Raw genomic sequence first — 57,671 nt, forward strand, 5'->3', positions numbered from 1 at the left:
TTGGCAGATTTATCGAAAAAATTAGTGCTAAATGGAGATGATAATTTTTGCCGTTCCGTCGGTATTTATGATAAGAAAAAATCCTGCTCATTTGGCTTTGATAATCATAATGATTTACATATCCAAATTGTCAGTGAATCAATTGGAAAAACAGTACTTTGTTTACAAACGTCATCGAGTGAACACATTGTTGAAATACCATTTATCGGTAAATATCATGTGCAAAATGCAGTAGCAGCATTGATGACATTATGGCGCCTAGGCTTCTCCATTGAAGAGATAGCAGAGCATATGTGGTTGTTAAGGCTACCAGAAGGAAGACTGGAGAAAATAGACAATCCATTTGGGATTGATGTGTACGTAGATTACGCACATACTGCAGAGGCATTACAGGCTGTTTTGCAAACTTTTGATCGCTCGAAAACCCTTTACCTTGTTTTTAGCTGTGGGGGAAATCGAGATAAGGCAAAGCGTTTTGCAATGGGAGCGGTGGCTAGTAAGCATGCAGATATCATTTTTTTAACGACTGATAATCCACGTGATGAAGATCCGATTTTAATAAACGAGAGTATTATTGCTGGTTTTACTGAGCAGCAATATTATGAAATCTATCTAGATCGAAAAGTTGCTATTCATCAAGCATTGGCAAAAGCACAAAAAGGAGATATTGTACTTGTTGCCGGAAAAGGGCATGAACAGACGCAGCAAATAAAAAATCAAAAATTCCCTTTTTCCGATCAACAATGTATTCGAGATTACTTTTTAAATCTTATGTCTGAGGACGGCGTTGAATGACAAAGAAAGAACCAGTCGCAATAGCGAGTTTTCGTCCGGTCTCATCCTCTATATCACATTCCATTACAAGTGTCTGTCGCCCTTTATGTACGAAACGTCCACGAGCAATTAGTTCTTTGTTGGTTGTTGTAGCAATATAAGAGATATTCATGTTTGTTGTGACAACATTAAAGCCTTCTGGTACTGAACGCGAAGCAAGTCCTCCCATTGCTGCATCTGCAATTGTAGCAATAATCCCACCGTGCGGTACCTTAATGGTATTATGGATGACGGGTGTAATGGGAATACGAACTTCACTAACTTCAGGCTCAAATTTGCCAACCATGTGTAAGGCAGCATTAATATAGCGTCGATGTATACCTTGTTGTTTATCGCGCAGGCCAGACAATAAATGTAGTAACACTTCCTCATCTTCAGCTGTGCTATGTTGTAAAATTTCTGCAAGTAATTGTTCTATTTGTCCTTTAGACGATGGTACCAATGTAAAAACTCCTTCATTTAAAAATATCATTAATGTAAAATTACCATAAAATCTGTTATGATGGGTAAGAGATTGGGGGAATTAAAAATGATGATGACCTCTGACTGGGCAATCATTTTGGATGAGGCCGATGCGCTTTGTGAGATGATTCTTTCCTCTGAGCCTGCGAAAACGCTACAGCAAGCGTATGATGCTGTATATAGCGATGTCCAATTAGTTGAAGCTATTTACGCATTTAATCGCATGAAGGAGCAGTACGAAGATGTACAACGTTTCGGAAAATATCATCCGGACTATCATACAATTATGAAATCGATTCGTCAGCAAAAGCGCGCACTCGATTTAAATGAAAAAGTTTCAGCTTTGAAGATTGCTGAGAACGATTTTCAAGATTTACTAGACGAAATAAGCTTACTTGTAGGGAAAACGGTTTCAGAAGCGGTAAAAGTTCCTGTAAGTAATCCGTTCTTTGCATCAGGTTCTTCATGTGGTGGAGGATGTGGGTCAGGCGGCTCTTGCTCTTGCTCTGCATAAAATAAGGTTATACTTTTTCTTAGACTATATACAAACTCGGATGAGTTTATATATAGTCTTTTTTAGCATTATGCTAAATCGTCATCCGTAAACAACAGGTGTAAAGATTGCGGGAAAATTGTATAGTAATTGCATAGGCGTTATAGAAACTAAAGGAGGATGAACAGATGAAGACTTATCGAATTGCCGTTATACCGGGAGATGGGATTGGTAAAGAGGTTGTACCAGCGGCGATAGAAGTGCTGAATAAAGCCGCTCAATTAGATGGCAGCTTTCAATTTGAATGGACAACATTCCCGTGGGGTTGTGATTATTATTTAGAGACAGGTAAAATGATGCCTGATAACGGTATTGAAATTTTGAAAGGCTATGATCAAATCTTTTTAGGTGCTGTAGGCATGCCAGATTTAGTACCGGATCACATTTCATTATGGGGGCTACTTATTAAAATCCGTCGTGAGATGAAGCAATCTATTAATGTACGTCCAGCAAAGTTACTCAAAGGTTTGCCTTCGCCTTTACGCAACCCAAATGATTTTGATTTTGTTGTTGTCCGTGAAAACTCAGAGGGAGAGTATGCTGAGAGTGGTGGTAGAATACATAGTGGACAGGATGAGGTGGCGATCCAAAATGCTATTTTTACAAGGAAGGGAACAGAGCGTGCAATGCGATATGCATTTGAAATGGCGAAAACTCGTCGCCAGCATGTTACAAGTGCGACAAAATCTAATGGCATTACGTACAGTATGCCTTTTTGGGATGAGGTATTTGCACAAGTAGGTAAAGATTACGATAACATAGAACAAGTATCTAATCACATTGATGCCTTAGCTGCCTTTTTAGTGATGAAGCCTGAAAACTTTGATGTAATCGTTGCATCAAATTTATTTGGTGATATTTTAACTGACTTAGGTGGTGCAATTATGGGAAGTATCGGAATTGCACCAGCTGCAAATTTAAATATAGAACGACATTACCCATCCATGTTTGAACCAGTCCATGGCTCCGCTCCTGATATTGCAGGTCAAGGAATAGCAAATCCGCTTGGACAAATTTGGACAGGTAAAATGATGCTTGATTTTTTAGGATATCATGAGCTAGGTACAAAAGTGCTAAACGCGATAGAAGCAACATTAGCAGAAGGTATTAAAACGGGCGATTTGGGAGGAAAAGCGACATTGCGTGATGTTACGGATGCGGTATTAAATCATTTGCAATAGTAAAAAATAAACAGTGGGCTTTCCTTTACACCGCTTGAAGAATTTTGTTTAAAATAAACAAAAATGTTATAATTAAGTTTACAAAATAAAGGTTTAAAGGGTGGTCGGCATCCTATCTTCTTACTTTGCTTTTGCAAAGAGAAAGGAGGTGGTGTCGATGACGGTATACGAACACTTTATATAGACTATAATTACGAGCAGTAGTTAACGTATTCTACGTTAACCTACTGTTCTTTTTTATGGTTAAATACTATATATGTTGATGTGATTTTTATAGTTCTTATAGTTTTTAATGAAACAGAGGAAGATGAAGGTAATAGAAATTGGATCAAACGAAGGAACTAAGGGGCAGGTTTCTTCAATAAGAAGAGATGGATTTTCGATAATTTAAATTGTTAAAATTATTCATAATTGGAACTTTTGTTAGTTTTGAACGTTTTAAAGTAAAGGAACAGGTTAGTTGAATAATGGCGTGGTATAGATTACCAAAAATACAATATTTCAAAAGAGGGATATTATGAACCACTATAAAATTGTTAAAGAAGTAATTGATGATTGGGATCCGAAGCAATTTTTACATCAAACACCTGAGGATGAATATAACCCAGAAATAAGATATATTGTAGAGCTTCTACCAACAGCAACATCTGTTGAAAAATTAGCTGTAGTGATACGGGAGGTCTTTATTGAAAAGTTGGATGAAGTATATTCGATTGATACTTGTTATCCAATTGCTTTAAAAATTTGGAACAATGTCAATAACAGTCAATTTCTGAAAAATGAAAGTGAACAGAACCGATATTATTAAGCTAACGGAGGTTACTTGAAGATCATTGAGTAGCCTCCCACTTAATTGAGCGTAGATCCTAGTTGTTTCGCTTTTCTCATGCCCCATAAGACTTTTAGTTTTTCTTCATTAGTCGTGTTAGTATTTTCGATGTGATTTACTTTTACGAAAAAAAGTAAATCACCCCTTGAATACCTTGGCCGGTTAGGGAATGATTTACTCTCTCAGTGCCAATCGCCTTTGAAGCGATTTATTTTGTTCTAGGACTGTACAAGCATTGCGAGCGCTGTACGGTCCTTTTAATTATCTGTTTTATTAAGTAAACTTTACCATGTTATTTACAATTTTCAAACGATGTGTATGACAAAGTAGTATGCTAATCGTTAAAAAATTTACTTATTCGTAAAGATCTCGTTAGTACCTTGGTGATTATAATGGTTAACATACGTATCATTGCCGCTAAAGGTAAGGGCTGTTTGAAGGGGCCCTTACCAATCAATGTGTTAACCATAATAAAATGGAGGGAATCCTCCATTTCTTTGTTCTTATTTTTGTAGTAACTCTACAGCAATATCAGGTCGATCTGTAATGATTCCTTTTGCACCATTGTGAATTAATTTGTTCATTGTTGCTACATCATTGATAGTCCAATAATGAACGGGGATGTTTAAGTTGTTTAAAAACTGGATAAACTTCGGAGATTCTAGTGTAATTACTCCTGACTTAGGTGGTATCTGGAATACGTCTACTTTTGGATGATATAAATGTCCGAACTGACTTGAGAAAGAAGCGAATGCTTTACGAACATCTGATTCACCTGCACCAAGTGCTACTTGATTTTGTGCATATAAATTAAAGCGATCGATCTGCTCACCGTAAAAGCTTGTGACAACTACTCGATTTTCAACACCAAGCTCTTCAATTAAACGCCATAGTTTAGATGGCATTAAACTTCCTTCATACGTATCCGGTGCATCTTTAATATCAATATTTACTAACATGTTTGGATAAGTTACTAAAAGTTCACGTAATGTTACTACGTCTATTTTTTCATCCCGATAAGGAAATTCCCCATCCAAATCTTCAAATTGATAACCGTGGTTTAATGCGTTTATTTCTGCTAAAGTCATGTCTGCCACAAGTCCATAGCCGTCTGTCGTACGATCGACAGTATCATCGTGGAAAACAATAATTTCCTCATCTTTAGTTAAGCGAATATCTATTTCAAAGCCGTCAACACCTAACTGTGCTGCTTTTTCAAAAGCTGGCATTGTATGCTCAGGCGCTAAATGAGCACCACCACGATGTGCGAGAATAATTGGGTGATCAAATTGTAATGCTTGTTTACCTTCTCGTTGTTGAGGTTTAGAAATAGCTTTACTACCTGCCCAAGCCGCTGCACTTGCCGCTGCGATTGCAAGTGCAATCTTTGTTTTCTTACCCATATTCGTCCTCCTTAACAATTAAATTAATATAAATAGTACCGGCAATTTCACTTTTTAATTTTCAGTGAGCAATAAACTAGTATTCTATAGTTTGCATAAGTAATGTAAAACGCTTAGTCAACGTTGTATGCTTTTCCATTATAACGGAAAATCGAGCGTTCTGTCAGCTAAACTCTGTTGCTATCATTTTCCGGTCTATGGTATTCTTTTATGTAAGAAATGAGGGGAATACTATGAACGAACGCCAAGGACTAATCGTTTACGTCCATCAATTAAAACATGCGAAATCTCTTCGAAAATATGGTCATGTTCTTTATATTTCTCGAAGGCAAAAATATGTAGTCATTTATTGCGAGCGAGAGGAAATTGAATCAATGACAACAAAACTACAACGCCTTCCATTCGTGAAAGACGTTGTAAAGTCTTATCGTCCATTTGTTAAAACTGAGTATGAAAATGCAAAACCAGATAAAGCGAAAGAATATGACTATAAAGCAGGTCTATAATATTATTTTAACGCCGGGATATAGTGATGAAGTCTCATTATTCCGATTAAGTATTGATAAAATAGTTTTGGTTCCGAAAATATAGAAGAGTGCTTTATTTCTACAACAACCGCTTTTCTATCTAGTCGTTTAATACTTTCTTCAAACATTTTTTGTCGTTGTGAAGGCTGCTCTTCATGATAAGGGATGCCTTCTCGACAAATATAAATCGGCATGAATTTACTTTCACCGACTGGTTTTAAAGCGACTGCTAAAGAGGCAACCTTTTTTTCTTCTTTAGTGGATGTTAGTATAAAGGCTTGGTGGAAGCGATCTTGATTAGTTCTCACGATTTCAAGCAGCTCGTAAACATCACCATAGCCCTCACCTAATTCTATAAATTGTTGTGGCATAAAAATTGCACATCCTTTCCAATACACATAGTATCATGCTGCGGGAGGTCAAGCACATGAAATTTGCAATGAGTTTTTTTTCCATTCTAGTACTAATCATTACCGGAACGTTATTTTTTCAGTACCATGCTTATTCGTCTGACTTAGAAACAGGCAATGGCGAATTCAGTTATTCGCAAGAGATAGAAATTGTCTATCGAGAAAATAGTCTGGATATTCGTCAACATTTTAAAAATTTACCCAATCAAAAAGTGAAAATCAAGTGGCCAGAAAATGCCGTACATCCTAGTTGCTTTATCGATAATGAAAAAAGCTGTGATCGCTTATCAAAAGAAGTCTCATATTTTAAAAAAGGAGAGACTAAATCACAATCTGTTTCATACATAATTCCGATTAAGGGTGGCTTAAAAGATAAAATGCTCATCCAAAATGTTTTCGCCACATTAACGAATGGGGAATCATCTTATTCTGTTGTACATATTTCAACTGATAGTAAAATTGTTGGTCAATGGATAACAGGCTTGCCTTTAGTAGGTCAGCAAAAACTATCACTTGTAAACTATACAATGTTTAGTGGGTATGGTACAGTTCGTGATATTTATTGGCAAACGGGTAATTTAAAAGTACAAGAGCAAACTCCGGTGTTATCTATTTATGCCCCGGGTGCTATTTCAAAAGATTTCTTGAAATCATTGGAGAAGGGTAAGTTTTTGAATGATCAACATATAGCTATTATTCAAGAAAAGAATCCCGTGAAAGAACATGATGACCGACTTTTATTTTTGCCAGAGCTAACTGAACAAGCCGTTGAACAGGAAGTTATAATGTCGCAAATAAAGTCGCAATATAAGTTTAAAGATTCACCAACTTGGTTGCCGGAAGTTATGGCATCCTATTTAGTGAAGGATACGATTGGCTCAGATAAAGCACAGAAAATCGTGAAGACGTTAAAAGAATATATGACAACTAATCAAGAGACGGCATGGCAAGAAGCCTTGGAAAAGCTTGGAGAAGAGCCAATTTCCCCTGCATCAATGGACGATCTTTTATCCGAAGTGTTAAATGTAAAAACGTCCTATTTTAAGTTGAACGCAGCTCAAGAAAAGGGCACATATCCACTATTATTTGAAGATGGTCGAAGTGTTTACGTTAATGACGTTTTGAGAGAAGATGTTCATGTAATACTTTATGAAGGGCAAGTATTTTATAATGCTGATAAATTGTTACCTTATCTAGGCTATACAGCTGGTGAAGGTAAAAATGGCTATTATATCAATAGTGATAATCGTACCTTCCGATTCCCGAAAGAACCTGGATTTTATGTATTCAATCAACGTAGATATTCGACTATTTCAGAACCAATTATTAAAATTGCCAATAATTATTATGTTGAAGAAGCTTGGCTACAACGATTATTTTTAGTAGAATTACAAAAAAGTGATGATCGTATCGATATTAAGATGTTAACTCAAGAACAAGAATAAATTTTTTTGCAGCGGAGGTTCGTCCTTCGCTGCAAAAATGCTTTTATCTTCAAACAGGTTTTTGTAGTGAGGGTGAAGCGACAGCGCATACAGCAATAACAACAATTACGCCAAGGCGAAATTGATAGATGGAATAAGAAAGTACGGTGATTTGCCTATGAGAGTTGTAGCAGGAGAACGAAAAGGGATGCCGTTAAAGGCAATTGCAGGGAACACGACGAGACCTACGACTGATAAAGTAAAGGAATCCATATTTAATATTATTGGTCCATTCTTTGATGGAGGTACAGCGCTCGATTTATTTGCGGGGAGCGGTGGCTTAGGTATCGAATCTTTAAGTAGAGGGGCTGAGCATGCCGTTTTTATCGAAAAGGATGCAAAGGCGTTCCAAATACTTCAGGAAAACATAAAAAAATGTCGTTACGAGGATTGCTCTGAGCTTTTTCGTATTGATGCGAAACGTGCTGTGAAAGCGTTATTAAAACGTGATATTACGTTTAAATTAGTTTTTTTAGATCCACCATATCATCAAAAAGAATATTATGATTTAGTGCAGATTCTTGTCGACAATGATAAAATTCAACATGATGGCATTATTTTATGTGAACATGCAAAAGAAGTAGAATTACCACAGAGATTCGGGGATTTCGTATTAAAGAGACAAGAAACATATGGCGGAACGATTATATCCGTTTATCTTCATTCAATGAGTGTCTAAACAACCACTGAATGAAGATGCACAAGGCGATATTAATCGTTGCATAGAGGAAGAGGGAGAATAGGTTGTCAGAGAAAGTTGCTGTAGTTCCTGGAAGTTTTGATCCGGTGACATTTGGTCACTTAGATATTATTAAACGGGCGGCAGATGTATTTGACACAGTTTATGTTGCTGTTTTAAATAATTCATCCAAGCAGCCGTTATTTTCAGTAGAAGAGCGTATGGCTTTAATGGCTGAAGTAACTAAAACATTGCCTAATGTGCGTATTGAAAGTTCATCAGGGCTTTTAATAGACTATGCTAAGGAAAAAAAAGCAAAAGCGATTGTTCGTGGTTTACGTGCTGTTTCGGATTTTGAATACGAAATGCAAATCACTTCGATGAACCGTTTTCTTGATGAAACCATTGAAACGTTTTTCATTATGACGAAAAATCAATATTCATTCTTAAGCTCAAGCATTGTCAAAGAGGTTGCGAAATATGGTAGTGATGTCAGCGAGCTTGTTCCTACTTGTGTGGTAGAAGCGTTAAAAGAAAAATATAATTTTGGAAAATAAAAGTAAAAGGATGTCTTGTTTTAAGACATCCTTTTTGTTTGGATAAAAAATGGATATAAGAATTATTGTGGAAGCAAACGTTTATTTATTTTAAGAAAAAAAGAGCATAAATAGTGGGTACAATGATTATGCTAAGTAGGCGGAATTTTAGATATGGTCGAACGGACAGCTTGGCTGATTTTGCAATAACGAAAATTTGTAAGTGAATGCTTATACTTTGCATGGTCAACAACATAACAACTAGTAATGGTAAATACGAAAAGTTTGGAAAAGCTGAGACGGTCATTTTAAGACCATTTGTCACTTCAAGAATTGCAGCTATGGAAAGCTCAGCTGTATAGGGCAGTTTAGGTAGCAATGAATCTAAGCCTTGCTGGACAATCGTCTGGATGGTAGTGAAAAAAATTATTGTAGTGCCAACTAATAGTATTGTTGGTGCTGTTTCTTTAATGCTTTCAGAAAATGGCGCTGTATATAAAGGCGTATTGTGTATGGAGATGCTAGGAGGATCCGTTTTACGAAATAAGAAGTAACCTGTTATTAAACAACATATATTAAAACTATGTAGTAAACATAAAAACATCCATCCAAACGTATTACTGTGTAATAAATCAAGGCTTACAAAGCCTAGTACGAAAAGAGGGCTTGGTGCATGACATACGGCTAATAAAAAATTTGCTTCTTTAGGATGTAATTGCCCACTATTTTTTAAATAAACAATTGTTGTTGCTCCAGATGGATATCCCCCAAGTGCGCTAATGATATAGGCTTGTACGTATAAAGAAGCTCTTTTTGTTTTCGTGCGCATAGGAGCCGTTAAACGTAGCAGCCATTGCGTTAAAATAAGGTAAGGTAATAAATACGGGAAAAGGGCATCCATAAAAAGATTTAAACCTAAATCAGTACCGTTATGAGCAGTTTGTGGGAATAACAAGAGTAATAGAATAAGAACTATGCAAATCGCTATTTGAATTATCGCATACATGTTATCATCTCGTTTCAACTTTTTGTCATTCACATAGGCAAATGCTAAAATCAATATATGTAAAAAAGGCAAAAACATGAACGTATGGTTTTGCAAGCGTCCTAGGAGGTGTTTTTCTTTTGAAGAAAAAAATTAGTATTTATGCAGTGTTATTAGTCGTGATTTGTTTTTTAATGTTATACCGACTAGACGCTTATATCATGAAGCCAGGAAGTGCTTATGATGTCAGTAAATTTGTTAACGTTGACAATAGCCATACCGATGAGAAAGGATCCATGAGCTTAATGACGGTGGCTATGCAGCAAGCTACTCCTTTTTCATATTTATGGGCAAAAACTCAAAAATATCAAAAACTAATGGATATTAGTCAAGTTCGAAATCCATTAGAGGATGAAGAGGAATATAATGTTCGGCAGTTTAAATTGATGTCTGATTCCCAATTTAATGCGAAGTATGTAGCTTTTCAGAGAGCGGGCCTCCAAACCAAAGTTCTCTTTAACGGTGTTTTTGTATTAAATGTCCTAGATGGCGGTGCTTCGGATAGTATAATAAAAGCTGGTGATGAAATTATTGAAGTTGATGGACAAAACATTAAAAACCAACAAATGCTTGTTGACCTTCTGAAGCCAAAGCAACTTGGGGATAAAGTGACCATTAAATATATACGAAATGAAAAAGAACAAGAGGTAACGATTACATTAAAAGAAATCCCTGCAGCAGAAGAAAAAAGAGCGGGGTTAGGTATTACTTATACTGAAAGTAAGTCGATTGAAACAAATCCTACGGTGTCTATGAAAACGGAGGATATTGGAGGTCCATCTGCTGGGCTAATGTTTACCTTAGAAATTTTAGACCAACTTCTTGAAGAAGATTTAACGAAAGGCTATGCTATTGCGGGGACGGGGGAAATGCTGGTTGATGGCTCTGTTGGCAGAATTGGTGGCATAGACTATAAAGTCATTGCTGCTGATCGTGATGGTATGGAAATATTTTTTGCACCAGATGATGAAATTACCCCAGAGATGAAAGCTAAATATCCTGATTTGGAATCTAATTACGCTACAGCAGTAAAGACTGCGAAAGAAATTAAAACAAAAATGAAAATAGTTCCGGTTAAAACGGTAGATGATGCAATTGCATATTTAAAAAAGTTACAGCCGAAATAAAGTTTTATCCGTAACTCCGCGCTTTCGAGGGGGAGTCACCCTAAATTAAGGTGATATCCTGGGCGGGATAATAAAGTAAGGATTCACACATAGTTTTGTGTTGAATCCTTTTTTTGCCCTTTGGAAGGTGGATGTCGATAAAAACTAAAAGTTGGGTGATAAAACGTGAAAGTTGGTCGATAAAATTCAAAAGTTGGGTGATAAAACGTAAAAGTTAGTCGATAAAATTCAAAAGTTGGCCGATAATTCCTAGAAGCGTTCTGATAAAACTAAAAAGTTGGACGTCATTTTGTCACTGATATAATTTGTTTTCTAACAGCAAAAAGGATGCTAGAAGAATTTCTGGCATCATAATTAATATGGCTCTTCACCAAAGCGAGGGATTGATTTCCGTTCCGGCTGGGTGCTTTGCCGCTGCCGCTTCGCTTTCGCGCAGATAAAACATTTGCCGCTGCCGCTTCGCTTTCGCGCAGATAAAACATTTGCCGCTGCCGCTTCGCTTTCGCGCAGATAAAACATTTGCCGCTGCCGCTTCGCTTTCGCGCAGATAAAACATTTGCCGCTGCCGCTTCGCTTTCGCGCAGATAAAACATTTGCCGCTGCCGCTTCGCTTTCGCGCAGATAAAACATTTGCCGCTGACGCTTCGCTTTCGCGCAGATAAAACATTTGTAGCTGACGCTTTGCTTTCGCTACAGAAAACATTTGTTGCTGCCGCTTCGCTTTCGCACAGAGCAGAGCTTCCTGGGGGCGTCGGGCCAGCACGATGTTGGTCACGAAGGCGTTATCACAGGATGTGATGGTTTTAGCCTTCGTTCCTCTATCGCTGATCCCCGAGGAGTCACCCATCCTCCACTCCAATCAACCACTTTACTCAGCATGTATCCTTTTGGTCTCTCTAATTGTGATAAAAGAGAAACTTCGGCAACAAGGTGGATCTATGCGAAAGTGCAACTGTAGCAAAATGTTTAATCTTCAAAGACGTATCGCAGTAATAGCATATGTACAATTGCGTCACTGTTAGTTTGATTATGATAAGTAGTCATATCACTTTTGAAATGTACAAAATTTATAAAAGTTCTACGCTATTGTTGATTGGAATGGAAGGCTACTCGACTCCCGTGGGAAAGCGAGTAGCCCGGAATGGAAATCGCCCTCATTTAAAGAGCCACGACATTCATTGATCATTTTTTACAACAACATAAAAGGATGCTAGAAGAATTTTCTCTGGCATCCTTTATATTCTTATATTACTTAAAACCGAATCGGTGGTGTTTGATAATCTTTTGGGAGACTGTGCTCTTTTGCTCTTTGTTCAATACTTAAATTGTATACCTCTGCTGCATGAATATCTACAGCAAGCATAGCGTCATCCGTTGCTGCAACACGACTGATTAAAGGTAAAGGGATATCTTTTTTATGCATGCCTAAATAGCTCTGTCCCTTCTTACTCATCCCCAGTAAACGTATACTAGATGGTGTGTCAAAGCTTTGCAACTGTTCCTTTGTAAACCCGGTATAAATGTGTGTGAGCATACGTTGAAGTCGCGTCCATGTATAACGTTTTGATTTGATTTTCTCCATAAAGCTACTGAATGAATGACTCGTTTTCGCTGCCTTAATTAGAGCATTCTCAATGCCTTCTGATACTTCAGCGTAGCGCGTAAGTTCATGTGGTGTGTGGCGAATAAGTGTAAACTGTAAAAAAGGCCAAAAAGTTTCCCAACTTGCAAATTCACCATATTTCCCATGCCAATCAGCTAAATAATCAAATGATGCTTTAGGGAGAAAATCTTGCACGCTTTGTAGCGTATTGTTTGTTGCTAAAGCCTTGCGTATTCCTGTGGCACTAGCAATGGATGCCCCTTCTTGCAAAGCGTCATGGTAACCTGCAACAATGCGAGGGATCGTTAAAGGTTTAATGTCACTACCTAGTGACATGGCAGCCTCAATATAATGAAAACCAAGTATATTGTTTGGTTGTCCTAAATCAATGTATGTGGCAGGGAACTTTTGAGAAAGCTGTTCATAGGCATAGTGTAGACTTTTAGGATAGCTTGCACCCGTTTTAAGGCTCTCTTTAATAAAAGCGTTATATTCAGTGCGATGACTATTAATAAGCTGAAACGTATTCATAAAGGGTTGAATGGAACCATCTTCACTTCCAAATGCAAAAGAATCGCAACCAACGGCAGATAGTAAGGAAATTGCTCCTTTTGCGAAATCAGTTGCAGGTGCGGTACTATAAACGTAGGGTAGCTCAATGACAATATCCACACCACCTGCGAGAGCCATTTTTGTGCGTGTCCATTTATCGACCATGGCTGGTTCACCGCGTTGCAAAAAATTCCCACTCATGACTGCGATGACAATATCCGCGTGTGCTACTTTTTTTGCCTGTTCCAAATGATAGGCATGTCCGTTGTGAAAAGGATTGTATTCAACAACTATTCCGACTGCTTGCAAATTTAAGCCCCCTTTATTAATATCATTTGCTTTCGTTCTTCTATGGAGCTTTTTCTTACTAGAACGGTTTGGAGCAAATATACGATTTATAATAGTTAATTATAGGTGGGTTTTATTGTGGTGACAAGAAATTATCTTGACATCTATTTTTACACATTATATAATCAACAGTGTTGTCTCGAGGTGATTAAACGAATGAAATGGTCAATTCATCAATTATCTAAGTACCGCCAAGACGGGATGCCAATCGATGCCTATGTCCAATTGGACGAGGTGATGGAGCGAAACCAGGATATTCGAGCAATTTCGCCCATTCATGTAAAAGGGCTATGTACTTTCGGTGCATCGCAAATGACATGTCAGCTAACTGTGACAGCGACGTTAACATTACCATGTGCACGCACGTGGGAAGACGTTGAGTTTCCTATCGAAGTTGAGACAGTTGAAGTTTTCAGCTGGATTGACAAGGAAAAACGAGAGGAAGATGACGGAGATATTCACTATCTCGATGGTGAAGTAATCGACATGAAGCCGGTTATTGAGGAGCTTGTGCTTCTTGAGGTACCTTTGCAAGTGTTCAAGGAGAATTCTGAAGGGCAAGTGCAAGGTGGCAAAAACTGGTCTTACGCAACGGATGAAGACGTTGAACTACACAAAAAAGCTGATGAACAAAAAGTGGATCCAAGACTTGCTACATTAGCTAAGTATTTTGATCAAACAGACGAATAGACGATCTGTAAGGAGGTGCCATCAATGGCTGTACCATTTAGAAGAACTTCTAAAACTGCAAAAAGAAAGCGTCGTACGCATTTCAAACTATCTGTACCTGGTATGGTAGCTTGCCCAAACTGTGGTGAAGCTAAATTATCACACCGTGTTTGCAAAGCTTGCGGACAATACAAAGGTAAAGAAGTAGTTAGCAAATAATACAGTGTTTGCTCACTTAAAAGGCTAGTAGAGAGACCATGGCTCTTTACTAGCCTTTTTGTTGATTAGAAAAGACGGAATCTTTTGGCAATAATGAAAAGATATATAGTACTATAATAATTGTATGATACAATTTATCCATCGGGACAAAGGGGGAAATGGTATGGCGTATTTAATTGATAACAAAGAAGGTATTATGACGTTTACGATTAACCGAGAAGAAAAACGGAATGCAGTTAATGATGAGGTTATGGATGGGCTACAAGAGGTCATTACATATATTCGAAATCATGATGATGTACGTTTTTTAGTCGTAACGGGTGCAGGGGATAAATCATTTTGCTCGGGAGGCGATTTATCTGAATTCCATTCACTCGAAACAGAGGATGAAGCATTTGGTATGTTAGGTAAGATGGGTGAAATATTATATGACCTTGCGACATTGCCTGTGCCAACGATTGCGTTAATCAACGGAACGGCAGTTGGTGGAGGTTGCGAAATTGCAACAGCTTGCGATTTTCGTCTAGTAGCAAGTCATGCGAAGTGTGGTTTTATACAGGGGACATTAGCGATTACGAGTGGCTGGGGAGGCGGTACATACTTATTTGAACGAGGGTTACGCCATGATCGTGCGATGAAGATGCTAGTCGATGCGAAGCCTTATCCGGCTGAATTACTATATGAGATTGGTTGGGCAATGCGTGTTTTTGAAGGTTCAAAAGAATCGGCGTTGAATGAGTTTATCGAACATATGCGTAAAATTCATCCTTCTGTTCATAAGGCTTATAAAGAAATTGAACTTCGTAAATGGCGTGAGCGTAATATGTATGAACGTGTTATGGAGGAAGTTCGTACATGTGCGAAATTGTGGGAAAGTGAAGCTCATCACGAGGCAGTTGCTAATTTCCTAACAAAGAAAAACAATAAATAATGTATAACGGCAGTGATTATAACGAAACATAGTCACTGTCTTTTTTATTTCGATGATTCTATTTTGCTCGCTCATGCATATAGTAGTAAAAAATGCGAGGGTGATAGATTATGGAATTGAAAAAAAGAAAAGATCAATGGACAAAGGAAGACGATGAAAGATTAGCAGAAATTGTGTTGCATAATGTACAAAATGGCAAAACACAGCTAGAAGCTTTTGAGTTGGCTGCTACTGAACTAGGTCGAACAAAACAAGCATGTGGTTTCCGTTGGAATAAAACTTTACGTAGTCAATATAGTCAGTCACTACTAGCAGTACGGAATCAGCCGCAACAATCTATGCGAAGCCATTTGAAATTGGCGTTAACAAGCTTTGATGAATTAACAGAAGCCTATCAAAGTCTTGAAGTAAGGCACCGCGAATTACAAAATGAGCATGATAAACTAGTGAAGTGGTTGCAACAAGGGTATTCTTTAATGAAAGATTAAAAAAGGAAGCTGACGAAAGTTAAAAGTGCTGTAGAGTAATACTTAGAAAAAATATAAATTTGAACTAAAACATAATGATGCGCAGTTTCCGATTGGTGAAGATTGATAAACATCATTGCGAAAAGCCACTGATTTAAGTTTCAATTTTTTTATATTATCGTAAACATTTAGTCAATCCTGTATAATAAAAGAACCTGCATAGGAGGTGCCTTAGAGATTATTCTAAGGCACCTCCTTCTGTAGAAAGAGAGTCGGATAATGGGCTATGGTGTCCTTGCGATAGTACCGTTTAGGAGGGCGTTCTCTTATGTTGTTTGTCCGTTGTAAATGTGGGAGGTGTAATGTATTGTGAATGTAGCAATTATTGGTGCAGGGGCTGTTGGTCAGTTAACGGCAAGTTTTTTAGCGGAGTCTGGAGTGTCTGTAACGTTGGTTGCGAGAAGGCAGGAGCAGGTAGATGAACTGAATGCGAAGCATTTAACGCGAGTGAATGTTGATGGAACGAAAACTTTACAACAAGTTACATCCACTACGAAATTAACGGAGCTACCACAGCAAGATTTAATGGTAGTTGCTGTGAAGTACGGTCAATTACAAGAGCTTTACGGACAATTGTCTGCTTTACCAAGTACAATGTCGTTGTTGTTTATGCAAAATGGTTTAGCGCATTTTGACGAAGCATTGCGTTTGCCACAAAAAAATATTGCCTTTTGCTCTGTGTCATTTGGTGCTCAAATGATAGATCAGTCAACCGTGCAACATAGAGGTGTAGGTGTTTGTAAAATTGCGATAGAGCGAGGGGATACTGTTGCGTTTAACGATTTCTTACAATTGAAAAATCCCTTGTTTCCAGTTAAATTGGTTGTTAATGCTGAACAAATGTTATTTGAGAAAGCTGTATTCAACTGCTTAATTAACCCGTTAACGGCTATATTGCAAGTGAAGAATGGCGAGTTAGTAACGAATAAGCATGCGTTTTTATTAATGCAAACGATCTATCAAGAATTAACGGTTGCTTTTGAAGGCATAGAACAAATCATACCTTTTTTCAAGGTGATAGAGTTATGTGAAAAAACAGCAAGTAATACCTCATCCATGCTAGCGGATCGGATGCAAGGAAGGAAAAGTGAAATTGACACGATTGTAGGGGTAGTGCTAGAAAAAGCTCTAGCAAGAGGTCGTGATTTGCCTACTTTACGCACTTTATATCACCAAGTACTTGCGATAGAGGAGAGCGGTGGAAGACGTTGAAAGAATTTTTACATATAATTATAAGTAGCATCATTTTTTGTCCAATTCTCCTTTTTGCGATGGTCTATTTAATTGGTCGAAAGATTAAAATTCGAGGCACTCATGCTTTTGGAATGGCATCGGACGTGACAACATTGTGTTTGTTTTTCTCGGTGCCACTAGCAATTGGTGTACTGTGGAAGGTCAATGTTAGTGTGATATTGGTAACATTGGCGATAATGATGGCAATGATTTTTACATATATTGATTGGCGAACGAAAAAAGAAATTGAAGTGAGATCGTTACTTAGGAAAATTTGGCGGTTTCAATTTTTAGTACTAAGTACGGCGTATATTGGTATCTGTATAGTGGGTATTATTCGATCTGTTATAGACTATCTACAGGCCGTCTAAGCATTTTCTTTTCATGTTGAAGCCATAAGCGTTAAAATAATAGCATTAAATATTGTTTTTAAGTAATCGCTCTATATGCAAAAAGTTAAATATAATTCCAATGTACGACAACGTATTACGTTTTTACGAATCTAGGGATGTGCATGTTGAATAAACGTTCTAATGGTTAAAGGAATTATTTTATTTAGGTTTGCTTATGAAGAGTAAGAAGATGATTTAGGTAGAGGAGTTTGTGTTAAATGAAACTGGAGTCAATCCAAGTACCCATAAAAAATCGTTTGCTAGCGGATTATTGGTCGCCAAATACTGCCATCCATGAGTTTTTTGAATACGAATTTAACGATAAATCTTTTGAAAAACGAGCGCAATATTTAGATCAACATGCATATGATCAAAAAGAATTAACAGCCATTATACGTCAATTTATGGAGCCGCTCGGTTTATCAAAGAAAGCGAATGAACATTTGCAGCAATTGGAGCAAGGAGCTGTTGCAGTTGTCGGTGGGCAACAAGCGGGTATCTTAACAGGCCCTCTTTACTCGGTGCATAAGGCAATTTCGGTCATTGCGTTAGCGAAAGAGCAAAGTGTAAAACTTCAGCGACCGGTTGTTCCTGTCTTTTGGATAGCTGGTGAAGATCATGATCTAGAGGAAATTAACCATACGTATACAGTACGTGGTGAAGATATTAAAAAACGTGTTTACGGCGAACGTTCAAGACGTAAAACGATGGCTTCTAAAACAAGTATAAACAAAGAAACAATGACGCAATTAATAAATACGATTGCGAAAGATATGGGCGAAACAGAATTCACTGAAATACTTATTAAACAACTAATGGAAACACTTAATAAGTGTGAAACATTTACGGACTTCTTTGCGCAACTTATGAACCAATTGTTTAAAGATGAAGGTTTATTAATGATTGATGCAGCGGACTTTAAATTCCGTCAATATGAGCGTGAGCATTTTACACGTATCATTCATAAAAATGAAGAAATTGCTAGAGTGGTAACAGAAAAAGAAGCAGAGCTAGAACGTGCGGGCTATGGCAATCCTATTTTAGCAACAAAAGAAGCGGCGAATTTATTCTATGTAGAAGATGGGGAGCGCCATCTTTTAGAAAGAAAAAATCAGCAATTTGTCAATCTAGCTGCAAATATTAAACTATCCCGTGAAGAAGTTTTAAAAATTGCTGAAAAGCATCCGGAGCAGTTAAGTAATAACGTTGTGACGCGACCGCTAATGCAGGAAATGACATTGCCTGTACTAGCATTTGTTGGTGGACCGGGAGAGCTTGCGTACTGGGCGACATTAAAGGATGCATTCGCGGTGTTAGGCTTACAAATGCCGATTTTTGCTCCTCGTCTTCATATCACGATTATCACGCGTCACGTAGAACAACTTTTACGTGAATATCGTTTAAATGTTGTAGATGTTTGGGATGGGAAAGCGTTACAGCTGAAAGAACAGTTTATTGCTGAAATACAGGATGCTGAAGTGAAGCGTCAAATTCAGATGATGCAGCAAGAGTTGTTGGAAAAGTATGATGCCCTTCAGCTTTATTTAGAAGAGCAACATCTATTACTAGATAAAATTCTTGTGAAAAATAAAGAGAATCATCTTAAGCAATTTGATTATTTACAACAAAAGGTAGAACAAACGGTTCTTCAAAAGCATGAAACGACGATCCGCAAATTTATGACACTACAAAATGAGTTGTATCCAAATGAAGGATTCCAGGAAAGAACTTATAATCCATATCAATATTTTAATGAGTTTGGACCAATGCTCATTACTGAACTGCTAAAACAAAATTATAGCGTTGGTAATCACCATTACTTCATTTATTTATAGTTGGTGAATAATGTCGATTTAAGTAGTAAATAGAGGGCTATCCTACTAAGGGTAGCTCTTTTTTATGTCATTTAGCATAGGTGTAATAACTTTTTAAAGGTCTATTCACGCATTAATTAGTAAAATGTCAAGTTTTTTTTAAAAAAAGTGGAGGAAAGTGGGGGGATGTGGTACATTATTTAATAAAGTGGGGTGAATAGCATGTTCATGGGAGAATATCAACACTCTGTTGATGCAAAAGGACGATTAATCGTGCCCGCAAAATTTCGTGAAGCTTTAGGCGAAACATTTGTTGTAACACGCGGACTTGATAATTGTTTATTTGGCTATCCTATGAATGAATGGCGAAAACTCGAAGAAAAATTAAAGGACTTACCGATGACCAAAAAGGATACACGTGCTTTTGCAAGGTTTTTCTTTTCTGGCGCAACGGAAGTAGAGATAGACAAGCAGGGGCGCATAAATATTCCTTCGACTCTTATGCAGCATGCACATCTATTGAAAGAGTGTATCGTCTTAGGAGTTTCGAATCGAATTGAAATATGGGCGAAAGATGCTTGGGAAGCTTACTTTAGTGAGTCGGAACAATCCTTTAATGAAATTGCAGAAAATATGATTGGCTTTGATTTTTAACTTTTTTTAGACACTTAAGTGTCAATTGTATGAAGTTAAGGCCTGAAGGGAGCAAGTGGTATGTTCGATCATACAACCGTGCTATTAAAAGAAACAGTTGATGGGTTGAACATCGATCCTGATGGTGTGTATGTGGACTGTACGTTAGGTGGCGCAGGACACAGTGAATATTTAGTACAACAATTATCTGAAAAAGGGCGTTTAATTTGCTTTGATCAAGATATGACAGCTATTAAGAACGCAAAAATTCGATTGGCGCCATATATTGAGCGTGTGACATTTGTTCATTCGAATTTCCGTTATTTAAAAGAAGAGCTATTAGCGCTCGGTATTGAGCAAGTAGATGGTGTTTTATATGATTTAGGCGTATCTTCACCACAACTAGATACACCAGAGCGAGGTTTTAGTTATCACCATGATGCACCTCTAGATATGCGCATGGATCAAACAGCGACACTTACAGCATTCCATGTTGTGAATGAATGGGCGTATGAAGATTTAGTACGTATATTTTTCCGTTATGGAGAAGAGAAGTTTTCAAAGCAAGTTGCTCGTAAAATCGAAGAGGCACGTAAGGTGGCACCTATCGAAACAACCAGCCAACTTGTAGAACTTATTAAAGAGGGTATTCCAGCAGCGGCCCGCCGTAAAGGTGGACATCCAGCGAAGCGCATATTCCAAGCAATACGAATTGCTGTTAATGATGAGCTAGGCGCGGCAGAGGATTCATTAGTCGATGCGATTGATATGATTAACGTAGGTGGACGCGTTAGTGTCATTACGTTCCATTCATTGGAGGACCGCCTATGCAAGACTATTTTTAAGGAAGCGTCATCATTACCGGAATTACCACCAAATTTACCAGTGATTCCTGATGACATGAAGCCAACTTTAAAGCTTATTACGAGAAAGCCAATTGTTCCTTCTGAGGAAGAATTAGCTGTAAACAATCGTGCTCGTTCAGCAAAGCTTAGAGTGGTTGAGAAAATTAACGACAAAGGGCGTGAGTAAATGGCAGCAGTTCGTGTAAGGCAGCAGCAACAACAAGTGCAACAACCGATAACACCCCCTAGTCCACAACCCACTATCATACGTCGTAAAAAAACGAACCAGAAGTTTGAAAAAACAATGCTAATTGTTTTAGTTAGCATTATTGCTGTATTATCGGTACTAGTTTTGAATAAGCAAGCAGCAATTCAAACGACTAGCATGGACATTCAAAAAATCGAAGCTGAAGCAGAAGAGATTACAAAAAAGAATGTTGACTTGACAGTTCGTGTGAGTGAACTTTCTACATACGAAAACATTTGGAAAAAAGCTAAAGAACTCGGTTTAACTCAAAATGAGAAAAATGTAAAGGTAGTGCCGGGAGAATGAAAAAAAAGAGATTTCGATTCCAGTGGGGAGCCTTTCTATTATTAATTTTTTATGGAGGGCTCTTTTTTCTATTGTTCTCAAGAATGTTTATGTTACAGGCGACAGGTGAAGTGGAAGGACAAGAGCTTGCGGCAAGAGCAGCTGCGAAGTATAGCAAAGAAAGTGTAATAGCAGCAAATCGCGGGAAAATTTATGATACAAATGGACAAGTCATCGCGGAGGATACACTTAGTTATCGACTAATCGCAATCGTCAGTGAAAAGGCTACGACGGATGACAAAAACCCTCGACATGTAGTAGATCCAAAAAAAACTGCGAAAATATTACATGAATATATTCCTGCTATGGACGAAGAAAAAATCTATAAACAGCTTACTAGGGTAAATAATAAAGGGGAAAAGCCTTATCAAGTTGAATTTGGAAGTGCGGGCCGAGGAATAAGTCATGAGATTATGAGTAAAATTAAAGCGGAGAAATTACCAGGGATTTTATTTGTAAACGATTTAAAACGTTATTATCCAAATGGAATATTTGCCTCGCACTTAATTGGCTTTGCAATAAAAGAGGAAAATAAGGATCGTACGTTCACGACAAAAGGGAAGATGGGTCTTGAGCTTACTTATAACAAAGAGCTTACAGGAAAAGATGGTAAGGTTGAATATGAAACAGATGCGTTCCATTATTTATTACCAAATAGCGAAAAAATGGTGACACCCGCCAAAAATGGCGATGACATTTATTTAACGCTTGATAAAACAATTCAAAGCTTTTTAGAGGAAGCCATGACGTCGGTTGAGAAGGAATATAACCCTGAAGCGATGACAGCTATTGTGGCAGATCCGAAAACTGGTAAAATTCTAGCAATGTCACAGCGACCTACGTTTAATCCTGATACACGTGAAGGGAATAATATGAAATGGCTAAATGAGGCAATTGAAGAGACCATTGAACCAGGTTCGACGATGAAAACGTTCACGCTCGCTTCGGCTATTGATACCGGGGCGTGGGATCCAAATAAAAAGTATATGTCAGGCCAATATAGAGTCCTTGATCGTACGATTAAAGATTACAATAAAGTTGGTTGGGGTACGATTACTTATTTACAAGGCATCCAACGTTCATCTAATACTGCAATGGCACACTTATTAAAGCTTATTGGTGAGGATGTCTTTTTTGATTATCTAGATCGATTTGGGTTTGGGAAGAAAACAGGTATTGATTTACCGAATGAAGCATCGGGAAAACTTTTATCGAAATATCCAATTGAAAGAGTGACGACAGCGTTCGGCCAAGGTTCTACGGTAACGCCTATTCAGTTAATTCAAGCAATGACAGCGATTGCGAATGACGGGAAAATGATGCAACCGTATGTGATAGATCGTATCGTTGATCCTTCAACAGGAAAAACGATTAAAAAGCATGAGCCGATTGTTAAGGGAAAACCAGTTTCAGCTGACACGGCGAAACAAGTAAAAGAAATTCTTGCATCTACGTTAACAGCTGAGTTAGGAACAGCGGTGGACTTTGCCCTTGATGAATATGTAGTTGCAGGGAAAACAGGTACTGCTCAAATTCCACTAGGAAATGGTGATTATTTTGCAAACGAGTATCTTTATTCATTCCTAGGAATGGCTCCAGTAGATAATCCGCAGCTCATTATGTATGTCTCGGTAAAAAGACCAAAGACAAAAACCGGCGCTGTACCAGTTTCAAAAGTATTTAAACCAGTTATGTTAAATAGTTTAAAATATTTAAATGTTAATCCAGAAGATGTAAAGCATGTTGACGATACAACAATCCAAGATTATACAGGTAAAAGTGCTGAAGCTATACAAGTAGAGCTATCGAACGATGGGCTAAAGCCAATTATTGTTGGTAGTGGCGGTAAAATTATTGACCAATATCCAAAAGGTCCTCAAAAACTTGTTAAAGGTAACTTGGTGTTTTTAAAGACAGAGGGTGATGTGACATTACCAGACTTCACCAATTGGTCGTTGCGTAATGTACTTGCCTTTAAGACAATGGCAAATTTAGAAATTGAAGTTGTTGGAGAAGGATTTGTTGCGAATCAGAGCGTCTCGGCAGGTACCGTAATTACAGATCGTTCACCGATTGTGGTGAAGCTGAAAACGCCAGCGGAAAGCTTTAAGCAAGATGTAGAGACCCCATCCGAGGGTGAACCAACTGAATAAATCTGAATAGAAGCCCACTTTATTTCATACGTTGTAAAAAACAAGGTGTGATGTCGAATGAAGTGGATTTCTATCCATTCCAAAAAGCGCTTACGTATTTTATACGTATTGTTTATGTTTGTAGCTGTTGCGATTGTTATTAGGCTTTTCTTCTTGCAAGTTTTAGATCAAAAAGAACTGACACAGAAAGCCGAAGAGAATTGGGACCGAGAAATTCCATTTGCCAATGAGCGAGGACATATTACTGACCGTAAAGGGAAAAATATCGTCACAAATAAGCTCGCGCCAACTTTATATTTTATGCCTTCTCAAAGTAAGGATATTGAAGGGGCTGCGGCAAAAATTGCACAAGTTTTGGGTGTAGATGAACAAAAGCTTTTGGAAAAAATGAAGAAAAAAGAATACTTAGTAAAGCTGGCACCTGAAGGGAAAAATATTCCCTATGAAAAAGCCGTAGAGTTACAAGGTATGCAGATTGAGGGATTATATAGTGGTGTCGATTATTCAAGGGATTACCCATACGGTACCCTATTATCTCGTTTTTTAGGTTTCACAGGCTATGATGCACAAGGTTTAGCAGGGATTGAATATGAATACGATAAATTGTTACAGGCTAATTCTTCTGCAATACGGATCTTTACAGATGCGAAAGGGAATAATTTACCGAACGTAAAAAGTGCTTGGAAGGCTGGCGAAGATGGTGCTACGGTCGAGCTAACGATAGATGTTGATGCTCAACAGGTCGTTGAACGTGAATTGTCACAGGCGATGGAGCGTTATGATGCTGATCAAGCAATGGCGATTGCTATGAATCCAAACAATGGCGAGATCTTAGCATTAGCTTCCTATCCAACCTTCAACCCAGCAGAATATCAAACGGTAGAACCCGCTATCTACAATCGGAATTTACCAGTTTGGATGACATACGAGCCCGGATCAACGTTCAAAATTATAACGCTTAGTGCTGCTTTAGAAGAAAATGTTGTGGATTTAGAGAAGGATACTTTTTATGATCCAGGCTATTCAATGGTTGCTGGAGCAAGATTGCGTTGTTGGAAACGTGAGGGTCATGGCTCTGAAACCTTCCTTGAAGTTGTAGAAAATTCTTGTAACCCAGGTTTTATAGAATTAGGTCAGAGAATCGGCAATGAAAAACTACTACAATATGTTAAAGATTTTGGCTTTGGTAAAAAAACTGGGTCTAATATCGCTGGAGAAGCTTCAGGGATTTTATTTTCCAAGGATGCTTTTGGACCTGTTGAGCAGGCCACAACTTCATTTGGCCAAGGTGTTGCTGTTACACCAATTCAACAAGTGCAAGCAGTAGCCGCTGCAGTAAATGGGGGCAAGCTTTATACGCCATATGTTGTGAAGCAAATTATTAATCCTAATACTGGAGAAGTTATAGAAGAGACTAAACCGGAAGTTAAAAAGCAGGTTATTCGCGAGGAAACGTCTGCAAAGGTCCGGGGTGCATTAGAATCTGTTGTTGCAAAGGGCTCAGGACGTCAAGCTTACCGAGATGGATTACGAATCGGCGGCAAAACAGGTACAGCACAAAAGGTAGAGAATGGTCGTTATAAAGAAGGCGAATATATCGTATCGTTTATCGGCTTTGCACCTGCGGATAATCCGCAAGTCGTCGTTTATGTAGCAGTAGATAACCCGAAAAAGGCAACCCAATTTGGCGGTGTGGTAGCAGCTCCAATCGTTGGTCAAATTATTGAAGATATTGCACCTTTTGTTGGCATTGAAAAATCGAAGGAACAGCTTGAAAAGGATTATCGTTGGGGTGACCCAATCACTGTGAAGGTTCCTAATTTTATTGGTCAAACGAAGGACGATATTGCCAAGCAACAATATCCATTCCGCATTGAATGGCATGGAGAAGGAACTAAAATTGGCAATCAACTGCCTGAAGTGGATAGTGTTATCAAGCAAGACGGCACCATTCATCTTTATTTAGAAAACTAATATAACTTTACCTTTAAAAAATGGGAAAGAACCACTATTATTATGAAGGGTAGTAATAAATACATGAAAGTTTGTGCTTTTTTCTTTAAGAAGAAAGTGAAACAAGATTTAAAGGAGATTTTTCAATGAAACTCGCAACAACGCTTACCATTTTAGCTCTTGCTTTTATAGTAACAGTTATCCTGGCACCAATTAGTATTCCACTTCTTCGCCGATTAAAGTTCGGTCAAAGTATTCGTGAAGAGGGACCACAATCCCATATGAAAAAAGCTGGTACACCAACAATGGGGGGCATTATTTTCTTACTTGCCATTATCCTCACTACTGTTGGTGTAGGTAGCTTTTTAGATTTATTTACAACACAAACCGTCGTACTGTTAATCGTATTAGTAGGGTTTGGGTTAATCGGCTTATTGGACGATAGCTTAAAAGTTGTTTTTAAACGTAATTTAGGATTAACATCGCTTCAGAAACTGATCGGTCAAATTGTCATTGCGGTCTTGGCCTATTTCTTATTACATGTAGGATCGTTTGACACAACACTTGCAATACCATTTACAGATTGGACGATTGATCTTGGCATTTTCTATGTAGCCTTTTTAATTTTCTGGTTAGTGGGCTTCTCGAATGCAGTGAATTTAACAGACGGATTAGATGGGCTTGTGGCAGGTACTGCATCTATTGCCTTTGCAGCATTTGGTGTTATTGCTCTGTTCCAAGATCAAGCGGATATCGCCTTATTTACATTTGCGGTAACAGGTGCATTATTAGGGTTTTTACTTTTTAATGCGAATCCAGCAAAAATATTTATGGGAGATACGGGTTCACTTGCATTAGGTGGAGCTTTAGCCATGGTCTCTGTTTTAGAAAAAGCAGAATTCTTACTGTTATTAATTGGATTGGTGTTTGTAATTGAAACATTATCCGTTATTTTACAGGTAGGTAGCTTCAAACTTCGTAAAAAACGTATTTTTAAAATGAGTCCTATTCATCATCATTTTGAATTATCTGGTTGGTCAGAATGGAAGGTAGTACTTGTCTTTTGGTCAACTGCTTTAGCAGTAGCATTGATTGCAGTTTTATCGGAGGCGTTCTTATGAGAAACTTTTCAGATTTACAACATAAAAAAGTCCTTGTTTTAGGTTTAGCTAAAAGTGGTGTGGCTGCAGCTGAGATTTTACATGAGCTTGGTGCCTTTGTGACTGTGAATGATTCAAAACCATTTGATGAAAGCCCTGATGCACAAGGTTTATTGCAAAAAGGAATTACGGTTATTTGTGGACGTCACCCAGAGGATTTACTAGATGAGGGCTTTGAATTAGTAGTGAAAAATCCAGGGATTCCTTATAGCAATAAAATAGTAGCGGATGCAATAAGCCGCGGAATCCCCGTTTGGACAGAAATTGAACTTGCTTATTTAATTAGTGAAGCGCCGTTTATCGGTATTACGGGGTCAAACGGTAAAACAACTACGACAACATTAATTTTCGACATGCTTAATAACGGTAGTTTGGAACCTTTAATTGCAGGGAATATAGGAACTGTTGCATGCGGTGTTGCAAGGGAAGCACAAAAGGATAATGTAATTGTTACCGAATTATCATCTTTTCAATTAATGGGTACAGAATCATTCAAACCGAAAATTGCTATATTAACAAATCTTTTTGATGCGCATCTTGATTATCATGGGACGTTTGACAACTATGCTGAGGCAAAATTTGGTGTTACACGTAATCAAGATGAAAGCGATTATTTTATCTACAATGCTGATCAGCCGATAGTTGTTGACTATGCAACGAAATCAAAAGCTAAAAAGGTACCATTTAGTTCTAACGGACGTACGGATGAAGGAATTAGTGCTGATGACACAACAATTTATTGGCAAGGTGAGCCGTATCTAAATCGAGCAAATATCGCTTTGCCTGGTAAGCATAACTTAGAAAATATTTTAGCAGCTGTCGCAGCTTGTATTTTAGTTGGCTGTGACAAAGCTAAAATGGAAGAAGTTTTAGCGAAGTTTGGAGGAGTTCGCCACCGTACTCAGTTCGTGCGTGAATGGAACGGACGCAAGATTTACAATGACTCAAAAGCAACAAACTGCTTAGCTACAAAAAGTGCGTTAGATGCATTCCAAGCACCTGTTATTTTACTTGCAGGTGGTTTAGATCGAGGACATTCGTTTGAAGAATTACGTCCGAGTATGGGACATGTAAAAGGTGTTGTTGCCTTTGGAGAAACAGGACTACGCTTTGTTGAATTTGCGAAGTCGTGCGGTGTACAACAAACTGTCATTGCTCAAAATGTTGAGGATGCAGTACATTATGCGGCGCCGATGTCAGCAGAAGGTGATGTCATTCTATTATCTCCAGCATGTGCAAGCTGGGATCAATATGACAGCTTTGAAATACGAGGCGATGTTTTTATTGATGCTGTAATGAAGCTGTAATGAGCCTGTAACTATTTTAGAATATACTTGACTTGGAAGGATGGCATTACTGAGAGGAAAAGAAAGCTATTTATTGCTCGTCACAACTTTGATGCTCACTATAATCGGCATTATTTTCGTCTATTCTGCAGGTACCTATTGGAGTGCCGTTCATTATAGTGGAAAGATGCCGTTTTATATGAAGCAAAGTCTATACTTTGCCGTAGCCATTGTAGTTTTTTTAATCACTACGCGATTAACTATTTTGAAAGAGCAGTCCTTTTGGAAAATGGCCTATATATTTTCGTTAGTTTTACTAGTCCTTGTCCTTATACCAGGAATTGGACTTGTGCGAAATGGTTCTCAAAGCTGGATTGGCGTAGGCCCTTTAACAATTCAGCCAGCAGAGCTAACGAAAATTACAGTCATTGTATACATGAGCCATATTTTAGCGCAGCATAAAACAGGTACGTCAATTATTAACTGGCGGCATGGATTGATTTTATTATTGCCTGTTGTACTAATTATGCTACAGCCTGATTTTGGTTCTGTTTTTATTCTTGTTGTTTCTGTGTTCTTATTGTTTTTTGTGGCAGGGTATCCTTTAAAACTGTATGCAATTTTTTTGATTGCTGGGGTTGCTGGGTTAGTAGGCTTGATTGTCACAGCGCCATACAGACTAAAGCGGATTGAGGCATTTATTGATCCGTGGGTCGATCCTTTAGGAAGTGGGTTTCAGGCTGTACAATCGCTAATGGCTATCGGACCTGCTGGAATTTTCGGCCATGGATTTGGACAAAGTAGGCAAAAGTTTTTATATTTACCTGAACCACAAAATGACTTTATTTACGCAATCATTCTTGAAGAGGTTGGATTGCTTGGTGGACTTGTTATTTTAGCACTTTTTGTACTGGTGATTTATGCAGGCTATAAATTTGCCGTGCGGGCTAAAACGAGAACATCCTATTACGCGATCATTGGACTCGTAACAATGCTGACCGTACAAGCATTTCTAAATATAGCAGTAGTAATTGGCTTAGTTCCTGTAACAGGCGTCACATTGCCTTTTATCAGCTATGGAGGAACATCTTTAGTAACAATGTGGCTAATAATAGGTATTATTTATCAATTAGCGAAATAAATATAAAGGAGGAGTACTTTTTTGGAGAAAGTAATCGACATAGAAGATCGCATACCTACGCTAAAAAAGCGACGAAAAAAGCGTACAAACCGGAAATTTATAGTGCTAATATTACTTTTCTTTATCGTGTTAGCAGTACTCCTTTATTTTCAATCTCCTTACAGTAAAATCAACAACATAACGGTCAACGGTGCTCGATTAGCAGAAGAACAATATTATTTGAAGGCAAGCTCTCTTGCAACTGGGAAGTCGATGTGGGGATTTAAAGCAGAAGACGTAGAGAAATTATTACTAAAGGATAAATGGGTGAAAGAAGCACATGTTAAACGTAATTGGCTTCGAGGTGTGACAATAGAAATTAAAGAATGGAAAAAGGTTGCGTATATAGCTGGTGACGGTACTTATTATCCATTGCTTGAAAATGGTAAGCGCTTTGAACAAGCCGGAGATGATATTCCGATTGATGCACCTGTATTTATCGGCATAACTGGCGAAAAGACAATTAAAAAGCTTGTAAAGCAATTAGCACAATTAAAACCAGAAGTACTAGCATTAATTTCTCAAGTCAATACTAACAGTAATGAAACAAATCCTAATGCAATCCAGCTTTATATGAACGATGGCTATGAAGTTCGAGCTGTTATTCAAACTTTAGCAGAAAAGCTAAATCTTTACCCTTCACTTGTGGCCCAAATTTCAAATTTGGAGAAAGGGGTTATCGATTTAGAGGTCGGCTCGTATTATCGTCCTTTCAATAATGAGTATAACCATGCAAAAATTGATTTAGATAAAGATGCGGCCAACCAGGAAGTGAAAAAAGATGAAGAAAAAGAATAGCAAAGAAAATTTCTTTTCAAGAAAACAATTTCAGTTGCTAATTGTTTGTGTCGTTATGGGATTTATCATCGGTTATTCATACAACCTGGCAAAAGATAATCGAGAAGCAGGTTCGGCGAATAAGGAGCTTTTCGAGCAAGAAGAAACTTATCGTGAGGAGTTAATTGCACAGCAAGAACGTAATAAAGAATTAACAGATGAGGCGAATGCTTTGCAAGAAAAAATTCGCAAGTATGAAAAATCGTTTGTCGCTAGTAAAAAGGATTATACAAAGCTTGTTGAAGAAGCAGAGGATTTACGCTTGTTGTTAGGCGATTTAAATTCGGAAGGAAAAGGGATACGCATTACCCTTCAAGACGGTGATTACGATCCAAAATCCGCAAATCCAAATGATTATATCGTGCATGAAAGCCATGTTTTTAAAATGCTCAATGAGCTTAAAATTTCTGGTGCGCAAGCAATTGCTATTAATGGGCAACGTGTATTGGCGAATTCTTATATCCGTTGTAATGGGCCAGTCATTACTATAGATGGCAAGCAACATCCAGCTCCATTCGTCATAGAAGCTGTGGGAGATTCAGCCACATTAATAGCTTCCTTAAACTTAAATGGTGGCGTTGTGGATCAATTATTAAACGACAATATTGTTGTATCTTTAGAAGAAAATCAAAAGCTTTCCATGCCGAAAGTAAAGGTAGAAAGTTAAAGTCAATATTTACAGATTAAATTTGATTATAGCCTTTAGGTAGGTTATAGATGATGATTCAAGATCTAAGGCGTAAATCTGTGAGGGGTTACGATACGTCTAGGAGGGGCTATTTTGAAAAAAAATATGTTTACCCGAATAACGATCGTGCTATTTATTATCGGTTTGATGATAGCGGTACAATACAATACCATAAAGCAACCAGCTGAGCGAGATACACGAGATATTTGGGCCATAAGAGAGGAATTAGCAGAAGAGAAGCAAAGGCATTCCGCATTATTAGCAGAAATTCGTTCACTTAATGAAGTAGTGGGTCGCTATGAGCAATCTGAGAAAGCAAATTTACAGTCAGCATTAAATGAAACGTTGAATCGTTTAAAGCTACAGGCCGGGCTAACGGAAATCACAGGTCCAGGAGTTATACTTCGTGTTGAACCAGCACCCGAATTAGTTGAAATGGGTTATGAGATTAAAGAAATATCCCCTGATTTACTAACTCAATTACTAAATGCTCTGTTTAAAAACAATGCAGCGAGTGTCTCGATAGATGGAAATCGTGTTGTTCAGACGACAGCTATTCGAGACATAAATGGAAAAACAACAGTGAACAGTGTACCACTGTCCTCACCACCCTTTGAAATTTATGTTGGGACAAGCTCTTTTAAGGAAGCTCAAAAAATGTACAACTCGTTACAAGCTTCTACATTTATTGATTCCTTTTATTTGGACAACTTCAATTTAATGATAGAAGAACCAACTGAGCATTTAACACTCCCAGCATTTGATAAGCCATTGACAAATGATTATTTAACAGAGGTGGAAAAAGGAGAATAATATATGTGGCTACCATTTTTAGGTTTGATATTTGGACTTGCCCTAGGCTTGTTAACAAATATACAAATACCCTCTATATATGAAAATTATCTGTCAATAGCTGTTTTAGCAGCCTTAGATACTTTATTTGGCGGTATTCGTGCTCAATTACAGCAAGTTTATGACGATAAAGTATTTGTATCAGGCTTCTTTTTTAATATAGCTTTGGCAGCGGGATTAGCCTTTTTAGGTGTGTATTTAGGGATTGATTTGTATTTAGCTGCTATTTTCGCTTTTGGAGTACGTTTGTTCCAAAATATAGCAATAATTAGGCGTATTTTACTAACTCGAATAGATGAGAAACGTCATAAAAGGAACAAAAATTCCATAGAATGAGAGAAAAATTGAGCAAAATACTCGATTTGCTTAGACATTAGGCCGAATTTACAATAGAATGAGAATAAGAGCATTTTTTCAAGGAGGTGCAGCTAATTGAATCAGCAAGATTTATATATTTCTCTTGATATTGGGTCATCCTCTATCAAGGTATTAATAGGTGAAATGAGCGACGGTCAATTACATGTAATTGGAGTCGGAAATGTAAAATCGAATGGAGTTCGAAAAGGTGCGATTGTTGATATTGATGCAACAGTCCAATCGATTCGAAAAGCAATAGATCAAGCTGAGCGAATGACAGGATATCAAATTAATGAAGTCGTTTTAGGTGTTCCTGCTAACCAGACGATGTTACAGCTAGTTAAAGGTGTTGTCGCTGTAAATAGCGAAAATAGAGAAATTACAGATGATGATTTAGATAGAGTAGTAGAATCTGCACAAGTCATGTCAATACCTCCTGAACGTGAATTAGTAAATATTATTCCAAGACAATTTATTGTGGATAATCTAGACGAAATCAAAGATCCACGAGGTATGATTGGTATTCGTTTAGAAATGGATGCCACAATGATCACAACTTCCAAAACACTTTTACACAATGTTCTACGTTGTGTAGAACGTGCAGGTCTAAGTATTCGGGAAATCTATTTACAACCATTAGCAGCAGGTTTTTTTGCATTAACCGAGGATGAAAAAAACCAAGGTACCGCTTTCATTGATTTAGGAGGCGGTTCAACTACTATCACAGTATTCGAAGAGGGACTGTTGACACATACGGGTGTCATTCCAGTTGGTGGCGATCATATCACGAAAGATATTTCAATCGTCTTAAAAACACCAACAGAACAGGCAGAACAGATTAAACATCAATTTGGACATGCCTATTATGATGATGCATCAGATGATGAACTCTTCGAAGTACCGGTTGTAGGGACAGATTCAACAGATCAGTACAGCCAGCGCTTTATATCAGAAATAATTGGCGCTCGTTTGGAAGAATTATTTGAGTTAGTCATCGACGAGTTAGCCCGTCTAGGAGTTAGAGATTTACCGGGCGGTGTTGTTTTGACAGGCGGCGTTGCAAAGCTTGAAGGTATTGCTCAGCTGGCACGCCAGATTCTGCAAACTCGTGTTAGAATATATACACCCGACTATATTGGCGTTAGAGAGCCTTCATTTACGACGGCAGTTGGACTTATTCGTTACGCCTATTTAGAAGATGATTTTTATGGAAAAAGTACTAATACGCAGCCTATTGAATATGCAGTTGTAGGATCTCCTGCAGCCACACCTAAAAAGCAAGAATATGCTGCACCTTCAGAATCAAAAGGAAGCGTAATCGGAAGAGCAAAAAAATTATTTGATAAATTTTTTGATTAACTTCTTTCAGCAAATGTCCTTTGTACCGAAAGCGTAGCGACAGGTACAGCAGTCACCACCTCTTTAGGTGGTGAAATGAATGCGGATTTGAGCTACTTTTCAGCAGATGTCCAAAAACCTGCTGAAAGAAGTTAATGCCTCCGGCGGATGTCACGGAATCGGAAAGGAGTTCTTAGGGGATGTTAGCCTAAAACAATCGCATCCATGCGATAACGGCTAACTGACCTGCATCGGTAAAAACGCCACGTCCTGTGGCATTACCGAAATGACCGACATCGTGTCGGCCCTCGTGCAGGCCTAAGCACAAAGCCGATTCCGGACGCAATTATACCGAGGCATAATTGATCTTGAATGCGTAATGAATGATACAGAGTCGAGTTACCGTGGGAGGAAAAAGAAATGTTAGAATTTGATACAAGTGTTGATCAACTTGCAGTAATAAAAGTTATTGGTGTTGGTGGCGGCGGTAACAACGCTGTCAATCGAATGATAGAACATGGTGTTCAAGGTGTTGACTTTATCGCAGTTAATACGGATGCACAGGCACTAAATTTATCGAAGGCAGAAATAAAGCTACAAATTGGTACGAAACTTACACGTGGATTAGGTGCAGGTGCAAATCCGGAAGTAGGGAAAAAAGCTGCAGAAGAGAGCCGTGAACAATTAGAAGAGGTTCTACGTGGTGCAGATATGGTATTCGTTACAGCTGGAATGGGTGGAGGAACTGGTACTGGTGCTGCACCAGTAATCGCACAAATAGCTCGCGATTTAGGATCTCTTACAGTCGGTGTTGTAACGCGTCCATTTACGTTTGAAGGTCGCAAACGACAAACACAAGCTATCGGCGGTATTGGTGGCATGAAGGAGTCTGTTGATACTTTAATCGTTATTCCAAACGACAAGCTATTACAAATTGTCGATAAATCTACGCCAATGCTAGAAGCATTCCGTGAAGCAGATAATGTTTTACGACAAGGTGTACAAGGTATTTCAGATTTAATTGCAACGCCAGGTCTTATTAACTTAGACTTTGCAGACGTAAAAACAATTATGTCTAATAAAGGTTCAGCGTTAATGGGTATTGGTATTGCTACAGGTGAAAACCGCGCTGCAGAAGCAGCTAAAAAAGCTATTTCAAGTCCACTGCTTGAATCATCAATTGATGGTGCTAAAGGTGTCCTTATGAATATTACTGGTGGCTCAAATCTTAGCTTGTTTGAAGTACAAGAGGCTGCGGATATTGTAGCATCAGCATCAGATGAAGAAGTAAATATGATTTTCGGTTCTGTTATTAACGAAAATCTAAAAGATGAAATTATTGTGACAGTAATTGCGACTGGTTTCTCAGAGGAAGCTCTACAGCAACAGCGTAATACTTCACGTCCGACGTTAAATACAAATAGACAAGCTTCACAGCAACAACAAGCTCCAATTCGTGAGCAACGTCAAGATGTGCATGTACAGCAAGAACAACCACGTCAAAATCAACAAAATTATGTACAGGATGATATGCTTGAGGTACCAGCATTTTTACGTAACCGTAAAAATCGCGGATAAGTCAACATCTAACCTTCTAAAAAGCTCGTATTTTACATTATGTGAAATACGAGCTTTTTATGTTGTTGAAAACTGCTCTTAGCCTTCGTTCCCCTATCGCTAATCCCCGAGGAGTCGCCCAGTCTCCACTCCAATCAACCACTTTACATAGAATGTATCTTCGGACAGGGCACTCTCAAATTTAAAGTGATAAGTGATAAAAAGAAACTTCAACAACAAATGTTTTCTGTGCGAAAGTGAGTTGTTAATGAAGCGACAGCAACAACACAATGGAAGAAGCGGTTCGATGCTCGCTCACCCAGGAAAACGAGTAGTCTGGAGCAGAAAGCATCTTCATTAAAGCGCTGTAACATTCATAAAAATTCCTTTGATTATTTTCAGCGTCTTAAAAATTTATTATGTTCAAATGTGTAAGGAAAGGATGTATTTTGTCAAAACATTTTAATAAAATGATGCGATTGTTTGACAATATTTGTGGGAGTTACATGCTAACTTTGTAAGTAGGAGGCGGCTGTTATGTATGGAGAATGGCTGGTGCTCATTAATACACTTTTCAATCTAGCGATACTCACGTTTACGGCAAAAGTAACAGGGGTTTTAGTAAAGAACACTAGATTATTAATGAGTTCTATTTGTAGTAGTTTTGTAGCTGTAATTGGTGATCAAATGCTGTTGACGACGCTACTGAGTTTTATCTTACTAATCGGGTTAGCTTTTCGCTTCAAGATTCGGAGCTTTCAAAAGCAAGGACCGATTGCTTTAACAGCAACAATCGTTATTGGAGGATTGTTAACAGCATTACAACCGTTTTTAAAAAATCTTTCTGTTATCCATTTTATAATTATTTGCCTACTACTAGCTGTTGGTAATCTTCTTGTTTTTTATAAGCAATGGGGATTTGTAAAGCTTGAGCGTTTAAGTGGCCAGTTTGTGTTTGATACAACGCTAAAAATTTTTGATGTAAAGATACCGCTTTCTGCATTCGTAGATACGGGGAATCAAGCGATTGAGCCACTATCAGGAAAACCTGTTCACTTTGTCTCTTATGCAGCATTGCGTTCGCATTTACCGGCAGCATTTTGCAAATCATTATTAGAATGGCAAGAAACTGATCCGTATAATGTATCCATGTTTTCAGAAGATTATCAGCGTTACATTCGATTTATTCATGTCAATACAGTGCAACAGCAATCGGTTGTACTAGGTTTCCGCTTTGATGAGTGGCATATAAAAGGGGAGCACTCACAAGTGAAAACGAATGAATATATCGTTTTAACAAAAAAGGCTAAAAATTTTCCGCATAGCACAGCAGCAATTTTACATTTTTCAGCGCTTTCAAATAACTCATAGAGGGGGAGAACTATTGCTTCTTAGGCTACTTGCTAGCTTGAAAAAATTTTGGAGTAAGTTTCGGAGTCGTGAAACGTACTATATAGGGGGAAATGATTCATTGCCAGTGCCACTAAGTCGAGAAGAAGAAGTTACAGTCATTGCATCCTTTATGAATGGTGATTTACGAGCTAGAGATACACTCATTGAACGTAATTTGCGTCTTGTTGTTTATATTGCTAGACGTTTTGATAATACGGGTACGCCGATTGAGGATTTAATCAGTATTGGCTCTATCGGTTTAATAAAGGCGATTGAAACGTTCAATACAGATAAAAATATTAAACTTGCCACATATGCATCACGTTGTATTGAAAATGAAATTTTGATGCATTTACGTAAAACAAGTCGCATGAAGGGTGAAGTTTCATTAGATGAACCATTAAACTCCGATGCAGATGGAAATGAATTGTTATTGTCTGATATTTTAGGAACGGAAGAGCATATTATTTTGGACAATGTAGAAAAGAAAATCGAGCGTCAACATATGTTTCATGCCATCAATTTACTAGGTGCGCGTGAAAGATATATTATGGAATGTCGCTTTGGTCTCAATGGAAAAATAGAAATGACTCAAAAAGAAGTTGCTGACCATTTAGGCATTTCGCAATCATATATTTCCCGATTAGAGAAGAAAATTATTCAAGATTTACGTGAAAATCTAAATCAGCCAATATCTTAGAGAGGGAAATTTAACCTGCCTAAAATTGGTCGTAGCTTTTGTGCATATTCTCGTATCTCTCGGACAAACTGATGTAACGGTTTAGTCAGAGAATAACATCCGGAGGAATCGAATATGCGAACTAAAGTAGATCTTTGCGGCTTAGATACATCGACTTTGCCAATTTTAAAGCACGAGGAAATGAAGGAACTATTCATTCGTTTACAAGCTGGAGAAACTGAGATTAGGGAAGAGCTTGTCATGTGCAATTTAAGGTTAGTGCTTAGTATTGTCGGTAGATTTGCCTACAGGGGTGAACAGGCAGATGATTTATTTCAGGTAGGCTGTATTGGCCTCATGAAAGCCATTGATCATTTTGATTTAAAGCATAATGTACGATTTTCAACATATGCTGTACCGATGATCATTGGTGAAATTCGTCGCCATCTGCGTGATCATCATGCATTGCGTGTTTCTCGTTCTCTAAGAGATATTGCCTATAAAGCGATGCAGGCAAAGGAGCAATGGATAACCGATAATTTACGAGAACCAACGATTGAAGAAATTGCTGAAATGATTGACATGAAAAAGGAAGATGTTTTATTTGCTTTAGATGCCATTCAAGACCCAGTTTCCTTACAGGAGCCCATTTATTCAGACGGCGGTGACGCTGTTTATATGATGGACCAATTACGTGATGATGATGTATCGGAAGATCAATGGGTTGCCTACGTGTCAGTAAAGGAAAGTTTGCAAAAGTTAGATGAACGTCAACAAATGATTGTTGCAAAGCGTTTTTATTACGGTGAGACACAAACAGAAATTGCGAAAGAGTTGGGGATTTCTCAAGCGCAAATTTCACGTCTAGAAAAAAACGCTATTGAAACAATGCAGAAAGATTATAAGTAAAAAACATGCGCATCCGAATTCTGGGGTGCGCATTTTATTTATAACAAAATGACTGCTTTCCTGTGGGCGAGCGTCAAGCAGCCTTCCACTTCAATTTGTGCAATTAGAATGAACACTATTTGATAAAGTAAAGGGGTTCACGCACAATTTTGTGTGTGAATCCTTTTTGCTCTTCGGAAGGTGGATGTCGATAAAAATTAAAAGTTAGGTGATAAAACGTGAAAGTTGGTCGATAAAATTCAGAAGTTGGTAGATAAAACGTAAAAGTTGGTAGATAAAAATTAAAAGTTGGGCGATAACTCCTGAAAAGGTCCCGCTCAAATTAAAAAATTGGATGTCCTGTTGTTAAGACGTATGTCATGCGGATAAGTTGAGTGGAGTGGAGGTTAGGCGACTCCTCGAGGATTTGCGATAGAGGAACGAGAAATCAACCACACGTTTTGCCAAAGAGCCAAATTAAATTTAACTATGACAGTTTTACAACATTGACTTGATCATTTCATTTTCATTTAAACCACCATAAACACATAAATATAAAGAGAGAACATAGTTTGTTGAGATAAAACGATGTTGAGAGTAATTGATTTAGGAGGGATAAAATGCGTTTCTCAATGTTACAACAAAAAGAAGTGATTGAAGCAGGTAATGGACGCTTTTTAGGATTTGTGGTAGATGCAGAGGTATCCAATGAAACAGGCTATGTAACGGCTTTTATGATTGCGGAGCCTCGTAAATATCTAGGCTTTTTTCGCGGAGAAGAATCTGTTAGGAAAGTGTATATGAAGGATGTACTTGTAGTTGGAAAAGATGTCATTTTAGTAAAAGCACTATCTTAAAGAGGGAAATTTTTATGTATTAGTTTAAAGCATTGGTAAGGTGAAATGTACTTTCACATAGGTCAGGCTATTCATTGATAATTCAAGCATTGCTTGTTACAATAAAAGAAACTATTGTTGTAAAGTTGGGAAAAACATTGACAAAAATCTTAACAAATTTAAAGAAAATTAATGATCTTATACAAACAGCAAAAAAACGAGCAAATCGTGAAACAGAAAAAATCCAAATTATTGCAGTGACAAAAGAAGTTTCTGTAGAAAGAACACAAGAAGCAATTGATGCAGGGCTTATGCATTTAGGGGAAAACCGCCCTGAAGGTTTAAATCGTAAAGTAGAGGCGATTCAAGCTGATGTTCATTGGCATTATATCGGATCTTTACAAACACGCAAGGTAAAACAAGTTATTAACAGTATCGATTATTTACATTCATTAGATCGTTTAAGTTTAGCACAAGAAATTGAAAAAAGAGCAGACAAACCTGTTAAATGTTTTGTACAAGTTAATGTATCAGGTGAAGACTCCAAACATGGTTTATCGATTGAGGAAGTTCTGCCATTTATTGAATCATTAAAGAATTTTACAAAAATTCAAGTTGTTGGTTTAATGACAATGGCACCAAATACAGATGAGGATACAATTATTCGTTCTGTTTTTAAGCAATTAAAACAATGTCAACAGCAAATAGCCGAGCAAGGATTCGCACACGCACCTTGTACCGAGTTATCAATGGGCATGTCTAATGACTTTGAAATTGCGGTCGAAGAAGGGGCTACGTTTGTTCGAGTTGGAACGGCTCTTGTTGGAATTGAAAGAGGGGAATTGGATGAGCATGAAAAATAAAATTAAAAATTTCTTTTATCTTGAGGAAGAAATAGAAGAAGAAATCACGCAAGCTCCTATTCAACAGCAACAACCCGTACAACAACAGCAACAGATTCAATCTGTGAAGCCGAAAAAAGTTGTAAAGGAGCGCAAGGCTCCAGTTCAGGAAATATTTCCACAGAGTGCAGCACCTACAAACAACATTGTAAGCTTGCAGGCAGCAATGAATTCTAAAGGCGCAAAAGTTGTATTAGTTGAGCCAAGAGTATATGCCGAAGCACAGGATATTGCAGAACACTTAAAAAATAAACGCGCTACGATCGTCAATTTACAACGTATTGATCGAGAGCAAGGTGTAAGAATTATTGATTTTTTGAGTGGTACAGTCTATGCACTTGGCGGAGATATTCAAAGAATTGGTAAAGACATTTTCCTATGCACACCTGATAATGTAGAAGTGTCTGGAGAAATTTCGAATTTTATTTTAGACGATAATTAATAGCGAGGATTGTAGTTTATATGACTTTTTATTTAATCTTGAAGTATGTGTCAATAGCATTTTATGTTTACTCACTAATGTTAGTCGCATATGTTTTAATGTCTTGGGTACCTGCTATCCAAAATTCATCAGTTGGACGAATGTTAGCAAAAGTTTGCGAACCTTATCTCGGGATTTTCAGAAAATTTATTCCGCCAATCGGCATGATTGATATTTCACCTATCGTAGCAATATTTCTCCTTAATTATATTCAAAAAGGGTTATTTATTGTTATTTTAAAAATATACGAGATGTTGCTTTAAAAGAAATCCTCACGAACGGTGGGGATTTTTTATTTATCGGGAATACTAAATTTAGCGTGAATAGGGAAAGGTAAAGCAAATCCAACTTTGGCATGAATGCATATGGAGCGAGTGAAGCGGCTCATCAGCGCCCAGCCAGAATGGAAATCTACCCTACGAGCCTATTTTGAATAATCCTTAAAATACCAATGAAATTGAACTAGTAAAAGAGAGATAATAGAGGTGAATGAAATGGAGCATTTAATACAGCATTTTAGAAAAGACGAGCAGCCTTTTATCGAACAGGTTGTGGGCTGGCAGCATGAGGTAGAGGATCGATATGCTCCTAAGCTTACTGATTTTTTAGACCCTCGACAGCGCTTTATTGTTGCATCAATAATCGGACAGAATGACACATTGAAAACGGCTAGTGCTGGGCTCTTTGATGAGGCAGAAAGACAACGTGTGCTTATTTATCCAACCTATTTTGAGCCTGTGGAGGAAGACTTTCAGCTTACAGTATTTACAATTCAATATCCTGTGAAATTTGTCCAATTACGACATCCAGATGTCCTTGGAGCTTTATTATCTTTAGGGTTGGATCGTGGGAAATTCGGTGATATTCGTGTAAATGACCATTTAGTACAATTTGTAGTAGCGAATGAGGTAGCGGAATATGTACGCTTACATTTAACAGGCATAGGCAAAGTAAAAGTACATGTAGAATCGATTAAAGAGACGGAGCCTTTGCTACAAAACGAGGAAGAGTGGCTAGAAGAGTCTCATACTGTTACTTCTATGCGTTTAGATGTTATTATTTCCACGGTTTTAAAAATTTCTCGTCAGAAAGCGCAAGCATTCATTACAGGTAAAAAGGTACGTGTCAATTGGACTGAACGGGATGCAGTCGCTTTTGAATTACAAGAAGGCGATATTTTATCTGTACGCGGAAGCGGTCGCATAAAAATCATACTGACTGAAGGCCGTACAAAAAAAGATAAAATTCGTTTACAAATCGGTCGATTGACCCAAAAAAGCTAAAAATCAAGTATATTTCATTAATTTTTACTGCTAAGTTCTTGGAATGATTGTATAATAAAAATTACGAATGTACATGTAAAGGAGAGAAGGATCGTATGCCGTTATCACCTATTGATATACATAATAAGGAGTTTACTAAATCTTTCAGAGGTTATGCTGAAGATGAAGTCAACGAATTTTTAGATCAAATTATAAAAGACTATGAAATTTTGTTACGTGAAAAAAAGGAAGTAGACAAACAACTAGAAATGTCCTTAGAACAAGCGAGACATTTTAACTCATTAGAGGAAACGTTACAAAAATCAATTGTTGTTGCACAAGAGGCAGCTGACGAAGTACGAAGAAATTCTCAAAAAGAGGCTAAACTCATTGTAAAGGAAGCAGAAAAAAATGCTGACCGTATTATCAATGAAGCTTTAACAAAGGCTCGAAAAGTAACAATTGAAATTGATGAGCTGAAAAAGCAATCAAAGGTATTCCGTAATCGTTTTAAAATGCTTGTAGAGGCACAACTGGATTTACTAAATGCAGACGATTGGGATCATTTGCTACAATACGATATTGACCTTACTGAAATTCAAGCATCAGTTGAAGAAGCACAAGAAGCCGATCAAGTGTAATTTCTTTCAGCGAATAAGTAGCGTCAGGCTTGGTGCAAGTACAATGCTGATTTCATTATGCGGAGGCATGATTGATTCACTATATGTGTAAACATCGAAACTTGACGTGATTGTTTGATTTTCATATACTATTGAAATAGTAATTAATTTGAACAGATATGCAAACAGGCAGAGACGAAGACAGTATTTGTTAGGCGTAGTTAAGCGATTTGGGGATAGTGCGAGCCCAAACAAGCAAATAACAATGAACATCACTTCTGAGCTAAATAACTGAATGTAGTAAGTTATTTCGTGATGCACAACGTTAACGTGCTTTAAGTGGTAGTGCAATTTTGTGCTACAATTAGGGTGGTACCGCGAGTATAAGCTTCTCGTCCCTTTGAGGGATTGAGAGGCTTTTTTATGTTCTCCAATATTTGAACGTATACTTCCGTTGTTAAAACTTGTTGATTTTGCCGATAACTAGAACTTAACGATGACATTTCACAAAACGAATGCCATGTATATAAGTTGATTTCCGTTCCGGCTGGGCGATTCCTTGAGATACTGTCGATTGTGTATGAGCGCCCATGTGCTGCATTTGTTCTTTGTTTGTAAACATAAAGGAGGAATTGAAAAATGGTTGAGTACAAAGATACTTTATTAATGCCTAAAACAGATTTCCCAATGCGTGGAAACTTACCGGCGAATGAACCGAAGATGCAAGAAAAATGGAATGAAATGGACATTAATAAATTACAGATGGAGCGTACAGAAGGACGCCCCGAGTATGTATTACACGATGGACCTCCATATGCAAATGGTGATATCCATATCGGTCATGCTTTAAATAAAGTGCTGAAAGATATGATTACGCGTCATCGCTCTATGACGGGCTACCATGTAAACTATATTCCAGGCTGGGATACACATGGTTTACCAATTGAGCAAGCACTTACGAACAAAGGCGTAAAGCGCAAAGAAATGTCTGTTGCCGAATTCCGTAAATTATGTGAAGAATATGCTTACGAGCAAATTGACAACCAACGTACACAATTCCGCCGTTTAGGTGTTCGTGGTGATTGGGAAAATCCATATATTACATTAAAGCCTGAATTTGAAGCACGTCAAATTGAAGTATTCGGAAAGATGGCAGAAAAAGGCTATATTTATAAAGGTTTAAAACCAGTTTATTGGTCTCCATCATCTGAATCTGCACTTGCAGAAGCTGAGATTGAATATAAAGATGTTAAATCGGCTTCTATTTATGTAAGCTTTGCACTAAAAGATGCTAAAGGTGTTGTCCCAGCAGACGCTAAAATGATCATTTGGACAACAACACCTTGGACGATCCCAGCAAACTTAGGGATTTCTGTAAACCCTGAATTTATCTATGTCGTTGTGGCAGTTGCCGATAAAAAATTCATCATCGCGAAAGAATTATTAGAAACAGTTGCTAACGAACTTGAATGGGAAGCGTATGAAGTTATTCAAGAAGTTAAAGGTGAAGCATTAGACCGAGTTGTTGCACAGCATCCATTCTATGACCGTGAATCTCTTGTAATGATTGGAGAACACGTAACTGCCGAAGCGGGTACTGGCTGTGTGCATACAGCACCAGGTCACGGGGAAGACGATTATTATATTAGTAAACAATATGGCCTACCAATTCTTAGCCCTGTTGATAATAGCGGCTGTTATACAGATGAAGCGCCTGGTTTTGAAGGTATATTCTACAATGATGCAAACAAATTGGTCACTGAAAAATTAAAAGAAGTAGGCGCTTTAGAAAAGCTTAACTTCTTTACACACTCGTATCCACATGACTGGCGTACGAAAAAACCAGTTATTTATCGTGCAACACCACAATGGTTTGCGTCAGTAGATGCATTCCGTGATGAGCTACTAGCGGCTGTAAAATCAACAACATTTACACCTGCTTGGGGTGAAACTCGTCTTTATAATATGATTCGTGACCGTGGAGACTGGGTAATTTCACGTCAGCGTGCATGGGGTGTGCCAATTCCAATTTTCTATGCTGAAAATGGTGAGCCAATTATTACACCAGAAACAATTGCCCATATCTCAGCTTTATTCCGTGAACATGGATCAAATATTTGGTTCCAAAAAACAGCTAAAGAATTATTACCTGAAGGCTTCACACACCCTGCTAGCCCGAACGGTGAATTTACAAAAGAAAACGATATTATGGACGTTTGGTTTGACTCAGGTTCTTCTCACCAAGGTGTGTTAGTAGAACGTGGTATGAAGTATCCAGCTGATCTATATTTAGAGGGTTCTGACCAACACCGTGGATGGTTTAACTCATCATTAATCACTTCTGTAGCTATTAATGGCTATGCACCATATAAAGGACTATTAACGCATGGTTTCGTTCTAGATGGTGAAGGGCGTAAAATGAGTAAATCTTTAGGGAATGTCATTATCCCGAAAAAGGTTATGGACCAATACGGAGCAGATATTCTTCGTTTATGGGTAGCTTCTGTAGATTATACAGCTGACGTTCGTATCTCAATGGATATGTTGAAGCAGGTATCTGAGGTTTATCGAAAAATCCGTAACACATTCCGTTTCTTACACGGAAATGTAGCTGATTTCGATGTAACGAAAGATCGTGTAGCCTACGAGGATCTTCGTGAAATGGATCAGTACGTTTATATGCGCTTGCAGGATGTTTTAAAAACTGTACGTGCCGCATATGATCGCTATGATTTTGCAGCTGTTTACCATGCTGTCAATAACTTTGTAGCAGTAGAACTATCTTCATTCTATTTAGATATTGCAAAAGATGTTGTGTACATCGAAGGTCATGACAATAAAGATCGCCGTGCAATGCAAACAGTTATTTATGACACATTGATGACATTAGTAAAAGTAATGTCACCTATTATCCCTCATACAAGCGACGAGATGTGGTCTTACTTACATGCTCAAGGTGTTGTAGAAGAGGTATCTGTACAATTAACAGACTTCCCAGAAGTAGATGAACACGAAAACTTCGAAAGTCTACGAGCAAAATGGGAGAAAATTATTGATGTTCGTGATGATATTTTAAAAGCATTAGAGGAAGCTCGTAATGCAAAAACAATCGGTAAATCACTTGAAGCAAAAGTGACAGTTTATGCAAAAGAAGATGTGGCAGCATTATTAAATGATGCAAGCATTGATTTTGCACAGCTTTCAATTGTTTCTGCCTTTGAAGTGGCTTCAATTGAAGCTGCACCTGCAGACGCATTAGTTCTAGAACATGCTTCGATTGTTGTCGAAAAAGCAACAGGTGAAAAATGTGAGCGTTGCTGGTCTATTTCTGAAACAGTCGGTTCAAATGAAGCACATGCAACAGTGTGTGCGCGTTGTGCAGAAGTTGTAGAAAAGTATTACGCTTAATATAGACAAACAGGTATAAAAATAAGAATCTGCATTCTATGTAATTAATAACGCAAGTCTCCTTGATGATGGGGGCTTGCGTTGTTTACTTTTCATCAGAGGTCTAGCAGATTCTTTTTTGTAATGGAGCAATTTCATCAGAAATTTGACGGCACTATTTAAATAATATTTCCCGCGTATTGCGGTAGTCAGTTGGAGATATACCGACATATTTCTTAAACGTAAGGCTGAAATAATTAGGTGTGTTGAAGCCGCAGATGAAGGAGATCTTTTCAATGGTGTAATCGTATTTTCGCAAATAAGGTAGTGATTTGATGATGCGTGTAAAGGCTACATAATCAACAAAATTGCGACCAATTTCTTTTTTAAACAATCTGCTAAAATGAGTAGCACTAAAATTGCTATATTTGGCAACGTCACGGATCGTAAGTTGTTCATTATAGTGCTCCTCGATATATTGGATAGCTTTCTGGAGCTGTTCTTGCTTTGTTAAATCCTCATAAAATCGTATATGGACATTATGAACAGGAGGTTTCCGCCGTGCCTTTCGAGCTTGGCTATAGGATTCCTTGACTTGCATAGCGTCCTGAAAAACGCCTCCAACCCCCATAAAAAGGTGGATGCAATAATCTTTTTTTAACGTTTCAATAACCTCAAGTAAACAAGTTACCCCCTCAGACCAATGCTTAAATGATGTGTATTCATTAGGAATGCGCATCAGCAACAGTAAATAACGTTCAAAATGTAAAAAAGAAATAGGTACTTTACTAGTAAAGTTTTGGTGAAACACATTTGTTATTACACTGCTTGCATCATGAGGGAAAGGTCGACCTTCATTCACATCTATATAGCCCTGGATTAAAAACACGATATTTGGGATACAATGCCTCGATAAAAAAGAGGAAGACTGGATGATTTCCTGCTCGCTTTCAACCTCTCCACGTATAAGTCGTTTTAAAAAAGCTTCTCGGAATGGCGAAGTATGATCTTGCGAAATTTGTTGTGATAACTCCAGCATTGTAAGAGTACTTGCTTGTTTTGCTTTATAGGAGGTATAAAGCTTTTTAACAATTCGTAGAAATTTCGCTTTCTGTAAAGGCTTTATAAGAAGTGCAGTTAAATTTAGTTCAATGGCGATACCAGTTGAGTAGGTAAGGTGTTCTGCAACAATAGGGACAATTATACTATTAGGATAATTTCTTTTTAACCGGTTTATCTTTACCCAGTCAAATAAACGGTTAATTTCATAGACAATGATGGCGGAAATCTCTGTTTGGGGTTCTTCGCAGGTATTAAAGGTATTAGGTAAGTATTCTTCTATCCAGTAGCCCATTTGTTGTTGTTCAGTTGAATTTTCAATGTACCAAACAATATTTAAAATGCTAACATCTCCTTTCTATGATAAATGGAAAATAATAAAAATAGTTTAACTTAAAATAGCATTTTTTTGTACTAATACAGCAATATTTTGTAACTATTTTATAGATTAAATAGAATAGAATGATTGTAGTGAATAATAATTTGAAATTTCAGACAATTATTTACGTATACAGGAAGGGGGAGTTGAAATATGGCAGAAGTAGGGAGTCATGATTATGAATACGTGGAAGCTGGAACTATCGATGTAAAGGATCTTCCACCACTAGATGCAACTACTAACAAAATTATGAAAGATGAGTTTACTACAGGTTTTAGTTTAACGGTATTTTATTTTATTTTAATTTTTAGCATTCCGGTTATGAACTGGTTCGCCCCAGAGCTTGCTTTCAAAAAAATTTTAGGTGGTATGACAGTGACATGGTTTGTGACAACCGTAGTGATGATGGTAATGGCTTTTATTATTGCCTATGTGCATACAGCATTGTACGAAAAGCGCCTTAAGAAATACGAAATACTTAATAAGTAGTTTTTAGCTAAGGGGGGATATGTAAAATGATGCAAGCTTTATTAGAACCAAAGATGTTATTGACTATTGCTTTAATGGGGACAATTGTATACATTACGTATTTAACGAAAAGAAATGCAACGGCATCCGATTTCTTTGTTGGGGGACGAAGTTTTGGATGGTTTACAAATGGTTCGGCAATTGGGGGAGACTATTTAAGTGCAGCAACATTTCTTGGGATAGCTGGTTTGACTTTTCAATTAGGGTATGACGGTGCTTACTATGCATTTTGCTTCTCTATTGGATTGACGTTACTAGCTATTTTTGTGGCAGGTCCGTTAAGACGTTTTGGAGCATTTACCGTTGCCGATTTTTTAGCTTATCGTTTTCATAGTAGACGAGCTCGGCTAGTAGCAGTAGCTGTAGTATTAGCGATCTCTGGTTTTTATGCAGCGCCACAATTATTAGGGGCGGCACAAATTTTAAGTATGTTTTTCGGGACTTCATATGAATTCGGGATTATCTTTACGTGTGTTGTAATGGTTTTCTATGTAGGAATAGGCGGTATGAAAGGAACGACAATCAACCAAGCTTTAGAGCTTTGGATTCGACTTGGAGCGTTTGTTGTTATGTTGATTGCAGCAATGTATAGTGGTTTGCATTACGATAAAATTTTAGCTGCTATTAATTCATTCAGTGGTCCTATTACAGGAACATCACCATATGCTTTAGATGGAAATAATGTTAATTTTGATGGTGCTGCTTGGACAGGAACTGGTTTTTATTTCCCAACATTTTGGCAAACTATCAGTATGACAATCGGTTTAGCATTAGGGACAATTGGTTTGCCACATATTTTACTAAGATTTTATACGAATCCAAGTGCGAAGGCGGCTCGAAAATCAGCATTAATGGCGATTGGGATTGCTAGTACGTTTTTCTTATTAGCTGTTTACTTAGGTGTTGTAGGCCGTTCTATTTTTATCTCGGGTACGGCAAGTGAGGAAGTCATGCGTGATTTAGTGCTTGGTGGGAACAATATGGTTATTCCTACAACAGCACTTGCACTAGGAGGGAAATGGCTACTTGGACTTGTCATAGCAGGTGCTTTTGCAGCCATATTCTCAAATTTATCGGGCTTATTTATTACAAGCTCAGGTGCATTAGCCCATGATTTATATGCAAGTGTTATGAAAAAGGATATTACAGAAAAACAACGAGTGATTGCAGGGAAAGTAGCCATTGTTTTATTAGGTATTTTATATGGAGCGTTGGGCTTATTAGTTAAAGATGCATCCATCGGTCATTTAGTGGCACTTGCCTTTACTGTAGCGGCGAGTACATTTACACCAATATTTATTTTAGGTATTTGGTGGAGAGGAATGACAGAAAAAGGAGCAATTGCAGGTTTACTCATTGGTCTAGGTGTATCGATGTGGATGATCTTTCTACCAGGAACATTACCAAGCTTCTTACAATTTAAAATCCCTGGCATCGTCACAGTACCTGTAGGCTTCTTATCCGTTGTTATTGTTTCATTATTAGATCGGAAAGTACCAGCTGATGTCAATGATTTCATGAAGCGTGTACATTCAAAAGAGTCTGAAACAGCCTAAAACGGTATAATATTGAATAAAAAATGAAAAGCTATTGCCATTCCTTATGAAGTGAGTGGCAATAGCTTTTTTAATTGAAGGGAAGTTGACGGCAGGAAAAAGAGCGGGGCGACGGAAAGAAGAGTCGAAGCGATGGATAGAAAAGCCAAGGCGACGGAAAGAAGTCAAAGCGACGGATAGAAAGATCAAAGCGACGGAAAGAAGAGTCGAAGCGACGAAAAGAAAAGCCAAGGTGACGGATAGAAGCCAAAGCGAAGGATAGAAAGGTCAAAGCGACGGAAAGAAGAGGCAAGATGACGGATAGAAAGGCCAAAGCGACGGATAGAAGACAAAGCGATGGAAAGAAGAGTCGAAGCGACGGAAAGAAAAGCCAAGGCGACGGATAGAAGCCAAGGCGACGGATAGAAGCCAAAGCGACGGAAAGAAGAGGCAAGGCGACGGATTGAAAGTTCAAAGCGACGGATAGAATTGTCAAAGTCGTGGATAGAACAGCCAAAATCGTGGATAGAACAGCCGAAATCGTGGATAGCCCCGGTAGATTGACGGATAAAAGTCAAAGCAACGGAAAGAAGAGCCGAAGTGACGGATAGATAGGCCAAAGCGACGGATAGGAAGGTCGAAGCGACGGAAAGAAGTCAAAGCGACGGAAAGAAAGACTAAAGCGAAGGAAAGAAGAGCCGAAGCAGACGGATAGAAAGGTCAAAGCGACGGAAAGAAGAGTCGAAGTGACGGATAGAAAGGTCAAAGCGACGGAAAGAAGAGTCGAAGTGACGGATAGAATTGTCAAAGTCGTGGATAGAGCAGTTGACGTCGTGGATAGAATCGTCAAAGTCGTGGATAGCCCCGATAGATTGACGGATAGAAGACAAAGCGACGGAAAGAAGAACCGAAGTGATGGATAGAAGAGCCAAAGCGACGGAAAGAAGAGGCAAGGTGACGGATAGAATTGTCAAAGTCGTGGATACAGCAGTTGAAGTCGTGGATAGAATCGTTAAAGTCGTCGATAGAACAGCCAAAATCGTGGATAGCCCTGGTAAATCGAAGCAAAAAATCAACTCTACAATATGGTATTGATCCATATTTTCATGCTATATTAGTTATTCTGTGATGGGCTGTTATGGTAGAATAGGTTAGATGTTGAGCGAACGGAGGAGTGTCTGTGTATAAATATTATGGATTGGCCGTATTCGTAGTTATTTTAGATCAATGGACAAAATGGCTAATTGTGAAAAATATGGAGTTTGGTGAACGAATTTCAGTATGGGATCCGTGGTTTGGGATATTGTCTCATCGAAATAGAGGAGCAGCATGGGGAATGCTAGAAGGCCAAATGTGGTTATTTAGCATTATCACGATAGGCGTTATTTGTGCAATCCTATATTTTTATCATAAAGAAGCTAAGGGTAAACCTATTTTTCAAGTAGGCTTGATGCTTTTATTAGGCGGAGCTGTAGGTAATTTTATTGACCGTATATTTAGAGGCGAAGTGGTCGATTTTGTAAGTGTCTTAATTCCAGTCATTAATTATGATTTCCCAATCTTTAATATTGCGGATTCTGCTTTAACAATGGCTGTAGTGATATTAATGATTGGCTTAATCATTGAAGAGAAAAAAGGAAAGAAACAGGTGAAACAATGACGCAAGTATCATATACAATGGAAGAACAACAACAGGGAGAGCGCATTGATAAGGCGCTTTCGGGTGTGCAATCAGAGTGGTCACGAACACAGATCGGGAATTGGATTACTGAGGGGATTATTAAAGTAAATGGAGAGACTGTCAAGGCGAAGTATAAGGTAAAAGTAGGGGATATTGTAGAAATTGATGTACCCGAAGCAGAGCCATTAGATGTTATTGCTGAAAACTTAGATCTTGATATTGTTTATGAAGATGAAGATGTTCTTGTTGTGAATAAGCCAAAGGGCATGGTTGTCCATCCGGCACCTGGGCATATGACGGGTACACTTGTCAATGGCTTAATGTATCATTGTAAGGGTTTATCAGGCATTAATGGTGTTATGCGACCAGGAATAGTTCACCGTATCGATAAAGATACATCAGGGTTATTAATGGTTGCTAAAAATGATGCAGCGCATGAATCGTTAGTGAATCAGCTAGTCAATAAAACAGTGACTCGTAAATATACTGCACTAGTTCATGGGCATATTGCACATGATAAGGGTACAATTGATGCACCAATTGGTCGAGATCAAAAAGATCGTCAAAAACAAGCAGTTGTCGACAAAGGTAAGCATGCAGTAACCCATTTCCAAGTGATCGAACGCTTTGGTGATTATACGCTAGTAGAGTGTCGTTTAGAAACAGGCCGAACTCACCAAATTCGTGTCCATATGAATTATATTGGATTCCCACTTGTGGGTGACCCAAAATATGGACCAAAAAAGACAATAGACTTTGGTGGACAAGTATTACACGCGGGTATATTAGGCTTTGATCATCCTACATCAGGTGAATATTTGCAGTTTGAAGCGCCAATTCCTGCTGATTATGAACAATTATTACTTGATTTAAAAAATAGGCATTGACGTATAGGAAAAGAAGGTCTATACTAACGAAAGTGAATGAACAACTTAACTAAATATTCACCTTTAATGGCAGTCCAGAGAGGCTGAGAAGGTACATGTGAATGTGTTGCTAAAAAATTTGTGCTGCAAATTTTTTCAACATACTATTTAAACACGTATTCAACCCTCTCAGGCTATTCGCCTCGAGAGGTTTTTTTATGGACACATGGCCAACAATAGATAGAAGAGAGGAGGAAACTTACATGGCACAAAATGAGCTATTAGATGGACCGTCTATGGCAAGAGCGTTAACACGTATTGCACATGAAATTATTGAACGCAATAAAGGAATCGATGAATGTATTTTAGTGGGCATTAAAACGCGAGGTGCATTTCTTGCAAAACGCCTAGCTGAACGAATTGAAAAAATTGAAGGCAAACCAATCCGTACAGGGGAGCTAGACATCACCCTCTACCGAGATGATTTAACAACAAAGCATGATAATGAACAAGCACATGTTGAGCAAGTAGATATTGATGATGTAGTTGTAAATCAAAAAATTATTTTAGTCGATGATGTACTATACACAGGGCGTACAGTCCGCGCAGCGCTAGATGCAATAATGGATTTAGGGCGACCTGCACAAATTCAACTTGCGGTCCTGATCGATAGAGGTCACAGGGAACTACCGATAAGAGCTGATTATGTCGGTAAAAATGTTCCGACATCTGGAGCTGAGCGTATTGTCGTCAATTTACAAGAAGTAGACGGAGAAGATTGCGTCATCATTTTTAAAGAAGATTAACAAAAAAGTGGGGAAGCACTATGTCAAATGCAGTATTAGATATTAAGGATAAACCGACCCCAGTCCAACTAGTGACATTAAGTTTCCAGCACATGTTTGCAATGTTTGGCTCAACGATCTTAGTTCCTCAGTTGGTTGGTCTTAGTCCAGCGATTGCCCTTTTAACAAGTGGGATTGCTACACTGTTTTTCTTATTAATTACGAAATTTCAAGTTCCAGCTTATTTAGGATCATCATTTGCTTTTATCGCACCGATTTTACTAGCGGCAGGTGGTTTAAATAAAGACGGCTCTAGTGTAAATCCAGGTCATGCAATGATTGGTGCTATGGCAGTCGGAATAACATATGGTATTGTATCCCTAATCATCTGGAAAAGCGGCTATAAATGGATCATGAAAATTTTGCCACCGATTGTGGTTGGACCTGTCATTATGGTCATTGGACTTGGGTTATCAGGTACAGCAGTCAATATGGCGATGAATGTAGATGGCAAATATAGCTTTTTACACTTCTCAGCAGCGTTAGTAACATTATTTACAGCCATTATTTTCACGATTGCCTTTAAAGGCATTTTAAGTACAATGCCAATCTTAATTGGCTTAATTGTAGGATATATTTACTCAATGATTATCGGTATTGTTGATTATTCACCAATTGCCAAAGCAGACTTCTTTGCACTACCTGACTTCTTAATCCCAGGCGTTCACTACGATTTTGAAATCACAACAAAGATACTCCTAACAATGGTACCAATCGTGATTGTAACGATTTCAGAGCATATTGGTCACCAGTTAGTGTTAGGGAAAGTTGTTGATCGAGATTACATTAAAGAACCAGGCTTACACCGTTCACTTTTAGGGGATGGAATTGGAACATTTATTAGTGCATTAATCGGTGGTCCACCGAAAACAACTTACGGTGAAAATATCGGCGTTCTTGCTATCACTCGTGTTTACAGTGTATACGTTATCGCAGGAGCAGCGGTCGTGGCAATTTTACTATCATTCTTCGGGCAAGCAATGGCAGTTATTGCAACAATTCCAACAGCTGTACTTGGTGGGGTTTCTATCCTGCTCTTCGGTATCATTGCGGCAAGTGGATTACGAATGTTAGTCGATAATCATATCGACTTTGGTAATAGTCGTAACTTGGTCATTGCCTCTGTTATTCTAGTCATTGGTATCGGCGGTGCGAAGTTTGTTGTTTCAGAATCACTTAGTGTCGAAGGTATGGCATTAGCAGCGATTATCGGTGTTCTTTTAAATGCCATCCTACCAGGAAAAAAAGAAGCAGAAAAACCAGTACTGCACAATCAAAATAAAAATTCATAGAAGTACCTTTTAATGAATTGTCCAGAGAGGCAAAAAAAGGGAAGTTGTAGACAGTCTAAAAGTAGGAATGTATCCTGCTATAGTTTGTCGCGCCTCCTTATGCCTCGTTGATGACATCAACGGGGCTTTTATTATATTCAGCTTACTGAATGCAGAACGTTTATACATAGACGTTCATGAAACACAATCTAATGGAGGTTACATGATGAAGAACTTATTATCGATGGAACATTTAACAACTGAAGAAATTAACAACATCTTAGATCGAGCGCAAGCTTTTGAAAATGGTGAAACATCATCGTTATCTCGCCCATACAACGTTGCAAATTTATTTTTTGAACCAAGTACGCGCACGAAAACAAGCTTTGAAATGGCAGAGCGCAAAGTTGGCTGTATCGTTATCCCGTTTGATGGTAGCTTTTCAAGCGTCACTAAAGGTGAGACATTATACGATACAGTAAAGACGTTAGAAATGATTGGTATGGATGCCGTAGTCATTCGTGCAAAGGAAGATGCGTATTACAATGAACTACTTGAAGGCATCGATGTATCCATTATTAATGGAGGTGACGGCACTGGTCAGCATCCGTCTCAATCACTATTAGATCTTTATACAATCAAAAAAGAGTTTGGTTCTTTTGAAGGGTTAAATGTAACAATCGCTGGAGATATATCCCATAGTCGTGTAGCGAAATCGAATGCGTTAGCGTTACAGCGCTTAGGGGCAAATGTTCATTTCCTTTGTCCGGAAGAGTGGGCAGGTAATTTTGACGCACATCATTCTTGGGATGATTTAATCGAAATTAGCGATGTGATTATGTTACTTCGTGTGCAGCATGAACGTCATAAGGTTAATAAAAGCTTCTCAAAAGAGAGCTATCATAATGAGTACGGTTTAACAATTGAACGTGAGAAACAAATGAAGGACAAGGCAATTATCATGCATCCAGCACCGGTCAATCGTGATGTAGAAATTGCTTCAGAGTTAGTAGAATGCGAACGTTCTAGAATTTTCGAGCAGGTTCGAAATGGTGTATATACACGAATGGCTATAATGGAAACAATTTTAAAGGGGAGAGAGTAACATGACAAAAGTTCTTCAACATGTACAAATGGTAAATGAACAAGGCGAGCTACATACAGTAAATATCGCTATGGCAGATGGCAAAATTACGGCAATAGGTCCAAACGTAGAAGTAGCAGGCGCAGAAATAATCGAAGGAAATGGTTTAGTTGTTGCACCAGGCTTTGTCGATGTACATACACATTTACGCGAGCCAGGCTTTGAACATAAAGAAACAATTGCTACAGGTTCGGCATCAGCAGCAAAAGGTGGCTTCACAACAATTTGTGCGATGCCAAATACAAAACCAGTGCCAGATTCAGTAGAAAATATGCAGTTGATTAACGGTCTTATTAAAGAAAGTGCAGTGATTCGAGTACTGCCATACGGTTCATTAACAAAGGATATCTCAGGTGAGGTTCGCACAGACATTGCAGAATTAAAAGAACATGGGGCTGTCGCATTTTCAGATGATGGTGTTGGTATCCAGCTTGCATCAACTATGTATGAGCAAATGAAGGATGCAGCACAGCACGATATGGTAGTTGTTGCACACTGCGAGGATAACTCATTAATTTACGACGGTGTTATGCACGAAGGGAAGCGTAATAAAGAGCTTGATTTACCAGGAATTCCATCGATTTGTGAATCCGTTCAAATTGCACGAGATGTTCTACTAGCAGAAGCAGCTGGAGCACGTTACCACGTATGTCACGTATCAACAAAGGAATCTGTACGTGCAGTACGAGACGCGAAAGCAGCAGGTATTCGTGTCACTGCAGAAGTTTGCCCACATCATTTATTACTTGAAGAAATGGATATCCCATCAGATGATGCAAATTGGAAGATGAATCCTCCGCTTCGTGGAGCAGATGACAAAGACTCACTCCATGCAGCTATGCTAGACGGCACAATCGATTGCATCGCTACAGATCATGCTCCACATACAGTAGAAGAAAAATGCTGTGGTATGGTTGGTGCTCCATTTGGCATTGTAGGCTTCGAAACAGCGTTCCCACTGCTTTACACACAATTTGTAGAAACAGGGAAATGGACGTTAAAGCAGTTGATTGATTGGATGACTGTAAAGGCTGCTCAAATTTTCGATTTACCATATGGCACATTAGAAGTGGGTGCTTCAGCAGATATGATTTTAATAGATTTAAATAAAGAACAAACAATTGATGCAGAAGGCTTTGTATCAAAAGGACGCAATACACCATTCAATGGCTGGGTTGCAAAAGGATGGCCAGTTCTTACAATTTTTGAAGGCAATATCGTATACCAGGAGGCAGAGTAATGAAAAAACGTTTACTTATTTTAGAAGATGGCACAGTATTTACAGGTACAGCGTTCGGTAGTGAGCGAGCTTCACAAGGTGAGGTCGTATTCACAACGGGGATGACAGGTTATCAGGAAACAATTTCAGATCCTTCATTCTACGGACAAATTGTAACGTTAACTTATCCTTTAATCGGTAATTACGGTATTAACCGTGATGATTTTGAATCGATCACACCTGCTATTCGAGGATTTGTAGTTCGTGAATTAGCAAAAACACCTTCAAACTTCCGCTGTGATTTAACGGTAGATGAATACTTAACTTCAAAGGATATCCCGGGCATTGAAGGAATCGATACACGAAAATTAACACGCATTATTCGTAGTAAAGGGTCAGTAAAGGCTATTTTAACAGCGGCTGATGAAGAAGTGAATATAGATGAAATCGTTGCAAAATTACAGGCAACACCAGCGATTACACATCATGTTCGTGAAGTATCGCCGAAAGCAGCCTACCCATCACCAGGTCGTGGCAAACGCGTCGTATTAATTGACTATGGTATGAAGCACGGTATCCTTCGTGAGTTAAACAAACGTGATTGCGATGTACTCGTTGTCCCTTACAATACTTCGGCAGAGGAAATTTTAGCATGGCATCCAGATGGAATTATGCTATCAAATGGTCCAGGTAACCCTGAAGACGTAGCAGAAGGCATTGAAACGGTACGAAATTTAATCGGAAAAGTGCCAATGTTCGGTATTTGCTTAGGTCACCAAATCTTCTCGCTAGCATGTGGTGCACGAAGCTTCAAATTACCATTTGGTCACCGAGGTGGTAACCATCCAGTAAAAGATTTACGCACGGGTCGTACAGATTTAACATCTCAAAACCATGGTTATGCAATCGACATCGATTCATTAAAAGATACAGATTTAGAAATAACACATATCGCATTAAATGATGGCACTTGTGAGGGTGTGCGTCACAAGAAATATCCAATCTTCACAGTGCAATATCACCCAGAAGCATCACCAGGTCCAGAGGATTCAAATCACTTATTTGATGAATTTATCGAAATGATGGAAGTAGAAGCAGGGAAGGGGAAACAACATGCCTAAACGTACAGATATTGAAACTATTTTAGTAATCGGATCAGGTCCAATCGTGATCGGACAAGCAGCAGAATTTGACTACGCAGGAACACAAGCTTGTCTTTCTTTAAAAGAAGAAGGCTATCGTGTTATCTTAATAAACTCAAACCCTGCGACAATTATGACAGATACAGAAATTGCAGATAAAGTGTATATTGAGCCAATTTCACTAGAATTTGTATCACGAATTTTACGTAAAGAACGTCCAGATGCCATCCTACCAACACTTGGTGGTCAAACAGGTTTAAACATGGCCATTGAATTAGATAAATCAGGAATTCTAGATGAGCTTAATATTGAAATTCTTGGAACAAAATTAGATGCGATCCATAAAGCTGAAGACCGTGATTTATTCCGTAATTTAATGTACGAGCTAGGTGCTCCAGTACCTGAATCAGATATTATTCATAACTTAGATGAAGCGAAAAACTTCGTAGCGAAAATCGGCTACCCGGTAATCGTTCGTCCTGCCTTCACACTTGGTGGTACAGGTGGCGGTATTTGCTACAACGATCAAGATCTAGAGGAAATCGTGACATCTGGTCTAAAATATTCACCAGTAACACAATGTTTACTAGAAAAATCAATCGCTGGTTATAAAGAAATAGAATATGAAGTAATGCGTGATGCTGTCGATAACGCGATCGTTGTATGTAACATGGAAAATGTTGACCCAGTTGGTATTCATACAGGTGACTCTATCGTAGTGGCGCCTACACAAACACTTTCAGATCGTGAAAACCAAATGCTACGT

58 protein-coding genes and 1 other annotated feature (2 of these 59 running past the window's edge) are annotated in these 57,671 nt (G+C 38.2%); of the genes, 51 read left to right on the forward strand and 7 right to left on the reverse strand.

The window, feature by feature from the left end; all coding sequences use genetic code 11:
• Window positions 1–795, forward strand: partial view of a UDP-N-acetylmuramoyl-L-alanyl-D-glutamate--2,6-diaminopimelate ligase gene (locus tag MWJ95_RS06920; RefSeq protein WP_249073251.1) — the 3' portion only. The gene continues 681 nt to the left of window position 1, outside the view; 795 of the gene's 1,476 nt are visible here — the last part of the coding sequence; its start codon lies beyond the left edge, outside the window; the stop codon is at window positions 793–795.
• On the opposite strand, the gene MWJ95_RS06925 is transcribed toward MWJ95_RS06920, so the two are convergent.
• Window positions 770–1,276, reverse strand: coding sequence for a PaaI family thioesterase (locus tag MWJ95_RS06925; protein WP_249073250.1), 507 nt, complete (start codon window positions 1,274–1,276; stop codon window positions 770–772). The two genes, MWJ95_RS06920 and MWJ95_RS06925, sit on opposite strands and share 26 nt — an antisense overlap.
• A gap of 87 nt (window positions 1,277–1,363) precedes the next feature.
• Between MWJ95_RS06925 and MWJ95_RS06930 the strand changes: the two genes are divergently transcribed.
• The 3 genes from MWJ95_RS06930 to MWJ95_RS06940 all read left to right on the forward strand — a co-directional run bounded on the left by MWJ95_RS06930 (window position 1,364) and on the right by MWJ95_RS06940 (window position 3,838).
• On the forward strand, window positions 1,364–1,810 hold the full coding sequence (locus MWJ95_RS06930; RefSeq protein ID WP_249073249.1) for a YlbF/YmcA family competence regulator: 447 nt from the start codon (window positions 1,364–1,366) through the stop codon (window positions 1,808–1,810).
• Window positions 1,811–1,977: 167 nt separating this feature from the next.
• The gene (locus tag MWJ95_RS06935) at window positions 1,978–3,030 is read left to right on the forward strand and encodes a tartrate dehydrogenase (RefSeq protein WP_249073248.1); all 1,053 of its coding nucleotides are present in this window, start codon (window positions 1,978–1,980) and stop codon (window positions 3,028–3,030) included.
• Window positions 3,031–3,547: 517 nt separating this feature from the next.
• Window positions 3,548–3,838: a DUF1871 family protein gene (locus MWJ95_RS06940; RefSeq protein ID WP_249104858.1), complete on the forward strand. Its 291-nt coding sequence runs from the start codon at window positions 3,548–3,550 to the stop codon at window positions 3,836–3,838.
• Between the two features lie 524 nt (window positions 3,839–4,362).
• Here the strand turns inward: MWJ95_RS06940 and MWJ95_RS06945 are convergent.
• Window positions 4,363–5,262, reverse strand: coding sequence for a glycerophosphodiester phosphodiesterase family protein (locus tag MWJ95_RS06945; RefSeq protein ID WP_249073246.1), 900 nt, complete (start codon window positions 5,260–5,262; stop codon window positions 4,363–4,365).
• A gap of 233 nt (window positions 5,263–5,495) precedes the next feature.
• Here MWJ95_RS06945 and MWJ95_RS06950 point away from each other — a divergent pair, with 233 nt between their 5' ends.
• Complete coding sequence (locus tag MWJ95_RS06950; protein ID WP_132357596.1) at window positions 5,496–5,768, forward strand: YlbG family protein; 273 nt, start codon at window positions 5,496–5,498, stop codon at window positions 5,766–5,768.
• Between the two features lie 2 nt (window positions 5,769–5,770).
• Here MWJ95_RS06950 and MWJ95_RS06955 read toward each other — a convergent pair whose 3' ends face one another.
• Window positions 5,771–6,160: a DUF7147 family protein gene (locus MWJ95_RS06955; protein ID WP_249073245.1), complete on the reverse strand. Its 390-nt coding sequence runs from the start codon at window positions 6,158–6,160 to the stop codon at window positions 5,771–5,773.
• Window positions 6,161–6,216: 56 nt separating this feature from the next.
• Here MWJ95_RS06955 and MWJ95_RS06960 point away from each other — a divergent pair, with 56 nt between their 5' ends.
• The 3 genes from MWJ95_RS06960 to coaD all read left to right on the forward strand — a co-directional run bounded on the left by MWJ95_RS06960 (window position 6,217) and on the right by coaD (window position 8,919).
• Entirely contained in the window at window positions 6,217–7,644 is a 1,428-nt protein-coding gene (locus MWJ95_RS06960; protein ID WP_249073244.1) for an RNA polymerase II, read from the forward strand.
• Window positions 7,645–7,801: 157 nt separating this feature from the next.
• A complete protein-coding gene (rsmD, locus tag MWJ95_RS06965; RefSeq protein ID WP_249073243.1) occupies window positions 7,802–8,362 on the forward strand; it encodes a 16S rRNA (guanine(966)-N(2))-methyltransferase RsmD in 561 nt (186 codons plus the stop codon).
• 65 nt (window positions 8,363–8,427) lie between these two features.
• Window positions 8,428–8,919, forward strand: coding sequence for a pantetheine-phosphate adenylyltransferase (coaD, locus tag MWJ95_RS06970; protein ID WP_249073242.1), 492 nt, complete (start codon window positions 8,428–8,430; stop codon window positions 8,917–8,919).
• 85 nt (window positions 8,920–9,004) lie between these two features.
• Here the strand turns inward: coaD and MWJ95_RS06975 are convergent, their stop codons facing one another.
• Window positions 9,005–9,904, reverse strand: a complete 900-nt coding sequence (locus tag MWJ95_RS06975; RefSeq protein WP_249104860.1) for a hypothetical protein — start codon at window positions 9,902–9,904, stop codon at window positions 9,005–9,007.
• A 119-nt stretch (window positions 9,905–10,023) separates the two neighbouring features.
• Between MWJ95_RS06975 and MWJ95_RS06980 the strand changes: the two genes are divergently transcribed.
• A complete protein-coding gene (locus tag MWJ95_RS06980) occupies window positions 10,024–11,070 on the forward strand; it encodes a SepM family pheromone-processing serine protease (RefSeq protein WP_249104862.1) in 1,047 nt (348 codons plus the stop codon).
• Window positions 11,071–11,437: 367 nt separating this feature from the next.
• Here MWJ95_RS06980 and MWJ95_RS06985 read toward each other — a convergent pair whose 3' ends face one another.
• The gene (locus MWJ95_RS06985) at window positions 11,438–11,917 is read right to left on the reverse strand and encodes a hypothetical protein (RefSeq protein ID WP_249104865.1); all 480 of its coding nucleotides are present in this window, start codon (window positions 11,915–11,917) and stop codon (window positions 11,438–11,440) included.
• 405 nt (window positions 11,918–12,322) lie between these two features.
• Window positions 12,323–13,534: a nucleotidyltransferase gene (locus tag MWJ95_RS06990; RefSeq protein ID WP_249104866.1), complete on the reverse strand. Its 1,212-nt coding sequence runs from the start codon at window positions 13,532–13,534 to the stop codon at window positions 12,323–12,325.
• 195 nt (window positions 13,535–13,729) lie between these two features.
• Here MWJ95_RS06990 and MWJ95_RS06995 point away from each other — a divergent pair, with 195 nt between their 5' ends.
• The 31 genes from MWJ95_RS06995 to ileS all read left to right on the forward strand — a co-directional run bounded on the left by MWJ95_RS06995 (window position 13,730) and on the right by ileS (window position 45,257).
• Window positions 13,730–14,263 (forward strand): YceD family protein, encoded by a 534-nt coding sequence (locus MWJ95_RS06995; RefSeq protein ID WP_249073238.1) that lies wholly within the window; start codon window positions 13,730–13,732, stop codon window positions 14,261–14,263.
• A gap of 24 nt (window positions 14,264–14,287) precedes the next feature.
• Complete coding sequence (rpmF, locus tag MWJ95_RS07000) at window positions 14,288–14,461, forward strand: 50S ribosomal protein L32 (RefSeq protein WP_010858320.1); 174 nt, start codon at window positions 14,288–14,290, stop codon at window positions 14,459–14,461.
• Between the two features lie 163 nt (window positions 14,462–14,624).
• Window positions 14,625–15,392, forward strand: a complete 768-nt coding sequence (locus MWJ95_RS07005) for an enoyl-CoA hydratase/isomerase family protein (RefSeq protein ID WP_249104868.1) — start codon at window positions 14,625–14,627, stop codon at window positions 15,390–15,392.
• Between the two features lie 110 nt (window positions 15,393–15,502).
• A complete protein-coding gene (locus MWJ95_RS07010; protein WP_249073236.1) occupies window positions 15,503–15,880 on the forward strand; it encodes a transcriptional regulator in 378 nt (125 codons plus the stop codon).
• A gap of 348 nt (window positions 15,881–16,228) precedes the next feature.
• Window positions 16,229–17,131: a ketopantoate reductase family protein gene (locus MWJ95_RS07015; protein WP_249073235.1), complete on the forward strand. Its 903-nt coding sequence runs from the start codon at window positions 16,229–16,231 to the stop codon at window positions 17,129–17,131.
• The gene (locus tag MWJ95_RS07020) at window positions 17,128–17,523 is read left to right on the forward strand and encodes a DUF3397 domain-containing protein (protein ID WP_249073234.1); all 396 of its coding nucleotides are present in this window, start codon (window positions 17,128–17,130) and stop codon (window positions 17,521–17,523) included. Before MWJ95_RS07015 ends, MWJ95_RS07020 begins: the two co-directional genes overlap by 4 nt.
• A gap of 239 nt (window positions 17,524–17,762) precedes the next feature.
• A complete protein-coding gene (gene bshC / locus MWJ95_RS07025; protein ID WP_249073233.1) occupies window positions 17,763–19,379 on the forward strand; it encodes a bacillithiol biosynthesis cysteine-adding enzyme BshC in 1,617 nt (538 codons plus the stop codon).
• Window positions 19,380–19,580: 201 nt separating this feature from the next.
• A complete protein-coding gene (mraZ, locus tag MWJ95_RS07030) occupies window positions 19,581–20,012 on the forward strand; it encodes a division/cell wall cluster transcriptional repressor MraZ (RefSeq protein WP_249073232.1) in 432 nt (143 codons plus the stop codon).
• A 60-nt stretch (window positions 20,013–20,072) separates the two neighbouring features.
• Window positions 20,073–21,023, forward strand: a complete 951-nt coding sequence (gene rsmH, locus MWJ95_RS07035) for a 16S rRNA (cytosine(1402)-N(4))-methyltransferase RsmH (RefSeq protein ID WP_249073231.1) — start codon at window positions 20,073–20,075, stop codon at window positions 21,021–21,023.
• Complete coding sequence (gene ftsL2, locus MWJ95_RS07040) at window positions 21,024–21,389, forward strand: cell division protein FtsL (protein ID WP_249073230.1); 366 nt, start codon at window positions 21,024–21,026, stop codon at window positions 21,387–21,389.
• Window positions 21,386–23,581 carry a penicillin-binding protein gene (locus MWJ95_RS07045; RefSeq protein ID WP_249073229.1) on the forward strand — a complete coding sequence of 732 codons (2,196 nt, stop codon included), beginning with the start codon at window positions 21,386–21,388 and terminating at the stop codon, window positions 23,579–23,581. The genes ftsL2 and MWJ95_RS07045 overlap by 4 nt, the downstream gene beginning before the upstream one ends.
• 57 nt (window positions 23,582–23,638) lie before the next feature.
• Window positions 23,639–25,555 (forward strand): stage V sporulation protein D, encoded by a 1,917-nt coding sequence (locus MWJ95_RS07050; RefSeq protein ID WP_249104870.1) that lies wholly within the window; start codon window positions 23,639–23,641, stop codon window positions 25,553–25,555.
• A 125-nt stretch (window positions 25,556–25,680) separates the two neighbouring features.
• Complete coding sequence (mraY, locus tag MWJ95_RS07055; RefSeq protein WP_249073227.1) at window positions 25,681–26,655, forward strand: phospho-N-acetylmuramoyl-pentapeptide-transferase; 975 nt, start codon at window positions 25,681–25,683, stop codon at window positions 26,653–26,655.
• Entirely contained in the window at window positions 26,652–28,001 is a 1,350-nt protein-coding gene (gene murD / locus MWJ95_RS07060; RefSeq protein WP_249073226.1) for a UDP-N-acetylmuramoyl-L-alanine--D-glutamate ligase, read from the forward strand. Before mraY ends, murD begins: the two co-directional genes overlap by 4 nt.
• A gap of 40 nt (window positions 28,002–28,041) precedes the next feature.
• Window positions 28,042–29,121 carry a putative lipid II flippase FtsW gene (gene ftsW, locus MWJ95_RS07065; RefSeq protein WP_249104872.1) on the forward strand — a complete coding sequence of 360 codons (1,080 nt, stop codon included), beginning with the start codon at window positions 28,042–28,044 and terminating at the stop codon, window positions 29,119–29,121.
• 21 nt (window positions 29,122–29,142) lie between these two features.
• Window positions 29,143–29,958 carry a cell division protein FtsQ/DivIB gene (locus MWJ95_RS07070; protein ID WP_249073224.1) on the forward strand — a complete coding sequence of 272 codons (816 nt, stop codon included), beginning with the start codon at window positions 29,143–29,145 and terminating at the stop codon, window positions 29,956–29,958.
• Entirely contained in the window at window positions 29,942–30,664 is a 723-nt protein-coding gene (locus MWJ95_RS07075) for a DUF881 domain-containing protein (protein WP_249073223.1), read from the forward strand. Before MWJ95_RS07070 ends, MWJ95_RS07075 begins: the two co-directional genes overlap by 17 nt.
• Before the next feature lie 114 nt (window positions 30,665–30,778).
• A complete protein-coding gene (locus MWJ95_RS07080) occupies window positions 30,779–31,498 on the forward strand; it encodes a DUF881 domain-containing protein (protein ID WP_249104874.1) in 720 nt (239 codons plus the stop codon).
• A 3-nt stretch (window positions 31,499–31,501) separates the two neighbouring features.
• Complete coding sequence (locus tag MWJ95_RS07085) at window positions 31,502–31,873, forward strand: small basic family protein (protein ID WP_249073221.1); 372 nt, start codon at window positions 31,502–31,504, stop codon at window positions 31,871–31,873.
• Window positions 31,874–31,969: 96 nt separating this feature from the next.
• Window positions 31,970–33,253, forward strand: coding sequence for a cell division protein FtsA (ftsA, locus tag MWJ95_RS07090; protein WP_249073220.1), 1,284 nt, complete (start codon window positions 31,970–31,972; stop codon window positions 33,251–33,253).
• A 399-nt stretch (window positions 33,254–33,652) separates the two neighbouring features.
• Complete coding sequence (gene ftsZ / locus MWJ95_RS07095; protein WP_249073219.1) at window positions 33,653–34,810, forward strand: cell division protein FtsZ; 1,158 nt, start codon at window positions 33,653–33,655, stop codon at window positions 34,808–34,810.
• Window positions 34,811–35,326: 516 nt separating this feature from the next.
• Window positions 35,327–36,160, forward strand: coding sequence for a sigma-E processing peptidase SpoIIGA (locus MWJ95_RS07100; protein WP_249104876.1), 834 nt, complete (start codon window positions 35,327–35,329; stop codon window positions 36,158–36,160).
• A 13-nt stretch (window positions 36,161–36,173) separates the two neighbouring features.
• Complete coding sequence (gene sigE, locus MWJ95_RS07105) at window positions 36,174–36,881, forward strand: RNA polymerase sporulation sigma factor SigE (RefSeq protein WP_049668349.1); 708 nt, start codon at window positions 36,174–36,176, stop codon at window positions 36,879–36,881.
• A gap of 114 nt (window positions 36,882–36,995) precedes the next feature.
• A complete protein-coding gene (gene sigG, locus MWJ95_RS07110) occupies window positions 36,996–37,769 on the forward strand; it encodes an RNA polymerase sporulation sigma factor SigG (protein ID WP_004227313.1) in 774 nt (257 codons plus the stop codon).
• A gap of 599 nt (window positions 37,770–38,368) precedes the next feature.
• Complete coding sequence (locus MWJ95_RS07115) at window positions 38,369–38,605, forward strand: YlmC/YmxH family sporulation protein (RefSeq protein WP_249073217.1); 237 nt, start codon at window positions 38,369–38,371, stop codon at window positions 38,603–38,605.
• Window positions 38,606–38,742: 137 nt separating this feature from the next.
• The gene (locus MWJ95_RS07120; protein WP_283164639.1) at window positions 38,743–39,447 is read left to right on the forward strand and encodes a YggS family pyridoxal phosphate-dependent enzyme; all 705 of its coding nucleotides are present in this window, start codon (window positions 38,743–38,745) and stop codon (window positions 39,445–39,447) included.
• Window positions 39,431–39,928 (forward strand): cell division protein SepF, encoded by a 498-nt coding sequence (locus tag MWJ95_RS07125; RefSeq protein WP_249104878.1) that lies wholly within the window; start codon window positions 39,431–39,433, stop codon window positions 39,926–39,928. Before MWJ95_RS07120 ends, MWJ95_RS07125 begins: the two co-directional genes overlap by 17 nt.
• 20 nt (window positions 39,929–39,948) lie before the next feature.
• Window positions 39,949–40,230 carry a YggT family protein gene (locus MWJ95_RS07130; RefSeq protein ID WP_249073214.1) on the forward strand — a complete coding sequence of 94 codons (282 nt, stop codon included), beginning with the start codon at window positions 39,949–39,951 and terminating at the stop codon, window positions 40,228–40,230.
• A gap of 231 nt (window positions 40,231–40,461) precedes the next feature.
• A complete protein-coding gene (locus MWJ95_RS07135; RefSeq protein ID WP_249073213.1) occupies window positions 40,462–41,250 on the forward strand; it encodes a YlmH family RNA-binding protein in 789 nt (262 codons plus the stop codon).
• Window positions 41,251–41,345: 95 nt separating this feature from the next.
• On the forward strand, window positions 41,346–41,870 hold the full coding sequence (locus MWJ95_RS07140; protein ID WP_249073212.1) for a DivIVA domain-containing protein: 525 nt from the start codon (window positions 41,346–41,348) through the stop codon (window positions 41,868–41,870).
• 162 nt (window positions 41,871–42,032) lie between these two features.
• Window positions 42,033–42,252, forward strand: a binding site (T-box leader).
• 236 nt (window positions 42,253–42,488) lie between these two features.
• A complete protein-coding gene (ileS, locus tag MWJ95_RS07145) occupies window positions 42,489–45,257 on the forward strand; it encodes an isoleucine--tRNA ligase (protein ID WP_249073211.1) in 2,769 nt (922 codons plus the stop codon).
• 154 nt (window positions 45,258–45,411) lie between these two features.
• Here the strand turns inward: ileS and MWJ95_RS07150 are convergent, their stop codons facing one another.
• Window positions 45,412–46,590 (reverse strand): helix-turn-helix transcriptional regulator, encoded by a 1,179-nt coding sequence (locus MWJ95_RS07150; RefSeq protein WP_249073210.1) that lies wholly within the window; start codon window positions 46,588–46,590, stop codon window positions 45,412–45,414.
• A gap of 237 nt (window positions 46,591–46,827) precedes the next feature.
• Here MWJ95_RS07150 and MWJ95_RS07155 point away from each other — a divergent pair, with 237 nt between their 5' ends.
• The 11 genes from MWJ95_RS07155 to carB all read left to right on the forward strand — a co-directional run.
• Entirely contained in the window at window positions 46,828–47,163 is a 336-nt protein-coding gene (locus MWJ95_RS07155; protein ID WP_249073209.1) for a hypothetical protein, read from the forward strand.
• 26 nt (window positions 47,164–47,189) lie between these two features.
• Entirely contained in the window at window positions 47,190–48,758 is a 1,569-nt protein-coding gene (locus MWJ95_RS07160) for a sodium/solute symporter (protein ID WP_249073208.1), read from the forward strand.
• Between the two features lie 894 nt (window positions 48,759–49,652).
• Window positions 49,653–49,832, forward strand: a complete 180-nt coding sequence (locus tag MWJ95_RS07165) for a hypothetical protein (RefSeq protein ID WP_249104933.1) — start codon at window positions 49,653–49,655, stop codon at window positions 49,830–49,832.
• An 85-nt stretch (window positions 49,833–49,917) separates the two neighbouring features.
• On the forward strand, window positions 49,918–50,397 hold the full coding sequence (lspA, locus tag MWJ95_RS07170) for a signal peptidase II (RefSeq protein WP_249073205.1): 480 nt from the start codon (window positions 49,918–49,920) through the stop codon (window positions 50,395–50,397).
• Window positions 50,394–51,305, forward strand: coding sequence for an RluA family pseudouridine synthase (locus MWJ95_RS07175; protein ID WP_249104880.1), 912 nt, complete (start codon window positions 50,394–50,396; stop codon window positions 51,303–51,305). The genes lspA and MWJ95_RS07175 overlap by 4 nt, the downstream gene beginning before the upstream one ends.
• A 242-nt stretch (window positions 51,306–51,547) precedes the next feature.
• The gene (gene pyrR / locus MWJ95_RS07180) at window positions 51,548–52,090 is read left to right on the forward strand and encodes a bifunctional pyr operon transcriptional regulator/uracil phosphoribosyltransferase PyrR (RefSeq protein WP_249073203.1); all 543 of its coding nucleotides are present in this window, start codon (window positions 51,548–51,550) and stop codon (window positions 52,088–52,090) included.
• 20 nt (window positions 52,091–52,110) lie between these two features.
• The gene (locus tag MWJ95_RS07185) at window positions 52,111–53,421 is read left to right on the forward strand and encodes a solute carrier family 23 protein (protein WP_249104882.1); all 1,311 of its coding nucleotides are present in this window, start codon (window positions 52,111–52,113) and stop codon (window positions 53,419–53,421) included.
• A gap of 205 nt (window positions 53,422–53,626) precedes the next feature.
• On the forward strand, window positions 53,627–54,505 hold the full coding sequence (locus tag MWJ95_RS07190; protein WP_249073201.1) for an aspartate carbamoyltransferase catalytic subunit: 879 nt from the start codon (window positions 53,627–53,629) through the stop codon (window positions 54,503–54,505).
• Window position 54,506: 1 nt separating this feature from the next.
• Window positions 54,507–55,784 (forward strand): dihydroorotase, encoded by a 1,278-nt coding sequence (locus MWJ95_RS07195; protein WP_249073200.1) that lies wholly within the window; start codon window positions 54,507–54,509, stop codon window positions 55,782–55,784.
• Window positions 55,784–56,884 carry a carbamoyl phosphate synthase small subunit gene (locus MWJ95_RS07200; protein WP_249073199.1) on the forward strand — a complete coding sequence of 367 codons (1,101 nt, stop codon included), beginning with the start codon at window positions 55,784–55,786 and terminating at the stop codon, window positions 56,882–56,884. Before MWJ95_RS07195 ends, MWJ95_RS07200 begins: the two co-directional genes overlap by 1 nt.
• On the forward strand, window positions 56,877–57,671 hold the beginning of the coding sequence (carB, locus tag MWJ95_RS07205; RefSeq protein WP_249073198.1) for a carbamoyl-phosphate synthase large subunit. Its footprint extends 2,403 nt past the window's final position; the window shows 795 of its 3,198 coding nt (coding positions 1–795); it begins with the start codon at window positions 56,877–56,879; its stop codon lies off the right edge, out of view. Before MWJ95_RS07200 ends, carB begins: the two co-directional genes overlap by 8 nt.

The organism is Lysinibacillus sp. Bpr_S20 (genome assembly GCF_023337835.1).
GTDB lineage: Bacteria > Bacillota > Bacilli > Bacillales_A > Planococcaceae > Lysinibacillus.

Excerpts from the sequence above, each read along its gene's own strand:
- MWJ95_RS06930 (WP_249073249.1), top strand. The coding sequence starts at position 1,364 with ATGATGATGACCTCTGACTGGGCAATCATTTTGGATGAGGCCGATGCG.
- MWJ95_RS06935 (WP_249073248.1), top strand. The coding sequence starts at position 1,978 with ATGAAGACTTATCGAATTGCCGTTATACCGGGAGATGGGATTGGTAAA.
- MWJ95_RS06940 (WP_249104858.1), top strand. The coding sequence starts at position 3,548 with ATGAACCACTATAAAATTGTTAAAGAAGTAATTGATGATTGGGATCCG.
- MWJ95_RS06945 (WP_249073246.1), bottom strand. The coding sequence starts at position 5,262 with ATGGGTAAGAAAACAAAGATTGCACTTGCAATCGCAGCGGCAAGTGCA.
- MWJ95_RS06950 (WP_132357596.1), top strand. The coding sequence starts at position 5,496 with ATGAACGAACGCCAAGGACTAATCGTTTACGTCCATCAATTAAAACAT.
- MWJ95_RS06955 (WP_249073245.1), bottom strand. The coding sequence starts at position 6,160 with ATGCCACAACAATTTATAGAATTAGGTGAGGGCTATGGTGATGTTTAC.
- MWJ95_RS06960 (WP_249073244.1), top strand. The coding sequence starts at position 6,217 with ATGAAATTTGCAATGAGTTTTTTTTCCATTCTAGTACTAATCATTACC.
- rsmD (WP_249073243.1), top strand. The coding sequence starts at position 7,802 with ATGAGAGTTGTAGCAGGAGAACGAAAAGGGATGCCGTTAAAGGCAATT.
- MWJ95_RS06975 (WP_249104860.1), bottom strand. The coding sequence starts at position 9,904 with ATGTATGCGATAATTCAAATAGCGATTTGCATAGTTCTTATTCTATTA.
- MWJ95_RS06985 (WP_249104865.1), bottom strand. The coding sequence starts at position 11,917 with ATGGGTGACTCCTCGGGGATCAGCGATAGAGGAACGAAGGCTAAAACC.
- MWJ95_RS06995 (WP_249073238.1), top strand. The coding sequence starts at position 13,730 with ATGAAATGGTCAATTCATCAATTATCTAAGTACCGCCAAGACGGGATG.
- rpmF (WP_010858320.1), top strand. The coding sequence starts at position 14,288 with ATGGCTGTACCATTTAGAAGAACTTCTAAAACTGCAAAAAGAAAGCGT.
- MWJ95_RS07005 (WP_249104868.1), top strand. The coding sequence starts at position 14,625 with ATGGCGTATTTAATTGATAACAAAGAAGGTATTATGACGTTTACGATT.
- MWJ95_RS07010 (WP_249073236.1), top strand. The coding sequence starts at position 15,503 with ATGGAATTGAAAAAAAGAAAAGATCAATGGACAAAGGAAGACGATGAA.
- bshC (WP_249073233.1), top strand. The coding sequence starts at position 17,763 with ATGAAACTGGAGTCAATCCAAGTACCCATAAAAAATCGTTTGCTAGCG.
- mraZ (WP_249073232.1), top strand. The coding sequence starts at position 19,581 with ATGTTCATGGGAGAATATCAACACTCTGTTGATGCAAAAGGACGATTA.
- rsmH (WP_249073231.1), top strand. The coding sequence starts at position 20,073 with ATGTTCGATCATACAACCGTGCTATTAAAAGAAACAGTTGATGGGTTG.
- ftsL2 (WP_249073230.1), top strand. The coding sequence starts at position 21,024 with ATGGCAGCAGTTCGTGTAAGGCAGCAGCAACAACAAGTGCAACAACCG.
- MWJ95_RS07045 (WP_249073229.1), top strand. The coding sequence starts at position 21,386 with ATGAAAAAAAAGAGATTTCGATTCCAGTGGGGAGCCTTTCTATTATTA.
- MWJ95_RS07050 (WP_249104870.1), top strand. The coding sequence starts at position 23,639 with ATGAAGTGGATTTCTATCCATTCCAAAAAGCGCTTACGTATTTTATAC.
- mraY (WP_249073227.1), top strand. The coding sequence starts at position 25,681 with ATGAAACTCGCAACAACGCTTACCATTTTAGCTCTTGCTTTTATAGTA.
- murD (WP_249073226.1), top strand. The coding sequence starts at position 26,652 with ATGAGAAACTTTTCAGATTTACAACATAAAAAAGTCCTTGTTTTAGGT.
- ftsW (WP_249104872.1), top strand. The coding sequence starts at position 28,042 with ATGGCATTACTGAGAGGAAAAGAAAGCTATTTATTGCTCGTCACAACT.
- MWJ95_RS07075 (WP_249073223.1), top strand. The coding sequence starts at position 29,942 with ATGAAGAAAAAGAATAGCAAAGAAAATTTCTTTTCAAGAAAACAATTT.
- MWJ95_RS07085 (WP_249073221.1), top strand. The coding sequence starts at position 31,502 with ATGTGGCTACCATTTTTAGGTTTGATATTTGGACTTGCCCTAGGCTTG.
- ftsZ (WP_249073219.1), top strand. The coding sequence starts at position 33,653 with ATGTTAGAATTTGATACAAGTGTTGATCAACTTGCAGTAATAAAAGTT.
- MWJ95_RS07100 (WP_249104876.1), top strand. The coding sequence starts at position 35,327 with ATGTATGGAGAATGGCTGGTGCTCATTAATACACTTTTCAATCTAGCG.
- sigG (WP_004227313.1), top strand. The coding sequence starts at position 36,996 with ATGCGAACTAAAGTAGATCTTTGCGGCTTAGATACATCGACTTTGCCA.
- MWJ95_RS07115 (WP_249073217.1), top strand. The coding sequence starts at position 38,369 with ATGCGTTTCTCAATGTTACAACAAAAAGAAGTGATTGAAGCAGGTAAT.
- MWJ95_RS07125 (WP_249104878.1), top strand. The coding sequence starts at position 39,431 with ATGAGCATGAAAAATAAAATTAAAAATTTCTTTTATCTTGAGGAAGAA.
- MWJ95_RS07130 (WP_249073214.1), top strand. The coding sequence starts at position 39,949 with ATGACTTTTTATTTAATCTTGAAGTATGTGTCAATAGCATTTTATGTT.
- MWJ95_RS07135 (WP_249073213.1), top strand. The coding sequence starts at position 40,462 with ATGGAGCATTTAATACAGCATTTTAGAAAAGACGAGCAGCCTTTTATC.
- MWJ95_RS07140 (WP_249073212.1), top strand. The coding sequence starts at position 41,346 with ATGCCGTTATCACCTATTGATATACATAATAAGGAGTTTACTAAATCT.
- ileS (WP_249073211.1), top strand. The coding sequence starts at position 42,489 with ATGGTTGAGTACAAAGATACTTTATTAATGCCTAAAACAGATTTCCCA.
- MWJ95_RS07150 (WP_249073210.1), bottom strand. The coding sequence starts at position 46,590 with ATGGGCTACTGGATAGAAGAATACTTACCTAATACCTTTAATACCTGC.
- MWJ95_RS07155 (WP_249073209.1), top strand. The coding sequence starts at position 46,828 with ATGGCAGAAGTAGGGAGTCATGATTATGAATACGTGGAAGCTGGAACT.
- MWJ95_RS07160 (WP_249073208.1), top strand. The coding sequence starts at position 47,190 with ATGATGCAAGCTTTATTAGAACCAAAGATGTTATTGACTATTGCTTTA.
- MWJ95_RS07165 (WP_249104933.1), top strand. The coding sequence starts at position 49,653 with ATGGATAGAAGAGCCAAAGCGACGGAAAGAAGAGGCAAGGTGACGGAT.
- MWJ95_RS07175 (WP_249104880.1), top strand. The coding sequence starts at position 50,394 with ATGACGCAAGTATCATATACAATGGAAGAACAACAACAGGGAGAGCGC.
- pyrR (WP_249073203.1), top strand. The coding sequence starts at position 51,548 with ATGGCACAAAATGAGCTATTAGATGGACCGTCTATGGCAAGAGCGTTA.
- MWJ95_RS07185 (WP_249104882.1), top strand. The coding sequence starts at position 52,111 with ATGTCAAATGCAGTATTAGATATTAAGGATAAACCGACCCCAGTCCAA.
- MWJ95_RS07190 (WP_249073201.1), top strand. The coding sequence starts at position 53,627 with ATGAAGAACTTATTATCGATGGAACATTTAACAACTGAAGAAATTAAC.
- MWJ95_RS07195 (WP_249073200.1), top strand. The coding sequence starts at position 54,507 with ATGACAAAAGTTCTTCAACATGTACAAATGGTAAATGAACAAGGCGAG.
- MWJ95_RS07200 (WP_249073199.1), top strand. The coding sequence starts at position 55,784 with ATGAAAAAACGTTTACTTATTTTAGAAGATGGCACAGTATTTACAGGT.